Here is a 57,671-nt window from a genome sequence, read left to right as displayed (position 1 = left end):
CGCGCTGCTGTTGCCGGCGCTCGTCATCGCGCACCTTGCGCCGGGCTGGCAAAACAGCACCGGCACATGGCGCACACGTTGGCGTTCCGCCTGGACAGACGACGCCTGGGGCTGGTTCGCGCCGTCGCTGGGCACAGCATTGGGCGTGTTCGCGCTGGTCAATCCGTCGGTCTGGCAAGCGTTCCCGGCGGTACGCGCCGCCTGGCACGCCGAAGCCGCGATGGTATGGGGGCACATTGTACCGCCCTACACACGCCAGTTTCTGGACGCCACCCCCATTCTCTACCCCATCACCCAACAAGTGCAATGGTTTTTGGGACCCACCGCCGCTCTGCTGGCATGGGGCGGCACGCTTTGGGCGCTCTGGCGTGCGGTACGCCGCCGCTTGGCGATTGGTGAAGTGATTGTGCTGGCGGCGCTGTTACCCGCCATGGGCGTCATTCTCTCGGCGTTTGCCCAGTTTCCGCGCTATTGGCTTCCGCTCTTCCCACTCATGGCCCTCTTCGGGAGCGGTTGGCTGGTGCGCGCGGTACCACGCCATTGGCAGCCAGGCGCCGCGATGTTTGGAATCACGCCAACCTTGTTGTATGCTTTGGCGTTCGTAAGCCTCTATAAAGACGCCCATCCCTGGTGGTTGGCGTCAGAATGGCTGTGTGAAAACATACCACCAGGCGCGGTTCTGCTGGTGGAAACGTGGGACCAGCCCTTACCCGTAGCGGGGGCTTGCGATGGCCGTTTTGTCATCATCACAGGCGACCCGTACACGCCTGAGGGTGTCGCGGCGTTGCCTCGCCTGGCGGAGCAAGCCGATGCTATTGTACTGAGTTCGCCGCGCAGTTGGCAGACACACGCACGCCAAAGCGCGCATTTTCCCGAAGCCGCGGCATTCTATCGCTCGCTTTTCGCAGGCGACCAGTTTGAGGTCGCCGCCGTTTGGCGGCCAGAGCCATCGTTGGGCGGCGTCGCGCTCAGCGCCAACCTGTTCACAGCAGCGCACGTGCCCACACCGTCGGCGTGGGAAGCCTCAGCACCACGCCGGCGTATTCAGATGGGGCGCTATGATGAAAGTTTTGCCGTTTATGACCATCCAGTCGTGCTCATTCTGACACGTCGGTGAAGAGTATGCGACGATTTTTACTCAGTTTGACAATTGGTCTGCTTATTTTCGCCGCTGTCTTCTGGAACACGGATTGGGCGGTATTGTGGGACGCATTCCGCAACGCAAACGGCTTCCTCATTGCTTTGGGGTTCATCCTCACCATCGCCGGCGTCTATTTTCGCGCCATTCGGTGGCGCTGGTTCTTCTGGCCGCAACATGAACGCCTGCGCATCGGCACATTGTTTGACGTAGTGGGTATTGGCTACCTCATCAACATGCTGTTTCCGGCGCGTGCGGGCGATGTTGTACGCAGTTATCTGCTTTCCGGCTGGCACGACGGCGAACCCACTTTGCCGCAAGCCCTTTCGGCGACGGTCTTTGAGCGGTTGGTGGACATGTTGATTATCGTCGTCATTGTGATAGGTCTTCTGCCCTTTCTGCCGCTGCCGGCGACGCTCATACGCGCCGGCCTGCTGATTGGCGTGGGAACCGTTGCGGTCATCATCATTGCCAGCCTGCTCACCATCCACCCTGAATGGGGGCGGCGGCAATTGACGCGCGTGCTGAGACGTGTACCGCGCCTTCACGCCGACACATGGGCGCAGCGGCTCTTCTCACTGCTTGACAGTTTCGCCGTCATGCATGCGCCTGGGGTGCTCGCGCGGATTCTCTTCTGGTCTGTGCCGACATGGGGCTTGACGATTTTGACGTACTGGGTCGTCATCCTCGCGTTCGGTGTTGATGTGCCGCCCACCGTGGCCGCATTGACGATTGTTGCGGCGGCGTTTGGTCTGGCGCTTCCCTCGCCGGGCGGGTTAGGTCCTTTCGAGGGGGCTGTGACCGCCGCCCTGCTTTTGGTCGGGATTGAAGAAAACCTGGCGCGGGGAGTGGCGCTCGCCCTGCATGGCGTCAACTTCTTTGGGCTGATTGCCGCCGGTCTGCTGGGATTGGCACGGCGCGGCATGGGATACAGGCAAATGCTCGCCGCCATGCAAAGCGCCGATGAACGCTGACGTTGCAATCAATTTCAAACTGAGAGGGGAAACATGGCTCGTATTTTGGTGACAGGGGGCGCTGGTTTCATCGGTTCAAACCTGGTCGCGCGCTTGCTCCAACAGGGGCATGATGTGGTGGTGTACGACAATCTTTCACGCTCAGGATGCGACGCCAACGTCGCCTGGCTCAACGAGATTGCCGCCACGAGCGCGGGCACACTGCATCTGGTGCGCGGCGATGTCGCCGATTTTGAAAGCCTGCAACGCGCGGCGGAAGGGGCGCAACGCATCTACCACCTGGCGGGGCAAGTGGCGGTGACGACCTCGGTCAAAGACCCGCGCGCCGATTTTGAAGCCAACGCGCTGGGCACGTTCAACGTGCTGGAAGCCGCGCGGCTCGTCGCCGATAATCCGATTGTGTTGTACAGTAGCACAAACAAGGTGTATGGTGGTATGGAAGACGTAGGGGTGGTGGAAGAAGCCACACGCTACCGCTACGCACATTTGCCTTTTGGCGTGCCTGAAACGCAACCGCTCGACTTTCACTCCCCATATGGTTGCTCCAAAGGGGCAGGCGACCAATACGTGCGCGACTACCACCGCATTTACGGCATCCGTTCCGTGGTGATGCGGCAAAGTTGCATCTACGGCTATCGCCAGTTTGGTATCGAAGACCAGGGATGGGTGGCGTGGTTCATCATCGCCGCGTTGAAAAGTCGCCCGATTACCATCTACGGCGACGGGAAGCAAGTCCGCGATGTGCTCTTCATTGATGATTTGCTCGATGCATATGATGCAGCGATAGCGCATATTGACCGCACCGCGGGGAATGTGTACAACATTGGGGGTGGGCCCGAGAACACCATGAGCATCTGGGCGGAGTTTGGTCCCTTGCTGGAACGCTTGCTTGGGCGCACCATTCCTGTCACCTATGCCGATTGGCGCCCCGGCGACCAGCGTGTCTATATCAGCGATATCCGCAAAGCCGAACGTGATTTTGGCTGGCGACCGAAAATTGGTGTGGAAGAAGGCGTGACACGCTTGTTCCACTGGGTGCGCGACAATATGCACCTGTTCGCTCATCTGTAATCAACACCGTGGAGGCAAAGACCCGTGATGAAGCCGTCTGAAAAAAAACTGCGCATTTTACTTTCGCTGACCTACTACCGCCCCCACGTATCGGGGCTGACCATCTATGTCCAGCGGCTTGCCGAAGCCCTTGCCGCCCGCGGTCATACCGTGACCGTACTCACCTCGCAATACGATAAGCACCTGCCGCAAGAAGAAGTTATCAACGGCGTGCGCGTCGTGCGCGAACCGGTCGCCTTCTGGATCAGCAAAGGGGCTATCATGCCGGGCTACTTCCGCACCGCCGCCCGCCTCTTGCGCGAGCATGATGTCGCCGCCATCAACCTGCCCAACACGTTTGTGGAAGCCTTCACCCTGCCCTTTCTGGCGCGCTACGTGTACCGTCGCCCGGTGATTGCCACCTACCACTGCGATGTGAATTTGCCGCCCAGCCTCTTCAACCGCCTAGTGGATGAAGCCGTCTTCATCAGCAACGTTGTGGCGGGGCTGATGGTTGACCGCTTCGTCGCCTACACCGACGACTACGCCAACTTTAGCCGTGTGCTGCGGCGCTTCCCCCACAAGCGTGAAATCATTCCGCCGCCGGTGGTTGTTGCCGATGCTGACGATGAAGCGGTGGAGGCGTTCAAAGCGCAACACGCCCCCAACGGCGAACACCTGATTGGCTTTGCCGCCCGTTTCGCCACCGAAAAGGGCGTTGAGTACGTGCTGGAAGCGTTGCCGCTTATTCGCCAGGAACTGCCCAACGTCAAAGTGCTGTTCGCCGGCGAATATCAGAACGTGATTGGCGAAGAAGCCTACCGCGAGCGATTGTGGCCGCTGGTGCAAGCCGCCGGCGAGCACTGGGAGTTTTTGGGCGTGCTGGACCCCCAACAAATGGCGGTGTTCTACAAAGCGTGTGATGTGACCATTCTGCCCAGTATCAACAGCACCGAAAGTTTTGGGCTGGTGCAGGTGGAAAGCATGTTGTGCGGCACGCCCGTTGTCGCCAGCGATTTGCCCGGCGTGCGGGTCCCCATTCGCACAACGCAAATGGGGCGCATTGTGCCCCCGCGCGATGCACGCGCCCTTGCTGACGCCATTGTGGAAGTCATCCGCCATCGTGCTGAATACGTTCAACCGCGTGAGGTCATCGAGCAACATTTTTCGCTTCAAACAACGGTCGAACGCTACGAAGCGCTCTTCCGCAAACTGCTGGACGAAGTCCACGGCACACCATCCTACGTGAACGATGATGCCACCAATGGCATTGTGCCCCCCGCCGAACGCGACTACCTGCGCGACCATCTGGAAAGCGTGCCGCCGTTTCGGGCGCTCTTGCGCAGCGTGGAATGCAAACTCTTCGCGGAGGCGGGTCCCATTGAAAACCCCGTGCTCGATTTGGGGTGCGGCGATGGGCACTTTGCCCAAATGGCGTTTGGGCGACCACTCTTTGCCGGCATAGACCCAGACGAACAGATTGTTCGCGAAGCCGCCCAACGCGGCGTGTACCGTTTTCCGCTTGTCGCCAGCGCCACGCACATGCCCTTCCCGGACGCCTTCTTCAAGACGGTTGTAGCCAACTGCGTGGTTGAACACATCCCCGACCTGGAAGCCGTGTTGCGCGAAACCTACCGCGTTCTGCAACCGGGTGGGCGTTTCATCTTTGGCGTACCCAGCCACCGCTTTGCGGATATGTTGCTGGGGTCAACCCTCTTCCAGAAACTGGGGCTCTCAACACTCGCCCGCGCCTACGGCGATTGGTTCAACCGCCATTCGGCGCACTTCCACACCTACGACCCGCAAACCTGGCAAGACTTGCTCAACATGCACGGGTTTGAAGTAGACCATTGGGAATACTACATCACGCCGGAGGGGCACAAGGCCTTTGACCTTGGGCACTACGTGGGCGTTCCACGCCTTCTCAGCCGCATTCTGACCGGCAAATGGGTGGCGTTCCCCAATCCGGTGAGCACGGCGCTTTTCGAGGCGTGGCTGCGCCCACATTATGAAGCACGCCCACGTGGTGAAGGTCCGTACATCTTTTTCCATGCGCGCAAACCGGCCGATTGAGCAGAGAATCACATGACAGGATTTTGGTATGACGCTTCCCGAACTTCCCCCCCAGGCGTCAGGTGCATCGGCCGAAGAGTCTGCATTGGTGTGGCTCCAACCAATGCAGGCTTTCGCTCGCCGTGTCATGACCTTGCGTACCCCCAAGCAACTCATGCACCATTGGGCGACCTCGCTTCCACGCGCATTCGACGCGATTGAAGCCGCCGTTGTATTTGAGCATGAAGAGGCACACGGCCACCAGGTTGTGGCGCAAGGCGGCCGTGTGCGCCGTCTTCTGAGTAGCCTGAACACTCTTTCCACGCTGGAAGCGGGACACATTCAAACTCCTGAGGGCGTTCTCTGGCTAACGCTCTTCGATGCGGAAGCGCCCCCCTTATGGGGCGGCGTCCTCATCAAGTCCGACCAATGGTCGCCCTTGTTTGAACGCTACCTAGAACTGTTGGCCGCTTTGACCATTCTCGCCTACCGCGCCCTTCTTCACGCCGACACCACAGACCGCTACCGTCATCTCATGCACACGTTGCACGCCACCACATTGATGATTGTCTCCAAACATCAACTTGACAGCATCTTCTCGCAGGTGCTTTCAGGGCTTGCCCTTCTGGTCCCTTACGACTCGGCTTCGATCCTGCTCCTGGAAGAAGACCAAACCACATTCCGCGTTGCCGCGGCGGTTGGATTTGAAAACGAACGCATCAAAGATATTCGTATTGACGCTCAAAACGATGCACTTTTTCAAGAAATTGTGCGCCGTAAAACGCCAATTGTCCTGGGAGACGCCCAGCAAGATGCGCGTTTTCGCGCCTACGGCGGCACAACCCACATTCGGAGTTGGATTGGCGTCCCTATCCGAGCCGGCGAGCAGATTGTAGGCATGCTCACGATTGACAATGTACGCCCCTACATGTACACCGAAGAACACGCACGCATTGCCCTGATGCTCGCCGACCAGGCCGGCATTGCCATTACCAATGTGCGCTTGCTGAGACGCTTGCACCAAATGGTCGAAGCGTCAAAACACGCGGCACGCCGCTGGCGTCTGCTGAACGCGCTTGGGCAACGCATGGCGCATCTCACCGATGACGTACAACCGCTGCTTGAAGAAATCGCCCACTCTACCGCACATGTACTCGACGCCGACCGCGTGCTGATTTACTGGCTGGATATGGAAGCGCGTCAGATACTCGGCTTTGCCAGTGGTGGCCCAAGCCAGCATCTTTCCCCCCAAGTCTCGTTTGAAGAATTGATGCAGGGTCTCACAGGCTGGGCAATCCGCCACCGCAAAACGGCTGTCTCGCCCAAAGGTAAACGCGACCCCCGTGAAAGCGACGCCGTCGCACACCACCGCCAGCAGACGCAAGGCGGTTCTACTCTGGTGGCACCCATGATGTTTGAAGGGCGTGTTGTTGGCACGATAACCGCAATTCGCGACCTGCACAAAGATGATTTCGACGAAAGCGACCGCGAAGTGCTAGCAACGATCGCCACGCAAATGGCGGTTGCACTCCAAAACCATCAACTCTATATCGCCCTGCAACGTCAAGCCAAAACCGACCCGCTGACAGGCGTGTACAACCGCCGCTATCTGTTTGAAGTGGGCGAGCGTGAAGTCGCCCGTTCTCAGCGTCTCAATCTCCCCCTCTCCGTCATCCTGTTCGACTTGGACCACTTCAAACGCATCAACGACACATACGGCCACCTGGTCGGTGACCGTGTGCTGGTGCATGTTGCGCGCGGGGTACAGCGCCTCTTGCGTTCTAGCGACATTTTGGCGCGCTATGGCGGCGAAGAGTTTGCCATTTTGTTGCCGGGCTTGCCGCTTGACCGTGCGCTTACCGTCGCTGCACGCATTCACACCTGGATGCGTTCGACCCCATGCAAAACCGACAAGCACCAGGTCCATGTCACCGGCAGTTTTGGCGTTGCCACGCTTTTGCCTTCCATGCAGACGTTTTCGGCGTTGCTCGAAGTAGCCGACGATTTGCTCTACCGCGCCAAAGAGCATGGACGTGACCGCATCGAAACCCTCGCATTGGAGGACGATACCCATGCAGCAAGCGAATAACATGCCGCGCGAAACAACACATGTTGACATCGCATGGCATGAGCGCCTACGCACTCGCGCCCTCTGGGTCGCGCTCGCACTCGTGTTGAGCCTGATTGCCTGGTGGCAAGCCGCCGATAACACCTATCGCGCTCCCGGTGTACTCGCCTGGGTGGGCAGCATGGCCTGCTGGCTCGCCGCCTGGTGGGATACACCTCGCCCACGCCTGTTTGCCCGAGGGCGTGCGGGGGTGCATGTGTACGTGCTTGCCGCTACCGGCGTCCTGCTCGTTGCCGCACTCTTCCGCTTTTACGACTTGCCCAACCTTCCGCCGGAAATGACCAGCGACCACGCCGAAAAACTCCTGGACGTGCGCGACGTGCTCAACGGCATGCGCCCCATCTTCTTCCCGCGCAACACCGGGCGCGAACCGGCGCAATTCTACGTGACAGCATTGTTGGCCGGTCCACTGGGGCTGGGGCTCTCCTACATGGCGCTCAAAGTCGGCACGGCGCTGGTGAGTTGGCTCACAGTCGCCCTCACCATGTGGGCGGTGCGTTGGGGGCTGGGCGGTTCGCGCCGCCTCGCACTGCTGACCGGCTTACTGCTGGCGATAAGCAAATGGCACATCGCCATCTCGCGCGTCGGATTGCGCTTTCCCTACACACCCCTCGCCACGGCGCTAGTGTTGGGGTTCTTATGGCGTGCTGTGCGCTTCAACCACACACGCGACTGGGTGCTCACGGGTCTGGCGCTTGGGCTTGGGCTACACGGCTACACCGCCACGCGCATCGTGCCGCTCCTGGTCGCCGTCGCCTTTGCCGTTGCGTTTCTCTGGGCGCGCCCACCGCGCACCGCCTGGCCTGATTGGTTCTTGCGCGCCGCCCTCGCACCCCTTTCAACCGTGATTGCCTTTGTGCCGCTGCTACGATTCAGCCTTGAACACCCCGACCTGTTCTGGTATCGGAGCGCCAGCCGCATGGCATCCGGCATAGCGGAGCCGGGGGTGAACGTCTTCCTGTTGAACCTGAAAAACGCGGCGCTCGCATTCCATCTGCATGGCGATTCCGCCTGGCCCAACGCCGTTCTGGGCGACCCCTTCCTGGACCGCATCACCGGCGTGCTGTTTGTCATCGGCATTGCCCTGGTGCTTGTCAATCTGATTCAGCGCCCACGCATCGAATGGGCGGTGGCGCTCCTGGGATTGCCTATCCTTATCTTGCCAAGCGTGCTGGCGCTCGCCTGGCCCAACGAAAACCCCAGCGTTGTCCGCATGGGGGGCGCACTTCCCATCGTCATGCTGCTTTCCGCGCTCCCACTCGACACCCTGCTTCAACGCGCCAACCGCCACGCCCGCCATTGGCACTTGCTGGCGCTTGCCGGAACAACCATTCTCATTCTCTGGGCGGCTGTGCTCAACTGGCAAACCTACTTCGTGACGTACCGCGCCCAATATGCCCAATCCTCGTGGAATTCCAGCGAAATCGCCCAAGAGATTCTCACCGTCGCCTCTTATGTGGGCGGCGTCGAGCACGTGTACATTTTCTCCTACCCCCACTGGGTTGACACCCGCAACGTCGCCTTCAACATGAAAAACCCCGACTGGAACCGCGTCCTCTTCACCATCGCCGACATCGAAAACGCCCCCGACGAAGTGCGCGCCATCATCTTCAACCCGAACGACCGCGTGCATATCCTGTCGGTCGAAACGCTCTGGAACAACGACGTTTGCCGCTACACGGTCGCCAGCCGCACGCCGGGGAAAGAATTTGTCGTCATGGTGCGTGGGGAAGCCGGTCGCCGCGTCTGTGCAGAACACGCCCCCACCGTCTCCCGCTGACGACCGCCGCCGCACAAGCAAAAACGCGCCCCGCGTGGGGCGCGTTTTGTCTTCCTCATGTTGCCCGTTCAGTCATTCATAACGGGAATATCCCCCAAGCCAATGACCCCTTCGGGTTGCGTCTGCATCGCGGAGACGCTGACCGCCGCCGCCAGTTGGCGCGCAATGTCACGCAAGGCTTGCGCCACCGGGCTTTCCGGCGCGGCGATGACAATCGGCTTGCCGGTATCGCCACCCTCAACCACGCGCGTATCCAGCGGAATTTCGCCCAACAGGGGCACGCCCACCTCTTCGGCATACTTGCGACCGCCGCCCTGCCCAAAAATGTAATGGCGCGTATCGCAATTCGGGCAGACGAAATAACTCATGTTTTCGATGATACCCAGCACGGGCACATTCAATTTTTGGAACGCGACTAACCCTTTGCGCACATCCGCCAGCGCCACATCCTGCGGTGTGGTGACCACGACACCGCCCGAAAGCGCGGCGCTTTGCGCCAGCGACAACTGCACATCCCCCGTGCCGGGCGGCATATCCACAATCAGGTAGTCCAATTCACCCCACTCAACATCGCCCAGGAATTGCCGCAATGCCGTGTGGAGCATGGGACCCCGCCAGACAATGGGCTGGTCAGGCGGCACCATGAAGCCGATGCTCATCAGTTTGACGCCGTAGGCTTCGGCGGGCATGATGCGGTTGTTTTGCGGTGGGGGCAGTTGCTTCACGCCCATCATCAGCGGAATGTTGGGACCGTAAATGTCGGCGTCCAGCAAGCCCACACGCGCGCCTTCCAACGCCAACGAGACGGCAATGTTGGTCGCGACGGTGCTCTTCCCAACGCCCCCCTTGCCAGACGCCACGGCGATGACGTTGCGAATGCCCGTCATCACGTTCCCCTTCATGCGGTGGTCTTGCGGCACGTTGGAATCAAAATGCACGCGCACATTTTCAACGCCGGGGATCGCCTGCACGGCGCGGATACAATCTTGCTCGATATGCGAGCGGAGCGGACATGCGGGCGTCGTCAGCACAACCGTAAACTCGACATTCCCGCCATCCACCTTGATATCACGCACCATGTTGAGCGTGACCAGGTCGCGGTGCAACTCCGGTTCTTGCACCGTGCGCAATGCGTCAAGCACTTGCTCCGGTGTCACAGTGCCAGAAGACTTCTTTCCTAATCCAAACATGAGCGCCATCCTTTCTGTTGACGTATATGTGCCAAAAATCACAAAAACGTATCAGGATTATAGAAGAGTGTTCGGATAGGACAAAGCCGAGACGAAGAACCCCGTCCCAACATCGCCACCCTCTTTGACAACACCTTTTTTCTTCCACACCATATACCCACCAACGCCAACCGGACGAGATGGAGGCGAGCCATGCGCATTGACGTGCGGAAAGGCGACATTACAAAGGTTGAAGCCGACTGCATTGTGAACGCCGCCAACAGCCTCGGCATAATGGGCGGTGGTGTTGCCGGCGCTTTGCGCCGCGCTGGTGGTGATGAGATTGACCGCGAAGCCCGCGCCAAAGCCCCCATTCCCGTGGGCGAAGCCGTCGCCACAACCGCCGGGCGGCTCAACGCCCGCTACGTCATCCACGCGCCCACCATGGAGCGCCCCGCCATGCCCTCATCGCCGGAGAAAATCCGCGCCGCCACACGCGCCGCCCTGCGCGTGGCGGAAGAATGCGGGTGCCGCTCGGTCGCTATTCCCGGCATGGGCACGGGGGTGGGCGGTGTCTCCCCGCACGACGCCGCGCGCGCCATGGTCAGCGCCTTGCGCGAGTTTGCCGATTCGCCCGTCATCGAGCAAGTCATCCTCATGGATATTGGCGATGCCATGGTTGACGCTTGGCGCGACGCCCTTGGCGAAACAGAAGCATAACTCTGGGCAACATGCCCACACCGCCATATTCTGAAAGCGCTCATTTGACACGTCTCGCCCACTTGCATATACTTACGCTTTGCTGAAAGATAGCGGATGTGGGCGCGCGCTTCACGTTTTGAACCAAAAATCCAATCAAAGGACATACGAAACGCCGTGACGATGACAAATCGCAAGGTCCGCTTGTCACAAACGGGCCTTTTTGTCTTGTCTGCTCATTGTGAAACCGCCCTGACGCATGTGCCCCCACAGGTACATGCGGTTTTCCGTTCAAGACACCTTTTGCCCCTCACCTCTGTCTTTCAGCCGTCCGCAACCGCGTCAAGTCATCGTGAGCCAAGTGCGCACAAGTGTTCACGTAAGTAGGGAGGAATCTGCGTGGAGATTAAAAATTTCAAGGCCATCCGCATCAGTCTTGCTTCGCCCGAAGAAATTCGCTCGTGGTCATACGGTGAAGTCACCAAACCCGAGACGATCAACTATCGCCGCTTGCGCCCTGAGCGCGATGGGCTGTTCTGCGAAGCCATCTTCGGTCCCACGCGCGACTGGCAATGCTACTGTGGAAAGTACAAGAAGGTTCGCTTCAAAGGTATCGTCTGTGATAAGTGTGGCGTCGAAGTAACCCGTTCATCTGTGCGGCGCGAGCGCATGGGGCACATCGAACTGGCTGCCCCTGTCGCCCACATCTGGTACACGCGCCGCGTGCCCAGTTATTTGGGCCTGTTGCTCGACATCTCCCGCCGTCACCTGGACCGTGTGCTCTACTTCGCGCAGTACATCGTCACCCACGTTGATGAAGAAGCCCGCCAGAAAGCGCTGGAACGCATTGACCAGGTGGTTGACCGCGAAGTGGAGACGTGGCGACACCAGGCGGCGGAGCAAATCGCGAGCCTGGAAGCCGCGGCGAAAGCCCGCATTGACGAAATCCGCAATGAACTGCACGCCGCACTGAAAGCGCTCGAAGCCAAACGCGATGAGCGCGTCAACGAACTCATGTCCGCCGCCAGTGAACTGCGCGACTACCTGAACATCAACAAGGGCAAGCAAGCCCCGCAAGACCTTGTTTTCGCGCCGACCGGTACAACGATTGTCGCCAAAGGTGAAGTCATCGAAAACGAACATATCACCGAGTTGAACACGCTCGTTGAAGAGCAACTCAACAAGGTGCAAGCCGTTTTCGAGCAGGAAAAAGGCGACAAAGAAGCGCTGGCGGCTTCCCAGATTGATGAAATCAACGCCGAACTGGCGCAACGCAAGCAGGATATCAGCGACGACCTGGCACGCCGTATCCAGCAGGTGAGCGCCCAACACGACGATGAACGCGACGAACTGCGCAACCTGAAAGTCGGCATGTTCCTGAATGAAATCGAATATCGCAACCTGTACGTCAAGTACGGCGATATTTTCCGCGCCGGCATGGGCGCTGAAGCCTTGCTGGAAATCATCCAGAACCTCAACCTGGATGAAATGGCGAAGGAACTGCGCCTCGAAATTCGCCGCACCAAGTCGAAGCAGCGCCGCAAGAAAGCCACCAAGCGGCTGAAAATCGTGGAAGCCTTCCGCCAGAGCGGCAACAAGCCCGAATGGATGATTCTGCGCGTTCTGCCCGTCATTCCGCCGGAACTGCGCCCCATGGTGCAGTTGGGCGGTGGGCGCTTTGCCACCAGCGACCTGAACGACCTCTACCGCCGCGTCATCAACCGCAACAACCGCTTGAAGCGTTTGCTGGAACTCGAAGCGCCCGACGTCATCATCCGCAACGAAAAGCGTATGTTGCAGGAAGCGGTGGACAGCCTGATTGACAACAGCCGCCGCGGCAAAGCGGTGAGCCTGCGCGGCAAACGCAAGTTGAAGAGCCTGAGCGATATGCTCAAAGGGAAGCAAGGCCGCTTCCGCCGCAACCTGCTTGGGAAGCGCGTGGACTACTCCGGGCGCTCGGTGATTGTGGTCGGTCCGCACCTGAAACTGCACCAGTGCGGTCTGCCCAAGAAGATGGCGCTGGAACTCTTCAAGCCCTTCGTCATTCACAAGTTGGTGGAAGAAAACTACGCCGCCAACGTGAAGGGCGCCAAGCGCATCATCGAACAAATGCGCCCCGAAGTCTGGGGCATTCTCGAAAAGGTTATCCAGGGGCGCCCTGTGTTGCTCAACCGTGCGCCCACCCTGCACCGCCTTGGGATTCAGGCGTTCGAGCCCATTCTCATCGAAGGCGACGCCATTCAGCTGCACCCGCTCGTCTGTCCCGCGTTCAACGCCGACTTCGACGGCGACCAGATGGCGGTGCACGTGCCGCTGAGCGAAAAGGCGGTGAAGGAAGCCTACGAGCTCATGCTCTCGTCGCGAAACCTGCTGAAGCCCGCCGATGGTGAGCCGACCGTCAGCCCCACCAAGGACATGGTGCTGGGGCTTTACTACCTCACCATGCCGCCTGATGAAAGTAAGAAGGGGGCTGGGCGCATCTTTGCTTCGCCAGATGAAGCCATCTACGCCTACGACATCGGCGAACTGCACTTGCATGCGCCCATCAAGGTGCGTATCCCGCGCCCGTTCGACGGCAAGCCGCTGAGCACACTCGCAACCTTGCCCGAACGTGTGCGCACCCTGCTTGAAGACGCCGGCTACACCGACCTGGGCGACGTGGTGGATACGCTCAAACAAAGCAAGAGCCGCTTGCTGGACATTCCCGGCTTTGGGCGTGCCGCCCTGCGCGACCTGGAAGAGGCGCTTGCCGAAGCGCACATTGACCCTGAAAACTTCCCGCTCCGCAATGAGCTGGTCGAAACGACCGTCGGCCAGTTGATTGTGTGGGAAACGACACCGCCCGAATTGGGCTTCAAGAACCGCTTGCTCGACAAAGGTGGCGTGCGCGAGCTCGTCTCCGAGGTCTATACAGAATTCGGCATGGAGAAAACCGCCGAATTTGCAGACGCCTTGAAGGATTTGGGCTTCAAGTACGCCACCAAGTCAGGGACGACGATTGCGATTGACGACGTGACCGTCCCGCCCGAAAAGCAGAAGATTCTGGCGGAAATTGAAAAGCAGGTGGAAGAAGTCGAGCGCCAGTACCGCCGTGGTCTGATTACGTCCGAAGAGCAGTACCGCAAGACGGTCGAGCTGTGGAGCAAGGCGAAGGAAGACATTTCCGAAGCGGTGCAACGCCACATGGACCCCCGCAGCCCCATCGCCGTCATGGCCAATTCGGGGGCGACAAAGGGTGGGTTCACCACGGTGGCGCAGTTGGCGGGTATGCGCGGTCTCATGGCCGACCCGTCGGGGCGCATCATCGCGTTGCCCATTCGCTCCAACTTCCGCGAAGGGTTGAACGCGCTGGAATACTTCATCTCAACGCACGGTTCGCGCAAGGGGCTGGCCGACACGGCGTTGCGCACGGCTGACGCGGGGTATCTCACCCGCCGTCTGGTGGACGTGGCGCAAGACGTGATTGTCCGCGCCGAAGATTGCGGTACGCGCGAGGGGATTCGCATCACCGCCGAAGATTCGCGCCTCATGCAAGAAAAGATGTACGAGCGCATTGTGGGGCGCTTCACACTCGATCCCATTGCCCACCCTGAAACGGGTGAAATCATCGTGGGTGCAGATGAGCTGATTACGGAACGCAAAGCGCGCGCCATCATTGACGCCGGCATCACCGAAGTCTATGTGCGCTCGCCGCTGGGCTGCCGCCTGCGCAAAGGCGTCTGCGTGAAGTGCTACGGGCGCGACATGGGGCGCGGCGGGCTGATTCCACTGGGCGAAGCCGTGGGCGTCATTGCCGCCCAATCCATCGGCGAACCGGGAACGCAGTTGACCCTGCGCACGTTCCACACGGGTGGTGTGGCCGGCGCCAGCGACATTACGCAAGGGTTGCCGCGTGTGCAGGAATTGTTTGAAGCGCGCGTGCCCAAGGGTGAATCGCCCTTGGCTGAAATCGGCGGGCGCGTTGAAATCGAAGATGACGGCGATATGCGCATCGTGCGCATCATCAACGCGACACAGGTGCGCGAAACCATCACCGTGCCCGAAGGCTACACCGTCCTTGTGGACGAGGGCGACATCGTCAACCAGGGCGACGTGCTGGCAACAGGCCCCGAAGGCGAAGAAATTGCGGCGCCCAAGAAGGGCGTGGTGCTCTTCGAGGACGAGCAAATTGTGCTGGTTTCCGAAGAAAAAGAGACGCGCGAATACGCCATTCCGCCAACGGCACGTTTGCGCGTGCGCGCCGGTCAAATCATCGAACCCGGCTACCAGTTGACCGAAGGCGCGAAAGACCCGCACAAGGTGTTGCGCATCCAGGGGCGCGAAGCCGTCCAGCAATACCTGCTGCAAGAAGTCCAGCGCGTCTATCGCTCGCAAGGTGTGTCCATCCACGACAAGCACATCGAAATCATCATTCGCCAAATGTTGCGCAAGGTGCGCATCAAGAAAGCGGGCGATACGAAATACCTGCCGGGCGACCTGGTTGACCGCCTTGAACTCGAAGAAGTCAACCAGCGTCTCCGTGAACGCGGTTTGCAACCCGCTGTCGCCGAACAGGTGTTGCTGGGGATTACCAAAGCCGCGCTCAACACCGAATCGTTCCTGTCAGCGGCCTCGTTCCAGCACACCATCACGGTGTTGGCGCAAGCCGCTATCGAAGGGCGTGTTGACCCGCTGGAAGGGCTGAAAGAAAACGTGATTCTGGGTAAACTCATCCCCGCCGGCACGGGCTTCCGCCCTGAACACCGTGAAGACGAAGCCGAAATCGAGCAGAAGATTCGCACTGAAAAGTTCGCCGAGGAAGAAGAACTCGAAGAAATCGAATTCGACGACGAGGAATTGGAAGAAGAAGAAGAAGAGTTCGACCTCGACGAGCTGGCGGATATCGCCGACCTCGATGAACTCCTCGAAGAAGAAGATCTCGAAGAAGAAGAAGAGGAAGAAGAGGAAGAAATCGAAGAAGAAGGTGAGGAAGAGGACGAGGAAGAAGAGGAAGAAGAGGAAATCGCCGAAGTCCTCGATGAGTTGATTGAGGATATCGAAATCGAGGAAATCGAGATTGATGAGGACTTACCGTTGGAAGACCTCGACGAGGAGATTGAACTCGACGAGGAAGAGGACCTCGAAGAATCGCTGGACGAACTCGCCGACGAGGAATTTGAAGCCGACGAAGCCGAGGACGACGAGTTCTAACGCCCGCCCACCAAAAACGCCCCCACGTGTGTGGGGGCGTTTTTTTCTGCACCTTGCGTGCGCTACGCCAGCCGCACCGCCGCCCCAAAATCACGCGCTTCTTCACTCACAAAATAGGTCTGAATGGCGGCGTCAATCAAATCGGGCGAGAAGGTCACGCTTTCCATGTTGTACTTCGCAATGCTGATCATCTGGTTGAGAATATCGCGCGGCTGGCACATGCGCAGGGGGCGGTTGTAGGGGTAAAACCAGCGTTTCAACATGTAATCAAGCCCCGCTTCGTCTAACTCAATGCCCTTAGCGCGACAAACCAGCCGCCAAATTTCACGCCATTGATGCTCATCGGGGTCGCGAATTTCGATTTTGAACTTGATACGCCGCAAAAAGGCTTCATCCGCCAACTGGTGGGGGTCCAGGTTTGTGGAGAAGATGAGCAACAACTCAAAGGGGACTTCCAATTTCTTGCCGGTGACCATCGTCAGGTAATCGTAACGCTTTTCCAGCGGCACAATCCAGCGGTTGAGCAAGTCCATCGGGCGCACTTGCTGCCGCCCAAAGTCGTCAATCATGAAAATGCCCCCGTTGGCTTTCATCTGCAACGGGGCTTCGTAAAACTTGCCGACTTCGTTATACGACAAATCCAGCATTGGCAACGTCAATTCGCCCCCGGTCACCACCACCGGGCGCTTGATACGCACCCAACGCGTATCGTAATCCCACTCGCGCGTCACAGTGTGGTCATCAAGCGCCTCATGCACGACGGTATCGTAAATTTTGATAATTTGCCCCTCGACAATGACCGCATACGGAATGTAGATAGCGTCTCCCATCAAGCGCGTGATGCGTTCGGCAATGCTCGTTTTCCCGTTGCCCGGATAGCCAAAGAGAAAAATAGAAGAGGCCGAGTTGATTGCGGGACCAATTTCGTTGAAAACCGCATCGGTGATAATCAAATCCTTGAAGGCTTCGCGAATGTTGCGCCGCGTGACGACCAGGTAGCGCGGAGACTGCGCCTCAACCGCCTGCACATAGACCTCAAAAGGCACCGGCGCGGGTCCATTGTATTCGGTCTTTTTCAAGGCATCATGCACCGCTTCAGTGCCCCGTTTCATCAATGCATATTCGTAATTCAAATCACTGAACCCGCGTTGCCCCACCACGTCAATCAATTCCGCCTGCCGCATCTCCGTCAAAAGGGGTTCAATCACCTTGTAGGGGAGCGCCAAATCGCGAGCAATCTGCACCCCCGTGGCACGCCCCCGGTTGTAAATCACGCGCAAAATCATCTCATAGCCGAACGAACGCTCCAACCCCGTATCGTCCCACGACTTGACAACCGGCGGCTTGAACGTCGCGGTGGGGGTTTTCAAGGCTTCTTCATCACTAGGCGGCGGGTCGCCCAACATGGTGCGCCCGTTCAAATCCCCCTTGGCTTTGGCCTCCGCCACCAGTTTGTCCAATTGCCGCTTGTGGAGCATCAAATGCGCAAGCGCTTCATTATCAAAGTTGGCTTTGGCTTCCTTGATACACTCAAACAACGCGCGCGCCACAACATACTTCACGCCATCACGATACAAATGGTGCAAATATTCACCGGGTCGCACATAACAATCCGGGGTATGGTCTTTGCGGCGTTTCATCTCCTCATACGACGCCTGGTCTAACAAAAAACGCATGGCTCGCCCCTCCGTCATCATTTCGGCTGACACACTCGCATCCACTCTCTACCCTACACCGCCACCATCACCCAAACAATAGGACGGTTCTCCCACTGCACCCCCTTGTGCGCGCTTGCACCGGCAAAATGAAAAGAACGCATGTTCTATGAAACTGGCACTTCATGCTTGCTTGCGCTATACTTTGGGTACTTGTATCTTTTGACGGACTCCACGCAAAAGGAAGTGAAGAATTTATGACAACTTTGGGAACTATTCGTACGATTGACATCAACGAGGAAATGCGCGGCGCGTATCTCGACTACGCCATGAGCGTGATTGTCAGCCGCGCCCTGCCCGACGTGCGCGACGGGCTGAAACCCGTCCATCGGCGTATCCTCTACGCCATGTACGACATGGGCTTGCGCCCCAACCAACCCTACAAGAAGAGCGCCCGCATCGTCGGGGAAGTGCTGGGGAAGTACCACCCCCACGGCGACAGCGCCGTGTACGACGCCATGGTGCGCCTCGCGCAAGATTTTTCCATGCGCTACCCGCTGGTGGATGGGCAAGGCAACTTCGGCTCGATTGACGGCGACAACGCCGCCGCCATGCGCTACACCGAAGCGCGGCTCGCGCCCATCGCCATGGAAATGCTCGCCGACATTGACAAAGAGACCGTTGACTTCGTGGACAACTTCGACGGCACGTTGCAAGAACCTTCTGTTTTGCCGGCGCGGTTGCCCAACCTGCTCGTCAACGGCGCAAGCGGTATCGCCGTGGGGATGACAACGAACATCCCGCCGCACAATTTGGGCGAAATTTGCGACGCACTCTGTTACCTGATTGACCACTACGACCAACGCGACGACATCACCGCGCAAGACCTCATGCAGTTTGTCCAGGGACCGGATTTCCCAACGGGCGGCATCATCTACCGCTACCGCAACGACCGCAACCACGACAACACCGACACCATCCTGAACGCCTACGCCACGGGGCGCGGGCAAATTGTGGTGCAAGCCCGCACGCATGTGGAAGAAATGAGCCGTGGGCGGCACCGCATTGTGGTGACTGAACTCCCCTACCAGGTGAACCGCGCCAACCTCATTGAGCGCATCGCCCAGCTGGTGCGCGACGGCAAACTCGACAACATCAGCGACCTGCGCGATGAATCCGACCGCAGCGGCATGCGCATCGTCATCGAACTGACGCGCAACGCCGACCCCACCGAGACGCTGGAAGCCCTCTTCAAGCATACGCCCATGCGCCAAACCTTCGGCGTCATCATGCTGGCGCTGGTGGATGGTCAGCCGCGCATGCTCACGCTCAAATCGGCGCTCCTGCACTACATCGAACACCGCATCCAGGTGGTGCGCCGCCGCAGTGCGTACGAACTGGAACGCGCCCGCCATCGCGCCCACGTGCTGGAAGGGTTGCGCATCGCCCTCGACCATCTCGACGCCGTCATCGAGACCATTCGGCGCTCGCGCACCCAAGAGACCGCCCGCGCGAACCTGCAAAAGCGCTTCAAACTGACCGAAGTGCAAGCCGAAGCCATTCTCTCCATGCAGTTGCGCCGTCTCGCCGCGCTGGAACGCCGCAAAATCGAGGATGAATACAAAGCCCTGCTCAATCGTATTGCCGAACTGGAACAATTGCTCGCGACGCCCGCCCTTGTCCTGCAAGTCATCCGCGATGAGTTGGTGGAATTGAAACGCACCTACGCCGACCCACGCCGCACAGTCATCATCACTGAGACCAACTACACGGGCGCCGTCAGCACCGACGCGCTCATCGCCGACGCGCCCGTCGTCGTCACGGTGGGGCAAAAGGAAGACGTCGAGCGGGTGGTGAACCTGGCGGAAGCGCCGCGGCAAGCCACCAATGTACGCTTTGTGCGCACCATGCAAAACCGCCATGAATGTTTCATCATCAGCCGCGACGGGCTGGCATGGCGGCGCAGTGTGCACCTGGTGCCGCAACGCACCAACACCCAAACCACCACCTCGCTGGCGCAATGGCTCACCGGCTACGAACGCCGCCACACCCTTGCCGCCATGGTGGACTTTCCCGCCGACTGGATGAGCGATGAGCACTCGTCGGCGTCGCTGGTGCTGGTCAGCGCTCAAGGGCGCGTCATGCGCATCGCGGCGTCGCATTTCAGCAGCATGATTGACGCCGCCAACGCCTTCACGCTGGACAAAAACGATACCGTGGTCTGGGCGGGGGTTGCCCCCACCGAAGAGGATGAACTGGTGCTCCTCACACGCCAGGGGCAAGCCATTCGCTTCGCCCTCGCGGAAGTCCGCCCGATGGGACCAGGCGCCAGCGGTGTGATGGGCGTCAAACTGCAAGGCAAAGACGACCTGGTTGTTGGGGCGGGGTTGCGCAGTGAAGGCACGCACCTGCTGGTGGTCAGCGCCAAAGGCTACGCCAAGCGTGTCCCGCTGGACGAGTTTCCCATTCAGGGGCGCTACGGCAAAGGGGTCATCGCCGCCAAACCAAGCGCCCGCACCGGTACGGTCATCGGCGGCGGGGTGGTCAGCGCCGATGACAACCTGCTGCTTCACACCAAACGCAAAAGCGTGTTGCTCCCCGCCGCGCGTGTGGAAGAAGCCAGCCGCACCGCCCGCGGGAGCCAGCCCTTCAAACTCGCCGCGCAAGACGAAGTGCAGACGCTCGCCATCTGGAAGACGACGCCGCTCGCCAGCCCCACCTCAGACGAGGCGCCGCCCACGCCCGCCAAGCCGACACGTGCGCGCACGCGTTCAACCGCAACAGGCGGCGCCAAAAGCAAACGCCGCACCAAAACCGCATCCAAACCCAAAGCGGAGAAAGCGCCGAAAAGCAAGCGCAGCACATCCACCACGCGCAAAAAACGCCGCTCAACAACGAGCGTTGACAAGAAACGCTGAGCAACGCAAAGTATCGGCAGACTCCACTACCCGCAGGCGAACACCTGCGGGTCTCTTGTTCGTGCAACAAATGACAACGGAGCAATGCCATGCAACCAACCATCGAACGCTACACGACTAACGCCGGGCGGCGGCTCTACCGTCTCCCGCTGGAAGTCTTCCCCAACTTCATCGGCTATGCGTACCTGCTGGTGGAAGATGAGCGCACCGTGCTCATTGACGCGGGGTCGGTCATGCCCCAATCGGTGGACGCCCTGCGCGAACATGTTGAAACCGTGCGCGAAGAATACGGCGAACCCGTCAGCCTTGAGACGCTCTCGCTGGTGCTCATCACCCACGGGCACATTGACCACTTCAGCGGGCTTTCTGTGCTGCAAGAGGAAATCCGCGCGCCCATCATCGTCCACGACCTCGACATTGGCATCTTGCACGATTACCGCGAGCGGCTTGTCATGGCGTCGAAAGCGCTGGCGGTCTTCTTGCAACGCGCCGGCGTGAGCGAAGAACGCCGCGCCCGCCTGCTGGAGATGTACCTCTCCGTCAAATCGCTGGTCACGCCCATTCGGGGCGTGCGGCGGCTTTCCGAAGCCGGCGACCTGCTGGGGGCAATCACCCCCATTCACGCGCCGGGGCATTGTCCGGGGCAAGTCTGTTTGCGCATTGACGACATCCTCATCAGCGCCGACCACATCCTGCCGCGCACAACGCCCCACCTCGCCCCCGAAAGCATCACGCCATACACCGGGCTGGGGCACTACTTCGCCGCGTTGGAGACCATCCAGCACGCCGCGCGCGACGTGCGGCTGGTGCTGGGCGGGCATGAAGAACCGCTGGACGACCTTGTCGGGCGCATCGAGCAGATTCGCCGCTCGCATGAACGCAAATTGGAGCGCTTCTACAACCTTTGCTCGCATCCGCGCACCATCGCCGAGTTGTCGCTGGAACATTACGGGAAGCGCCAGGGCTACGACATCATCCTCGCACTGACCGAAGCGGGCGCGCATGTGGAATATCTCTACCAGCGCGGGTATCTGACGCTGGCGAATGTGGACGACGTCGAACGTGAGCCCAATCCGGTGTTGCTCTACCGCCGCGCCTAAGAGACGTTTGGAGGAAGGCGGGCACCGTCTTACAATACACTTTTGCGAGCCGTTGACCGAATGTGAAGCGAGGGACGTATGCCCGAATTCAAACTGGTGAGCGAGTTCCAGCCCACCGGCGACCAACCGCAAGCCATCGAAAAACTCGTCGAGGGGCTGCAAAAAGGCTACAAACACCAAACCTTGCTGGGCGCGACCGGCACGGGAAAAACGTACACCATCGCGAACGTTATTGAGCGGGTGCAACGCCCGACGCTGGTCATCGCACACAACAAAACGCTCGCCGCACAACTCTACGCGGAGTTCAAGGAGTTTTTTCCCTACAATGCGGTTGAGTATTTTGTGAGTTATTACGACTACTACCAACCCGAAGCCTACGTCCCGCAACAAGACCTCTTCATCGAAAAAGACGCATCCATCAACGATGAGATTGACCGTTTGCGCCTGGCGGCGACCTCGGCGCTCTTCTCGCGCCGCGATGTGATTATCGTGGCGTCGGTCTCCTGCATCTACGGGCTGGGCTCGCCCGAAGAGTACGGCAAGGTCGTCATCAACTTGCGGGTGGGCGAAGTGCGCCGCCGCGAGAAACTGCTGCGCCATCTGGTGGACATTCACTACGAGCGCAACGATTACGAATTGCGGCGCGGTACGTTCCGCGTGCGCGGCGACACCGTCGAAATCATGCCCGCTTACGCCGAAACCGCCTACCGGATCGAGTTTTGGGGCGACGAAATCGAACGCATCACCGAAGTCAACCCGCTCACGGGGGAAATCATCCAGGCGTACACGGCGCTGGACATCTACCCCGCCAAGCACTTCATCACGCCGCAGGAAAAACTTGTGCAAGCCATCGCCGGCATTGAAGCCGAATTGGAAGAACGCCTGGCGGAACTGCGCGCGCAAGGCAAGTTGCTGGAAGCCCAACGCCTGGAACAGCGCACGCGCTACGACATCGAAATGCTGCGCGAAATCGGCTACTGTTCAGGCGTGGAAAATTACAGCCGCCACCTTTCAGGGCGCGAACCCGGCAGTACCCCCTGGACCCTGCTGGATTACTTCCCTGATGATTTTCTCATCGTCATTGATGAATCGCACATGACAATCCCCCAAATTCGGGGCATGTACAACGGCGACCGCAGCCGCAAAGAGACACTGGTTGAATACGGCTTCCGCTTGCCCAGCGCACTGGACAACCGCCCGCTCACCTTTGAAGAATTTGAACAACACATCCATCAAGCCATCTACGTCTCGGCGACGCCTGGTCCCTACGAATTGGAAAAGAGCGAGCAGATTGTGGAGCAAATTATCCGCCCCACAGGCATCCTCGACCCCGTCATTCATGTGCGCCCCACGCAAGGGCAAATTGACGATCTCGTCGCCGAAATCAACGCCCGACGGGCGCGGGGCGAACGGACGCTCGTGACGACGCTCACCAAACGCATGGCGGAAGACCTCGCCGACTATCTCGCAGAACTCGGCATCAACGTGCACTACCTGCACAGCGAAATCCACACTATCGAGCGTGTGGAAATTTTGCGCGAACTGCGCATGGGTGTCTATGACGTTGTGGTCGGCATCAACCTATTGCGTGAAGGGCTGGACTTGCCCGAAGTCTCGCTCGTTGCCATACTGGACGCCGACAAAGAGGGCTTTCTGCGCTCGGAATCGGCGCTCATTCAGACGATTGGGCGCGCCGCGCGGCACGTCAACGGCACCGTCATCATGTACGCCGACCGCATCACCGACGCCATGCGCCGCGCGATTGATGAAACCAACCGCCGCCGCGCCATTCAGCAAGCCTACAATGAAGCGCACGGCATCGAGCCGCGGAGCATTTCCAAAGCCGTGCGCGACCTGACCGACCGCGTGCGGCAGGTTGCCGAGGAAGAAGCCGAATACAGCGTGAGCCGCTTGCCGCGCGAGGAAATCGAGCGCATGATTGCCACGCTGGAAAAGCAAATGCACGCCGCCGCCAAAGAACTGGAATTTGAAAAAGCCGCCATGTTGCGCGACCAAATCAAGGAACTGCGCGAAACATTGGCGCTTATGGATGACCGCCCCGCCTGGGAGCAAGAACGCGACACGCCAGGCAAAGGCATTCGCTACGATTGAACCCAAACAGACAACCGATGGGCACTGTATGCACACACTGAATGAACGCTACGCGACACTTTTGAAACAGGAGCGCCGCCTGCTCCAACATCTCCTCGCCACGCTTTCCACGTGGGACGTGCCCGAGGAGCACATGCAGCGCTTGCATGAAGCGCTGGAACACCTGGACGACTTCTTTTTGCTGGTCATCGTTGGGGAATTCAACAGCGGCAAATCCGCGCTCATCAACGCCTTGCTGGGGGAACGCTACGTCACCGAAGGCGTCACCCCCACCACGGCGCACATCCACATCCTGCGCTACGGTCTCCAACAAGAGCCGCACCGCACCGAAGAAGGCTATTGGGTTGTCACCTACCCCGCCGGCTTCCTGCGCGAGATTCACATTGTGGATACGCCCGGCACGAACGCCGTTCTGCGCGAACACGAAGCCATCAGCCGCGATTTTGTGCCACGGAGCGACCTGGTGCTCTTCGTCACCAGCGCCGACCGCCCCTTCACCGAATCGGAGCGCGATTTTCTGCAAACCATCCGCGACTGGGGCAAGAAAATTGTGTTCGTCATCAACAAAATTGACTTGCTGGAAGAAGAAGACGCGCGCGCAACGGTTGTTGAGTTTGTGCGCGAAAACGCCAGCCGCCTGCTGGGCACAACGCCCACCATCTTCGCGGTGAGCGCACGCCAGGCGCTCAAAGCCAAACAGTCGGGCGCGCCCGTGCCCCCTGAATGGGCGGCGCTGGAAACGTACCTCTTTGAAACGCTGAGCGCTGAGGAACGTGTCCGCCTGAAACTCGCCAGCCCACTGGGCGTTGCCAAACGCATTCTCGCAGAGACGCTGGAACGCCTGCACGAACGCGAGGCGCTGCTCGCCGAAGACCTGGCGACCATTGAGCAGGTGGAAACCCAACTGCGGCTCTATCGCCAGGACATGGAGCAAGAGTTTGACTACCACCGCCTCAAAATTCAAGCCATTCTGAACGAAATGCAGGCGCGCGGCGAAACCTTTTTCGACGAAACCTTGCGCATTGCGCGCATTTTCAGCCTGTTGAACGCCAGCGCGCTCCGTCAAGCCTTTGAGCGCGATGTGATTGCCGACACGCCGCAGCAAATCGAGCGGCAGGTGCAAGACCTGATTGACTGGATGGTTGACCGTGAGGCGCGCCAATGGCGTGTGATGGCGCGCTTGTTGGGCGAACGCCGCGCCACCGAGCACCTGGAAGGGGCGGCGCAAGAAGCCGCCAGCGGCTTTGAGTACAACCGCGCCCACCTGCTGGACCGCGTGGGGCGCGCCGCGCAAGACGTGCTCGCCCGCTACGACCGCTCCGCTGAGGCGCGCATGTTGGTGGAAAACGTGCAGAGCGCTCTGGCGCAGGTGGCGCTCACCGAGGCGGGCGCGATTGGCTTGGGGACGATTCTCACGGCGCTGCTCACCACCTCCGCAGCAGACCTCACGGGGCTGTTGGCGGCGGGCACGCTGGGCATGTTAGGGCTGGGCATCATTCCATACCGTCGGCGGCAAGCCCAAAAAGCGTTCCGCGAGAAAATTGAGCACCTGAAAGTGCAATTGGTGCGTGTGCTGGAAGAAGCGTTTGCGCACGAAATTGAGCGGAGTGTGAAGCGGCTCAACGAAGCCATCGCCCCATACGCGCGATTTGTCCGCACGGAGCAGGAGCATTTGCAGCAACTCGCCGCCACGCTGCACGAATACGAAGCTGAGCTGCGCCGCCTCGAAGCCGAGATTGGCACGCCAACGATACCATAAGCCCGCGCCCGGAAAACCTCACGCCAACGCAAAAGCCCCCGCTTGGGGGCTTTTGACATTGAGAGCGCCACCAGCATGGGGCTTCGCTCTATGTCAAATGTCATGCAAGCACTCGCCGGCATGTGAGCATGTACACATCTTTCGGCTGACAAATGTGCCTGCCATTTCCTGCAATAATACCCTACACTTGTTATAGCGAGCCAAGACTGTTTCAGGGGAACCGCTACACATTCAACGCCCCTCGCCTCTGATTGTCTGTTTGCACACCGGTCCTCTTGCGTGGCGCACGACGAGCCCACCGAGTGGTAAGCACGTTTGCACGGACGAAAGGAGTTTCTTATGAAAACCGCCCTACGCCTCTTTGCCCTCACGATCGCCCTTTTTTCAATCACCATTCTGGGGTGTGAAATCGTCCTACCCACGGTCACCATCGTCACGCCGACGGCGGTCCCGCCCAAAACAGGTGGGGCAATCACCAAGCAGCTGCCCACACCCGTGCCGCCGACGGCTGTTCCACCCACAGCGCCCCCCCCGACGGCACCGCCAACGCCGCCACCACCCACACAACCCCACCTGAGACGCAACAGGTCGCCCTGACGCTCGTCAATCAATCCAACAGCGTCATTTGCTACGTGTACATTTCGCCCTCGCAGAACAAGGAATGGGGCGCAGACTGGCTTGGCGAATCGGAGACGATTGGCATTGGCGGCGCGCAAACCTTCATGATCGAGCCGGGGCAATACGACCTCGAAGCCGATGACTGCGACGGCAACTTGGTTGCTTTGCAATGGAACACGCCCATTACCGCAGACGCCACCTGGACGGTCACCGGTGTTGCAGGCGCTCTCAACTTCACGCTGGACCCGACGTTTGGGGAAATTCACCTGACGACCGGGTTTTCGCCTGACCCGTACACCATCTCCATCACCGGGGGTGGGGCTGTTGACGTCGCCGCGCAGAACCTGCCCTCTGCTGAGTGCACGGGCTATGCCGCCGAAGCGCCTGACATCCGTCTGTTCTGGGCAGGGTCTTCAGCCCGTCTGCGCATTTTCTTCCAAGCGCTTGAAGACACCGCGCTCATCGTGAACGACCCCAACGGGGTTTGGCATTGCAGTGACGATTTCAACGGCACCATTCACCCGCTGGTTGACATTCTCAACCCACCAGAGGGGCAGTACGACATTTGGGTGGGAACGTTCGGCGAAAATGACGCGGTCGAGGGAACGCTTTACATTACCGAGATGGATACAACGCCGCAACAACCACCCGACGTACCACAAGATATCCATCTCCTCGTTGATGATTTCAGCGACCCGAATTCGGGCTGGGACCGCGTGACATTTGAAGACGGCTCAATGGCGGGGTACGTTGACGGTGCATACGCTGTTGTGGCTCTTACGCAAAACGAAATACGCGGGGGCATGTATCCTTTGGGTGTCCCCAACGTTGACATTTATATTGAAGCGACACAAGTTGGAGCCCCTACGAATAACAACGATGGCTATGGCGTCATGTGCCGCGTTCAGCCGAATGGGGATGGGTATTCGTTCCTCATCAGCGGCGACGGCTACTTCACCATTGCACGCGTGGAGAACCAGGACTATGTGCCTCTGATTGACTGGACCTATTCAGACGCCATCTATCAGGGCAACGCCATGAATTCGATCAACGCCGTATGCAATGAGACGTACCTGGCGCTCTGGGTGAATGGGGAATTGCTGGGCGAAGTCTACGACGATACCTACGCCACCGGCGACATCGCGCTGGTCGCTGGGACATTGGAGCCTGAGCCCGTGGAAGTCCACTTCGATAATCTGGTCGTCTCGCGCCCGTTACCATAAGCAGGGGGAGCGGTAGTGCGCGTAAAGAGGCCATGCCAGCATCTCAACCTACGACCGCGCCGGCATGGCCTCCTTTGTCCCTTTTACAAAGCCTCGGCTCCTACTGAAGAGACGTCTGCATGCGCTATTTGGTTGTCGCTTGGGTCAGTGAACTTTCACATGCTTTGACCACATAAACACTATCGAGCAGTATTTGTCTTTCCCTGATTTTCCGACCTATCAGGCTGAATATCTCTTCCACCTCTTCTGATTTTCCTGACCAATAACGTGGGCCCACTACCACAAGCCTTTTGTCTTCTCCAATAAACGCCATGGCCTGCCAAGCCGTATCGAGCGCTATCCGCTCGACTTCATCCCATCTGAGCCCATACGTTGCCCACGCATTCTTGTATAGGATGAGATCCTCATTCATCGCAATCGTCCCTACAAAGTGTGAAAACATTAAAAGCAACGAAAATCAAAAACAAGAATGCAGCTTTACGATCACCCGCTTGCCACGACATAACGCTAAAAAAGGCAAAAAGGATGATTCCTGCCCAACTAAGGGCTCTGGCCCAGGTTGGTTTTATAACAAGAAAATGGTCGTGATTCGATAATTGCAACATTCCGCCCACTCCATGCGTTGGCATTGTTCAATTCACATGAGAAGAGGTGCCTATCTACCAAAATTTCCACCAGGGCTTCTTGGGAGAGGTACGCGGTGAACGGAGAGGGCGTGGCCCCACCTGTAAACCCATTCCTGCCCCGTAAGCAGCCACACTCTCCTCCCATCCATTCTCAAATCGCTTTATGACCCGTTGAACCGGCCAACATGTGGCCCCTGTGTTGAGGCGCAATGCGACGTTGATTTCTGCTTGCGGATCATTGTCATCTCCATACCACTCTCCACCCAGATGACGACGCAGCACCTCCCCCACATACGCGCCTATGGCGAACAATCGCACACCAATATCCTGTGAGAGCAGTCCACCTGGAATTGGCTCCCCATTGCGGCTATGGTCGTCGAAGAAAAAATCAACATACCACAGGCTGGAAGGAGAGAAATCCGCTGGATAACCGGACTGTTGAAGAGCCTGCGATGCCCATTCAGCGGCCTTGATGACGTCTTCTACAATCTGACTCACCTTATGCCTCCCTCTAAAGTCAACGCTTTTGAACAAGATTCTCTATGCTCACAATAGCCAGTGCACGACTCCCCTACCAGTACCGCGAGCACAGTACGCCGGAGTAGGCGCTATACGACGTAAGGCAGCCCCAACTGTCCGCCGATGTTCGCTGGAAAGGGGTCATAGGCTCGCCTCCGTATCGTCAGGGTGGTCGGTGTGGTCGCTCTCCTGCAACAGCCGCCACACGGCGCCGGCGCGGGGGTCGGCGGCGGTGGCGGTGGGATTGTGGCGGTCCAGGTGCCAGCGCCGCGGATTGTCGGCGATGTACCGCCGAATGGCGTGCAGGGCGCGTTGGGTGCGGATGATGTGTTCGTAATAATTGCGTTGCCAAATGCGCCCGCCGGGCGTGTTGCGTTGGATATTGATACGGCGGGTCACGGCGGATTTGAACGCACGGACGATGGCCCCCAATGATCCCGGGGCCACATTGTTTGGTGTAATCCCACCGGGTGATGGTCCCGTCGGGGCGCAGCGACGCTGCGCCCCGACCAAGTCCGTTTCCACAATCCAAATAATCCCATGCACATGATTGGGCATCACCACAAATTCATCCGCATACAATTCCACGTTGGCGCGTATGTCCGCGGTGCGAAACCATTCGTCGCGCACAATTTCCCCCCACGCATTCAACACCATTTCCCCGTCCACCACCCGGCCGAACAGGTGCGCCCGTTCGTGGGTGCAAATGGTGACGAAATACGCCCCCGGTTGGGTGTAATCGTACCCCTTCAGGCGGATGGACCGGCGATGATGGCGGTTCGGGTCGTATGGCGGCATGATGCCTCCCATCTATCCCCAACACACACGCGATACACGCTTTGAACGGAGACGCGTCCACCTGCCCGCGAATGGGGCAGGTGGCGTTCCACAGCTAGATTTCCAGGGGGGCAATGTCAAGTTTGTTCGTCATGGGTGCTGTTTCTCTTTTTCCCAAGCAGAGAACCTATCAACGTCTACCAAGCCTTAGTTATGTTTTTACATTTTCTATAGCAATAATAATTTCACTCCGAAAACCCTTTGTTTTCTGTTCAATGCGATCCAAATAATTCTCACCAAGAGAACGACGTAAGGTCTCTAATTCATTCTTAAAGCGTCTAATGCCTCTTGCAGAAACCTTGCTATTCATTTCTACCACAGTCAATCGGCGAAGCGTATACTTGGGCAAGGTCTGGAACTCTTTGAGATCCCGCAACAGTGTTTGAATAAATGGTAAGTACTCTTGCAAGTCTTTTGCATGCTTTTCTAATGCGCTTCGAAGGTTGTTCTCAGCCTTGACTAAAAGGGATTGTTCACTATGAGGCATGGGTGTATGCTCTCGATATCGTTTGATGGTCTCATAAGCAAGCCAAAAGCGTGGGCTGAGCGGCAAGCGCGGTGTTTCTGGTTTGCATTGAATATGAGGTAATGCGTCCTCTAATGTCAATGCACTTACACTGTGTTTCTCTGTCGTCGTATCAAGAACGCCATGAATGAAGAGTTGCAAGCCTTTGCGGCGAAAGACAAGCAACTCATTCTGAGAAAAAGGTTTCGATGTCTTGACGCGAGCAGGGAAATCATTTAATTGAGCTACCAATTCAGGGTATTGCTGCTGTATGGCAAAGAAAGCCTGTCTAACTCTAGTCAACAGACTCTCTTCTTCTTCCTCTTCAGGATTGCGATTGATGCGTTTGAAAAGCTCAGCCGGAGAGGGAGTTTCATCAGGGGCAAAGATCTTCGCATCTTCACCTAAGGTATTATGGATAAGAAACATCTTTTGGGCAGCCACCTCACGGCTCTTGACGACATCAGCACCTTGCTCCGTCGGGAAAAAGTTATAAATGTACAATTGTGCAAAAACCTTGCGCCCAATGCGATTAATACGTCCCAGACGCTGAATAACCCGCGTAGGATTCCAAGGAATATCGTAGTTAATAACGGCTCCCGCTCTATTCAAGTTGACGCCTTCAGAAAGTTTGTCGGTGGCTAATAGAATATCATAGTCATCCCGCTGTTTATCACGTGGGTAGCTCGCATCGAAATTTGCCAAGAGATCATCATAGAATTTCTTGCTAAAGTTACCTTCAGCAACTAACACACGCCCAGGAAATGCTCGCTTGAGAACTGGGGCAACATGTTTTACTGTATCCAAATATTCACTGAAGATGATAATTTTCCGTTTCGGCTCACCAGGAGCAGGTGGCGTCTCAATAATATCTCGAAGCGCTTCGATTAAACGCTCAGCTTTGGGGTCCTGTGCAACCAGTTGAAGCTCGTCAATACGAGCAGCAATTTCTTTCAGGAGTTCAAGGTCAGACTGGATATCCTGTAAAAAGCCTTCTGGATCATCGAATGTTTTAATTTCATAGATGCGATCATGACGTGGATCCAAATTCTCTTTTTTCGCTAGACGCTCGATGAAAACCACTAACGCTGCATCAATTTCCTCGGGATCGGCTTCATAAATCTTCTCCAAAAGTTGGCGATCCAAGATATAACGGCCGTTACTGTTTTTGATAAAGGCCAACACCTGTTCGTGCACTCGAATGAAATTCTGAATACTCTGGGCAAAAGCACCAAAGGAACTTTCAAAACGTTTCACGAGCAACCGGCGCATAAACTCATACAGGTTGCGCTGCTGCTGATAGGTGAATTCTTCTTCCAATTCCTCTCCCCGCTTGCGCTGTTCATAGGCATAAGGTTGGTAAATAGCGCCTCGGAATCGTCCACTTTCGCCAAAGTAATCGTTAATCACTTGATCGTAAAAAGCCGATTGTGCCGGCGTTAACTCGTAGAAGAGTTCTATTGGATCAGCCACTTCAGAAAGAGCGGTAACTTCTTCCCGATAGATGGGATCACGCTTCAAATCAAGACGATTACGGCGAATGACTACAGGCTCGATGACAGCACGGATTTCATTCGCCAGAGTGCGGGTGCGACGTTGTACGCGAGCCTTATCAATAGGAGGGCGAGTTTCAAAAAGTTCGACGTAATACTTTTCAGCACGCGCCTGCTTTTCCCCCCCAGCGTCGGCATAACGTAGAATGTAGGAGAGTTTTCGGAACTCGCTGTTATAACGTGCAAAACGTGCAGCCAGCTTTTCATCTAAAGTCAGGGTAGATTTGCCCGGTGGAATAAAAAGTTTAAGCAGGGCAAAAATGTCTGAAGGAGCGTTGTTGAAAGGCGTAGCGGTAAGCAAAATGACCTTGCGGTTCGCGCAAATCTGGCTAAGGCGCTCGTAGGCCTCAGTATCTTCGTTGCGGAAGCGGTGAGCTTCATCCACGATGATGGTCGTCACATCATCTCCGTAATTCGCTAAGTACTCCTGCACCTTATCCAGGACACCAAGAGAATAGACATCCCAATCATGGAGACCAAAATCACTCAAGTACTTGTACCATCCGCTATCACGTGTTTTGGGATCGCCTACCAGTGCCGGTGGGCAAATCACCAATCCACGCCCGTTGACCTCCCGTGCCAACCAGCTGGCAATAACCGATTTTCCCAACCCAACCACATCAGCCAAAATAACACCGCCATATTCCTCTAGTACAGTTAACGCCTGTTGCACGGCGTCTTCCTGGTAGCGGTACACGGTGTAGCCCCGCTCTTGCATCAGTCGTTTGACCTGAGGTCGCAACGTCTTTTGCTCCATGAGGTCGATATAGGTTTTGAGCACCAGTGCGTAGGCTTCGAAAGGGGTGATCTCGGCCACTTGGGTCTGGCGGCGGATGATGCGGATGATCTGCTCTTTGCGTTCGGACAGTTCACTCAAGGGGATGGCGCTCTGCCAGAGTTCGTCGAAATAGGCCTCCGCGTCCTCCCACCCGTAGTCGCCAATCTCCACGTTGAACTCGTGCTGACCCAGCAGGCCGGCCCGGGTCAGGTTGCTGGAGCCGGTGATAAAACGTCCCGGCGCGTTGATGAGTGCTTGCCCCTCTTCCTTGAGCTTGAAAAGATAAAGCTTAGCGTGATTGGGATCGAAGGTCTTGCGAATTTGCAACCGCCCTTTATCCAACAGACGCAGAAAGAAGGTCACCTGCTCGTAGAACTCCTGCGTATCCAGAGATTCATCCTGCAATGCAGTGCGCAGGGACGCATGGAACCGCCCCACCAGTTCCTCCTGGCTCATGGCAGAGGCATTGGGGTCGGCCACTTCCAATACCTGCCCCAAATGCAGATTGGTGTCCAGCCCAACCAGGATTTTGATGGTAAGGTCATCCCGGTCTTTGAGCGCCTTATAGAGTTCACGCCAACCGGAGAAATAAAAAAAACCAACCAGAAACTTGAGTTCTTGGCTGTGCTGAATCAACTTCTCGATCCGAGACCGCAGTGTTTGCTCTTTGGCGTTGGTGATGAAGTTTCGAGCCATATGACACGTTCCTCTTTCTTTTTGTTTTTACACATGAATTTTTTCCACACCATCATCCGTCCGCCGCGAATACCCCCGATTTGGCAACCGCCCATTGTCATTGACACCGATCTGACATTGGATTGTCCCGATCCAGATGCCAGCGTAATGGGTTTTCAGCAATGTATTGACGAATACGATTCAGGGATTCATCATTGCGGATGATGTGTTCGTAATAATTCCGTTGCCACAGGCGTTTGTTAAACGGCGCCCAACCATCGTTTTTCACATGGCGGATATATTCGTTCGTGGTCATCGTTTTGAACCATTGGACAATTTCCGATAGGGGCGCACGTTGCGGCGCACGTAGGGGCGCACCTGTGTGTGCGCCCCCATTTGTGTGTGCGCCACCACCCCCATCAGGGCGGACACGCAGGTCCGCCCCTACGGGTTGGTCCGCCCCTACGGATTGGTCCGCCCCGGCGGATTGGTCCGCCCCGGCGGATTGGTCCGCCCCGGCGGGTTGGTCCGTCCCGGCGGATTGATCCATTTCATCCGTGGATTGAATGACAATGATACCGTGAATGTGGTTGGGCATGACCACAAACGCATCCGTGCGGACATGGGGGAATTTCCGATTCAATTCGTCCCACCACCGTTGCACCATGCATCCCGCGTCGTTCATCTGCATGACGTCGTCCACCACCTGGCCGAACAGGCAGGCCCGGTTTTGGGTGACGATGGTGACAAAATAGGCGCCCGGCCCGGCATAATCGTACCCCTTCAGGCGGATACTGCGCCGGTTGTGTTTTTCCGGGTTGTATGGCATGGCTACACGCTCCGCGCCTTGCTGATGCGCTCCCAGACCAACTGGCAGACGGCGCGATAGACTTCTTTGCGCTCCTCTTCGGTCAACCCCAGGGCGTCGAAGACAATGTCATCAAGCGCCTTGCGGTCGGGCAGCGGGTTGGGCTCTTGCTTGGCGATGGGGATGTCAGATTTGGGGTCGATGCCGCATTCGGTGAAGACATCATATATTTCTCTATTCAAAAACTTATCAAAAATTTGATTTTCAAATGACCGATTAAGTGTTTTTGGTAAAATGAACAGCTCGACATCATTTTTATTAAATTTAATAGCACCTCCACCTAGGTTATGAAGCCCGAAAAGTTCTCTTTGAAGTATAGCCAAAGTCGAATTCAAAAGTAAAGCCAAGGTTTTGGGCTCTATTCTTTCGGCTAAAATCCTATAAAATTCCTTTCCTATCACAAAACGATTCTTGTTCCATAAAATTAAATGAACATTGTCAAAAGTTCTCGCAAATAGCAAATCGCCTTTAACTCTAGTTTCCCCTTTAGTTGAAACTCCCTGCCAAGTGACATCTTCAGGAGCAATTGTAATTTTGCGGATATCCCTGATCGACTTGATAAATGGCGCTGAAGGATATCGATCAGAAACATTATTATCGTGAACATATCCCAATACACGTGCGACATCTTTTACGCGAAAATAATTTCTCGACTTTAGTATTTTTAAAAATACATTCGGCGCACGCAGGTATTTGCCACCCCACTTGTCGCCCATGTACCTGCCGTCGTCGCTGCCTTCGGCCAGCAGGTCGGCAACGGTGATGGGGAAAACACGGAAGGCGTCGGTTTTGAGAATGTCGGTTGCGTTCTCAATCGCCAGCAGGTTCTCGCTGAGCACCGCATCCTCGAAGGGCTGTTTGAAGGCCACGAAGCGCACCACATGCTCTCCCGGCACTGCACCTCGCTCGAGCGGTGCGCCGGCCACGGTGATGACCGTGTTCACATCGGCCCGGGCAAAGGAGCGCTTGGCGTGGTTATCGATGACAAAGCACATCGGCGTTTTCCGCAGGAAGAACTCCTGCAACCAGGCGCCGTAGCTCGCGTCCAGCCAGGAATTGGAGCAGATAAAGACGTGCACACCCTGGGGGTTCAGAAGGCGCAGGGAGCGAATGTAGAAGTAGGTATAGAGGTCGGAACGGCCGCTCGGTTTGCGCTCTTTCTTGAACTTGTCGGTCTGGGCACGGGATTTGGCAAAGTAATCCGGGAAGTCCAACCGCATCATTTCGTCTAGGGCGTTCTTATATTCTTTGGGCGGCATCAGACCATTTGGATCCCTAATTTTTTTCTTCTCATCCTTGCTATGAGCAGCCAAGTAGGGCGGGTTGCCGATGATAATATCGAAGCCGCCCCGGTCGAAGAAGATCTCGGCGAACTCGATACTCCAGATGAAGGGGCGCTCGTCCTTCAGGCTGCGCTTCTGGGCTTCCAGCTCGGCGATTTCAGCCTCCAAAGCAGCGATCTCTGCTTTTCGCTTTTTTCGTTCCTCAGCCTGCCGGGCAGCCTCATCGGCGGCCACATCCTCCAAAAATGAGAGATTTTTTGCAGGCGGCTGCTGTAACCGGTTGATTTCCTTCCGGCGCTCTTCAATCTGCTCATCCAGAATAGCGCGGAAGACCGCCAATTCCGCCTGCTCAATCAAGTGCGCATCGTGGTTCTGGTTGTAGAAGAATTCACGTTTCTTTTTCTTGAGATCGGTGATCTGGCGCTTGATGGCCGGCGACAGGTTCGCGTGGCCCTGCACCGGAAATGTCTTGTCGCCGAGGCGCTGCACCAACGAGTCGCCGGTCCGCACCTTGAAGGTCAGGTTGGGCAGCAGCGGGGTGGGCAACGTCTTGTAATCGTCCGGCATATCCACGAACAAAGTCAGCCAGAGGCGCAGGTGGTTGATCCAGACCGCCCAACGTTTGACCTCCACGCCGTAGAGCGAACGCTCGATGATGGCTTTCTTGCGTTCAAAAGGCGTGGGGGCTTTCGCTTTCAAATCTGCCGGTGTGTTGTTGCGACTGTACAGGTTCTCCAGCGTCTGATCCAGCACCTGCAACATGCCCACTTCGAATGCACCCGAACCGGCAGCCGGATCGCAGACGGTCACGCTTTCCAGCTTCTCGATCAAGGTGCGGATCTCAGCCGGGGAGAAATCTCCCTGCTTCTGATATTCATCAAATTCCTCGCCCGTGCCGGCCTCGCGGAAAAAGAGATGGTACAGGTCCTCTTTTTCAATCCCTGTGGTCTTTTCCAACCATTTCACCAGCGCCAGGCGACACATCAGATCGACTTCCACACGCGGGGTGTAAACCGCGCCCTGGTCCTTATTCGTCAAACGCTCAAAGATGATGCCCAAGAATTCAGGGTTGAGTTCCAGTTCCTCGTCGTAGAGCTCATTCTCCTCCACGGTGAAGTTGTACTGGAAGAGAAAGTCGAAGAAATCGCGGATGAGCTCGTCGGGAATCCACAGACCCTGGTCGTCGATGCCCTTCTTGCGTTTAAAAAGTTCACCGTTGAGGTAAGGCGCCATCTGCAGGGTATTTTGGGTTTCTTCCGAAAACGGTGCACGACCATACGCCACCTTGTACCCTGGCGGGTTGTTGAGGGCCTCAAAGAACAACGGTTCCAACCACTCCTTGTAGAACGTATCCCGTGGACGCCCGCTGCTCTGGTATTCCTGCCAGAAATCCTGTAGGAAGCGCTGCTTGTCCCCCAGCCAGCCTTTCTTCTGCACAAACCCCAGAAAAATCGTGCGGATAACGAAGAGGAGCGCGAAATCTTGCTTCAATTGCTCGTCGCTCGTTCCCTGAACATCAGCAGCAATCGCATCATACTTGGGTTTGAACTCCTGATAGAAAGCATCGGAGACCGCTTCCAGGGCAAACGCATCCAGAATACCTTCCAGGCTAGAGAAATTCGCACGTCCAATCTGGTTGACAAAGGTCTTGTTGGGCAGATCTGGATCAACAAAAAAGGTGTAGCGCCGGAACGTGCTAAATTGGCGGTGCGTGCCGGAATAGGTCACCGTGATGAGGGAGAGACGAAATCGACCACGGTCGTCGTAAAAGGCGAAGATGCCGGCGTTGTGGTTGCCTGCCTTGAGGATACGTTTTCCCAATTCATACTGCTTTTTCTTACTTGAACGCGCTGTCAGTTCGCCACTAACGCGAATCGCACCGATGAGCACCGTTTGCTGCCCTGGGAGTTCGATAACACCCAGCTGCTGAACATCATCAAACGGCCATCCTTGTTTGATCAGGCTGTTAAACGTTTCATGTCTTGGACGAAACGTTGGCGCAATTTGACGGAATAAAGCCGTCAGACTCTCTGGTGAAAAATCGCGAATGAGTGATTGGATACGGTCTCGGTTGTCCATACGCCCCCTTTACAATGGTTCTGTAGTCTGCAAAAAATAAGAGTGGTTCATCAACTGGTTGAAGCAATCTGTGTATCAAGGCTGATTGTTGCCCGTCTATTGAGGTTTGGGGTGGAAAGACAAGCAGTACGGCCAACTTCACTTTCAATTGTATGAATATGCCATGGAGCCATTTGCTTTGTCAAATAGGTGCGTCATCCATCCTCAGGCCAACCTTACACGCACCCGAAGGGAATACGGCGTGAATCCCCCCGCTTGCCTCCCACGTCATCTTGTGGTATAGCCTCTCCCAGCAACCCATCAACCAACCCACACAAACGCCTATGCCCGACTGGCGACTCTACGTCATCACCGACCCGCGTTATGGCCACGGCGACGCCTTGCGCGACCGTGTCGCCGCCGCCATCCGTGGCGGTGCTACTATCGTGCAACTGCGCGACAAAACCGCCACCACCCGCGCCCTCATCGAACAGGCGCGCGCGCTCCTCACCATCACCCGCGCCGCCGGCGTGCCGCTCATCATCAACGACCGCGTGGACGTGGCGCTCGCCGTCGGCGCCGACGGCGTCCACCTTGGCGTGGACGACATGCCCATCGCCGACGCCCGCCGCCTGCTCGGTCCCCACGCCATCATCGGCGGCTCACCCGAAACCCCCGAAGACGCCCTGCGCATGCAGCGCGAAGGCGCTACCTACCTCGGCGTGGGCGACGTGTTCGGCACCCCCACCAAACCCGACGCCGGCGCGCCCATCGGCATCGCCGGCTTGCAACGCATCATCGCCCTGGTGGACATCCCCGTCATCGGCATCGGCGGCATCACACCCGCCAACGCCGCCGACGTCATTCGCGCCGGCGCCAGCGGCATCGCCGTCGTCTCCGCGGTAATGGGCGCGGAAGACCCCGCCGCCGCCGCGCAAACCCTGCGCCACATCATTGACCGCACACGCTCGGAGGTGGAAGCATGAGCCGCACATGCCCCGCCGTGCTCACCATCGCCGGCTCCGACTCCGGGGGCGGCGCCGGCATTCAAGCCGACCTGCACACCTTCGCCGCCTGCGGCGTGTGGGGCGCCAGCGCCATCACCGCGCTAACCGCGCAAAACACCCTCGGCGTCCTCGCCACACACACCGTGCCCGCCCCCTTCGTGCGGGCGCAAATTGACGCCGTCATGCAAGACATCCACCCCACCGTCTGGAAAACCGGCATGCTCGCCACCACCGACATCATCGAAACCGTAGCGCACGCCGCCGCCGAGTACGCCATCCCCCACCTCGTCCTCGACCCCGTCATGGTCGCCACCAGCGGCGACGCCCTGCTGGAAGAGGACGCCCACCACGCCCTCATCCACCGATTGCTCCCGCGCGCCACCGTCATCACCCCCAACCGCGCCGAAGCCGAAGCCCTCACCGGCTTGCTCATCACCTCGCTGGACGAAATGCGCGCCGCCGCCCGCATCCTGCACGGCATCGGGGGCGCCGCCGTCATTCTGACGGGGGGGCACATCGAAGACCCCGAATGGCGCGGGCACGCCGTGGACCTCTTCTTTGACGGCACGGACATGTACCTGCTCGCCGCCGAACGCATCACCACCACCAACACCCACGGCACCGGCTGCACCTTCTCCGCCGCGCTCGCCGCCTCTCTCGCGCAAGGGCTTCCCCTGCTCACCGCCGCCCAGCACGCCAAAACCTTCATCACCCACGCGCTCCGCGCCGCCGCCGACTACCAGCTCGGGCGTGGACATGGTCCCGCGGGGCATTTCCTGCTCGCGCAGAGCGCCCCGCTCGACCCCTCGCTCGTGCGCGTCGTGCGGCTCGGCTGGTAAACCCCGCCGCCCCGCTTTTTGCGTCCCATCTCCCTCACAAAATCCCCCATTTGCGGGATTGTCTTCCCCCGCCTGGCTCGCTATGATTTCCCCCGGCACTTTGTGCGCCACATCACAAACGCTCAAAAATTCTTTGCAGAGAGGTGCAAGACGATGTTTGAACGACTTGTTGACAAAACAACCCGCCTCTCCTTGCGGTTCAAGTGGATCACGATTGCCTTATCGTTCCTCTTCATTATCGCGGGGGGAGTTGCGTGGTCGCAGCTCAACCAGGAGTTGCTGCCACCCATCGAATTTCCGCAGACCGTGGTCTTTGTTCAAGCGCCCGGTCTCTCACCCGAAGAAGTCCGTGATACGATCACCATTCCGCTGGAAGAAGCCGTCCGCACCGTTGACGGCGTGGTCAATATCGAATCCACCTCTTCGCGCGGCGTCGCCGTCATCATCGTGCGCAACGAATTCGGGCTTGACCAAGAAGCCCTGCGCGAAGAGCTGGCGAACGCCATCGAACAGGTGCAATTGCCCGAAGGCGTAGAAACGCCGCAACTGCTCAACTTCAACTTCTCCGACCTGCCGGTCGTCGCCGCCAGCGCCTCGTCATCGGAACTCTCGCGCAGTGAACTCAAAGCGCTCATCCAAAGCGAAATCGTGCCGCAACTGGAAGCGCTGGACGGCGTGGCGCGCGTGGAAGTGAGCGGGGGGCAAGAACTGCCCGAAGAAATCTTCAGCCGCGATACAGAGAGCGGCGAAGCCACCGCACAACCCGCCGAAGAAGCGACGCCCGCCCCTGTGGACCTGCCCGACCTGTGGGTGCGCGCCGCGCAAATGCAGGGTGTGGAACTGAAAACCACCGCCGACCTCACGCCCGAAATTGTGGCGTCGGCGCTGGAAGCCGCCCCCCAACTGCTGGACGAACTCACACCCGAAATCGTCGAAGCGACACCGCTTGACGTTCTGCAAGCCGTTCCCGCCGACCTGTACGACCGCATTCCCGCGGACGCACGCGCCGCGCTGGAAGCACGCCTGGCGGAAGCGGGCGCGCTTGCCGAAGCGCCCTCGGCTGAAGGCGAAGGCGAACAGGCGGGCGACATGAGCGCCGACACAGGCGAAGCACCCACCGACGAAGAAGCCGCCGCACCCGCCGAGCAAGGCGAAACCGCCGCGGTGCCCCTGCCCGAATCGTGGGTCGCCGCCGCACAAGCGCAGGGCATGACGCTCGAAACCACCGCCGACCTCACGCCCGAAATCGTCGCCGGCATCGCCTCGTTCGCGCCGCAACTGCTCGCCGACCTCACGCCTGAGCACTTGCTCGCCATGTCGCCCGAGGCGGTCGCCGCCCTGCCGCAAGACTTCCTCGCCTCGCTCGACCCAGACCTGCAAGCCCAACTCGCCCAAAAGGCGCAAGCCGCCGCGCCCGCCGAACAAGGCGAACCGGGCGAAACCTTGCCGCTCGAATGGCAAGCCGTGGGGCAAGCCCAGGGCATCGAACTGCAACGCCCTGAAGACCTGACCCCCGAAATCGTGCAGGCGGTGGCGAACTTTGCGCCACAACTCTTTGAAACACTCACACCCGACCACCTGCGCCGCATGTCGCCCGAGGCGCTGGCGTGGCTGCCGGAGACCTACACCGCCACCCTGCCCGACGACGTGCGCGCCGAACTCGATGAACGCGCCGCACCCGCCGGCGGGCTGAGCGCCGCCTGGATTGCCGCGCAACAAGCCGCCGAAGAAATGGCTAAGGAAGCGCCGCCGCTCAGCGGGGCGTGGGTGACACCGCCGGAAGATGGTGAGCCGGCGCAAGGACCACGCTTTACCACCGCCGCCGACCTCATCAACAACGGCTTTGCGCCCACCGCAGCCGACTTCCTCAACCTGCTGGTGGAAAACGGTCCGCCCAACGCGCCGCAACTGCTCGCCGACCTGACGCCCGACGTCATCCTGTGGCTGGCGGAGCACGAAGAAAACTTCCTGCAAAACCTGAGCCCGGCTGTCCTGCGCATGCTCTCGCCTGAGGTGCTGCAAGCCCTGCCGGAAGACTTCATGGCGAGCCTCGACCCCGCTTTGCGCGAGGAATTGCAAGCGATTGCCAGCGGCGAGCGCGAAGTCTTCATCCCCGAAGACACCATCGCTCGCGTCAACGGGCAACCGGCGGTTGTGCTCACCATCTACAAGGAAAACGACGCCAACACCGTCGCCGTCTCGCACCTGGTGTTCGACAAACTCGACGAACTGGAAGCCGAATACGACGCCTTGCAATTCGACGTCGCGTTTGAGCAAGCCTCGTTCATCGAAGAAAGCATCAGCGGCGTCACCCGCGAAGGCTTGCTTGGGGCGCTCTTCGCCATCTTCGTCATCCTCGTCTTCCTGAGCGGGCACGGGCGCGACGGTCGCCGCATCATCTCCTGGCGCAGTACGCTCGTCACCGGAGTGAGCATTCCGCTCTCGGTGATGATGGCGTTCGCCCTGATGAAGTGGCTGCCGCCCGCCGCGCATGTCGTGCTCAACCCGCTGGTGGACGCCACGCGCGGCGTGCCGCTGTTGGGCAGTCTCATGCACGGCATCGCGCGCCTCTTCCCCACCAACCTCACACTGAACATCATGACCCTCTCGGGGATGACGGTCGCCATTGGGCGCGTGGTGGACGACTCCATCGTGGTGCTCGAAAACATCTACCGCCACATCCAGCGGGGCGAAGACCAACTCGAAGCCGTGCTCACCGGCACGCGCGACGTCGCCGTCGCCATTTTCGCCTCGACGGTCACCACCGTGGTGGTCTTCCTACCCATCGGCCTGATTGGCGGCTTGCTGGGCGAATTCTTCCTGCCCTTCGGCGTGGCTGTGACCTACGCGCTTATGTCAAGTTTCGTAGTCGCCGTCACGACCATTCCCGTGCTCACGTACATGTTCATCCGCAAGGAGCACCTGCCTGTTGAGCAGGAAACAACCCTGCAACGCCTCTACTCGCGGGCACTGCACTGGGCGCTGACCCACCGCGCCATCGTGCTGGTGACGGCGTTCGTTCTCTTCGTGGTGAGCATGTGGCTCTTCAGCCACCGCCCACGCACGTTTGTGCCCGAAATGGGCGAACCGGAAATCTCGGTGGTGGTTGACCTGCCCAGCGACTACCAGATGGTGGACACGCTCGAACTGGTTGAAACGTTCGAGGAACGCATCGCCGACATCGAAGGCTTGGGGATTGTCCGCTCCACCGTCGGCATGGGTGGTTTTGAGTCCATCATGTTCGGCGGCGGTGTAGACCAGACCCGCGCCAACGTGCAAATCGGCGTGGAAGATACGGAACGCGCCGACGAACTCACAGCGCAGGTGCGCGCCATTGCCAACGAGGTCTTTGGCGAAGAGAACGTGCGTGTCTCGCTGGGCACGGCGTCCAGTGGGTTTGGCGGCTTCTCGCTGGTGCTCTACGGCGATCCGGAAGTGCTGGCGGACATCAACGATGAGGTCATCGCCACGCTCGAAGACATTGACGGGCTGGCGAACGTCAGCAGCAACCTGAGCACGGGCGACACCATCCTGCGTGTGGATGGGCAGCCCGCCGCCAGTTTCACGGGTGAAATTGAAACCGACGACGCCATCGGCGTGACCGAAAAGGCGATTGAGGCGGTGCGCGCCATCGTGCCCGAAGGCGTGACCGTCACCGAAGGGTTCGACAGCCGCCAGCAAAAAGAAGGCTTCCAGCAAGCGGGGCAAGCGGTGCTGATTTCCATCGTCATCGTTTACTTCGTGATGGTGCTCACCTTCCACTCGCTGGTGGATCCCTTCGTCATCCTCTTCAGCCTGCCGCTGGCAACCATTGGCGCGGCGGTGGCGCTCTGGCTGACCGACCGCGTGCTGGGTATGTCGGCGCTCGTCGGCATGATGATGCTCGTCGGGATTGTGGTGACGAACGCCATCGTGCTGATTGACCGTGTACGCAAGAACCGCTTTGTGCGCGGCATGAACGTGTATGAAGCGCTGATGGAAGGCGGTCGCACGCGCTTGCGCCCCATCCTGATGACGGCGATTGCCGCCATGCTGGCGCTCGTGCCGCTGGCGCTCGGCGTCGAGGAAGGCGCCATCATCGCCGCCGAACTGGCGACGGTGGTCATCGGGGGGCTCTTCTCCTCCACCTTCCTGACGCTGGTTGTAGTGCCGGTGGTGTACAGCCTGGTCAACCGCATGAAAGCGGAAGAAGTCGCCCAAGCGGGCATCGGCAAACCCTCTCCGGTGCCGGCATCCTTGCCTGAGCAGTAATCAGCACGGTTCACCCAACAAAGCAAGCCCCCTACCCGCGCGGTAGGGGGCTTTTTGGTCTTTCCAGCAGGGCGAGCATCAAAAAACCCCCGCCTCAAGGACGGGGGTTTGCTCACTGCTTCACAGCAGCCGATTATTCGATTGTTGAGATGTCAATGTGGTCTTCCGCGACCCATCCCATTTTTTCGACAACGTCGAATGAAACGAACGTTGAGCCGTAGAGTTCGCCCGTCGTGGCGTCCACCACGTACAACTGGGCGGCGATGGGTGCGCTGGGGTCTGGCGCAGCCTTGGCCTCTTCAGGCAAGAACTGGGGTGGAATCCAAATCGTCACCACCCACACCGGCGCATCGGGCGGAAGCGCCCAATCGCCAATCACCTGCGCAAACTCACGCTGTGCACGTGCGCCCCAGAACAGACGCGCCAGCGCCGTATTGGGGTCGCCGTGTGGTGCGTGTGAATGCACCCACGCAACAGCCTCTTCGTGCGATGGGAGCGGCTGTGTGTCGGCCGACTGGATCGTCAACCGTTGCATGCCAAACAAGATGGCTTCGCGGTACGTGGGGAGTCGAATATCAATGTGGGGTAATCCATACAGATAACTATCGCGAGGCGTGTCATCACAACGGAGGACTCCAAAACCGGGCACGCGCCAGAGGGTGTCGCGCCATTCAGGCGGACAAGCCATGCCCGGGTCCCACACATCGCCTCCCCATCGCAAAGGACCACATGGGTACATCGGGTTGCGTGGATGCGCGTCGCAGGTGTAGGCTGTCGCCAGCACCTCGACCGTTCCAGGTCCCGCCGCGTCAGCCGTCGAAACGACTGCGCTCATCAGCACCAACACCATGCCGATGATGGCGAGAACCTGCCAATACCTGGTGTTCATACAACCACCTCTCTATGAATTTTTCAAAGTGCAAACAAAAAAGCCTGTGACTTTGTAGAATCTGTCACAAGGCCGTTGCTCATAGTAGTAAAAAGAGGACATTCGTCAAATCCGACAGCAATATTACCAGCACAAAGTCTTTTCAAAGGGAAAAAAGTCCCAAAAACAAAGCAGCCTGCCAGGTTTCGCACCTGACAGGCCGCCCGCTGATGGCAAACCGTGCGCTTAGGCGTCGTCGGTATCCGAAAAATCGCCGAACTTGATTCCCTGCGCCAGCGGCAATTCGCGCGAGTAGTTGATGGTGACGGTCTGGCGGCGCATGTACGCCTTCCACGCATCCGAACCGGCTTCGCGCCCGCCGCCGGTATCTTTCTCGCCGCCAAACGCCCCGCCAATTTCCGCGCCGCTCGTCCCAATGTTGACGTTGGCGATACCGCAGTCGGAGCCTTCGGGTGAGAGGAAGGTTTCGGCTTCGCGCAAGTCGTTGGTGAAGATCGCGCTCGACAAGCCTTGCGGCACACCGTTGTTCAGCGCAATGGCTTCTTCCAGGGTTTCGTATTCCATCACGTAGAGAATCGGCGCAAAGGTTTCTTCGCACACCAGCGGCAATTGCTCGGGCATCTTGATAATCGTCGGTTCAACAAAGTTGGGGCCAATGTCGGGGCGCGCCTTGCCGCCGTAGAGCACCTCGCCGCCAATCGCCTTGGCGGTCTCAATCGCCGCCATCATGTTTTCCACCGCCTTGGGCGTAATCAGCGGTCCCATCAGCGTGTTGTCGTCCATGGGGTCGCCAATGCGCACCTGCTTGTAGGCGTCAATGAGCCGCGGCAAGAGCGTATCCACCACCGACTTGTGGACGATGAGACGGCGCAACGTGGTACAGCGTTGCCCCGCCGTCCCCACTGCGGCGAACAGCACGGCGCGCACCACCAGGTCCATGTCCGCGCTGGGGGTCACAATCACGGCGTTGTTGCCGCCCAGTTCCAAAATCGTGCGCCCCAGGCGCTGGGCGACGGTTTGCGCCACGTGCCGCCCCACGCGAATGGAGCCGGTGAAGGAGATGAGCGGCAGGCGATGGTCGTTGATCATGCGCTCGCCGACTTCTTCATTCGAGCCAATCACCAGGTTGAAAACGCCCTTGTAGCCGTGGTCGGCCAGCACGCGGTTGGCAATGTGCTGGACGGCAACCGCCGTCAACGGGGCAAGCGGCGAAGGCTTCCAAATCATGGTGTCGCCCGCCACAGCCGCAATCGCCGAGTTCCACGACCAGACCGCCACGGGGAAGTTGAAGGCGGTGATGATACCAATCGGTCCCAGGGGGTGCCACTGTTCGTACATGCGGTGGCGCGGGCGCTCCGACGCCATCGTCAAGCCATACAACTGGCGCGAAAGCCCGACCGCGAAATCGCAAATGTCAATCATCTCCTGGACTTCGCCCAGCCCCTCAGCGCGAATTTTGCCGACTTCGAGCGTCACCAGTTCGCCCAGCGGCTCTTTGTACTCGCGCAACGCATCGCCAAAATCGCGAATCATCTGCCCACGCTTGGGGGCGGGCACCATGCGCCACTCCAAAAACGCCTCGGCGGCGGCTTCCACCACGCGGTCGTATGTCGCGGCGGTTGCTGTGATGACGCTGGCGATGGGTTCGTTCGTGGTGGGGTTGTACGAAATCAGTTTCTCGCCGTTGGGGTCTTCGATCCACTCATCGGGGCCGATACATGCGCCGGGGTTGACGTCCGAAAGCCCTAACTTCTGGAGAATGGACTGCACACGCTTTTGCGAAACCAGGACTGCCATAGGCCTTGCTCCTTCTCTCTGAATTTGTATTTGGTTCAGGGCAAGCCCAGTATAGGCAGAGCAGAACGCAAGAGCAAACTCTTTTCACGCCTTCTGCAAGCGCCCTTCCAGAAAACGCTGCACGTGTGCTTCCACATCCAGCGCGGGAGCGTCCATCTGCCACACGCGCCGCATCAACGCCGAATAGGCGAGCGGCCCCAACAGCGCCGCCGCACTTTGCAACGGCGGCTCGCTCACCAAAACCCCCGCTTGCTGGTAGTGCAGGAAAAGCCCGCCAATCGCCCACAAAACCGCCCGCGGGGCATCCATCGCCTCAGCCAGGTCTGGGTGGCGCGCCAACTCCGCCATGAAGGCGGTCAGAAACACCCCATGCCGCTCCGTCAATTGCTGGTAACGTTGCACCACGCGCACCAAATCGGCGTACACATCCCCGGTCGCCTGCACCGCCGCCTCAAAATCCAGCGTGGACGCCAGCCACGCGACAGCCTGCCGCACCAATTCAGATTTGCTCCCATACCGCCGAAACAAGGTCACCTCGCTCACGCCCGCCGCCTCGGCAATGGCACGCATGGTCGCACCGTCATACCCTCGTTGGGTGAGCACGGCAATCACCGTCTGAAAGATGTGCTCGTCTCGCACGATTTTGGGCATCTCTTCCACTCCTCACCAATCAAGTTGGCGTGTGTGAGCATCATGCCACATTTGCGCTTTTTTGCAAGCCTTGACTTTCAAAAGAAATAGGATACACTGTTTTTGAAAGTGCTGCCTAACAAAAGGGGCGAAGCATGGAAACAACCATTCTCGAAGCCCTCGTCCTCGCCGCATCCGGCTCGGTGGCTTTCGGGTCTATGTTGCTGGTGATTTTGTTGCTCATGTCGCCATGGCGCTGGCGCAGTGGCGTCGCCTACGCCCTGGGGTACAGCGGCGGCTACCTGCTCCTCGGACTGCTCACGCTCTTCATCGGGGCGTGCGCCACGCTGGGCGGCGTCGGCACACCCCCGCGCTGGCTGGGCGTTTTGTGGGGGCTGCTGGGCGTTCTCTTGCTCTGGCTTGCCTGGCGCAATGCACGCCGCCCAGCCACAGCAAAGCCCGAACCACCGCGCTTTTTTCAGGCTGTGGAACGCATCACGCCACGGCGCGCCTGTGGGCTGGGGCTGCTGGTCAGCATCATCAACATCAAAAACCTGGGGCTCTTCCTTTCCGCGCAATCGGTCGTCGTTTTTAGCCCCCTCTCTCTCACGGCGCAAGTCGCGCTCACCGTCGCCGTCGCGGCGGTCTTTTCCAGCGCCGTCTGGATTCCGCTGGTTCTCTACGCGCTCTCACCGCAACAGGCGGAAACAACCATCGTCCGCATCAAAACCTGGCTCGAAACCCATAGCCGCGCACTCGGTATCTGGTTGCCGCTGCTGTTCGGTATCATCTTTCTCATCAAAGGGGGGAGAACACTCCTATGACCACACAAGACTTTGTACGTTTCTTTGAGGACATCCGCGCGACCGACATCCCGCTTGTGGGGGGAAAAGGTGCAAACCTGGGTGAACTCGCGCATGCGGGGTTCCCGGTGCCCGAAGGCTTTTGCGTGACGGCGCACGCCTTCCGCTATTTCATGCAACACGTCCCCAACGCCGACGCGCTCTACACCATGCTGGAAACGCTCGACCCCACCGACCTTGAAGCGGTACGCCGCACCGGTCAGCACATCCGCCAGACCATCCGCGCCACGCCCATCCCCGCCGACATCGCCGACGCCATCCTTGCCGCCTGGCGTCGCGTCGGCACGGATGAAGCCTACGCCGTGCGTTCCAGCGCCACCGCCGAAGACCTGCCCGAAGCCTCTTTCGCCGGCCAGCAGGAAACCTACCTCAATGTGCGCGGCGAAACCGCCCTGCTCGACGCCGTGCGCAACTGCTGGGCGTCGCTCTTCACCGACCGCGCCATCCTCTACCGCGCACAAAACAACTTCGCCCACCGCGACGTGGCGTTGGCGGTTGTCGTCCAGCGGATGATTGCCGCCGACGTGTCGGGCATCATGTTCACCGCCGACCCATTGACAGGGCACCGCCACACGCTGGCAATTGACGCCAGTTTTGGGCTGGGGGAAGCGCTCGTAAGCGGGTTGGTCACGCCCGACACCTACCGCGTGGACAAGCGCACGCGCACGATTATCGAACGCCGCATCGCCGAGAAAGAAATCGCCATCTGGGCGCGCCCCGACGGGGGAACGGAGCAACGCCCTTTGCCGCCCGAGCAACGCCGCGCCCCCGTTCTCACTGACGAAGAGATTTTGGCGCTTGCCGACCTGGGCTGTCGGATTGAAGCCCACTATGGTCGGCCGCAGGATATCGAATGGGCTATCGCCGCAGGGCGTATGTACATCCTTCAAGCGCGCCCCATCACCTCGCTCTATCCCATCGAGGGGCTGGAATCCCCCGACGGTACGCTGCATGTCTATTTCAGCATGGGACACCAGCAAAACATGACCCGCGCCATGCCCCCGTTCAGTCTCTCCATGTTTCCCGTGCTGGCGCCCATTGGGCGCATCAACCGCTTTGAGAACCGCTACATCCGCTCAGCCGGCGGGCGGCTTTTCGCCGACATCACCGACCCCTTGCGGCATCGCGTCTTCCGCCGCGTTGTGTTCGCCGTCACCGCGCAATTCGACGCCCTGGCGCCCGAAGCGTTGCGCATGGTCATGCAACGCCCAGAATTTCAGGGTCCGCATGGCATCCGCTTTTCACGGCGGGGGGTGCTCTTTCTGGTGCGGCTCATGGCGCGCGTGCAATACGCGCTCTGGCGTGAAAACCTGGACGGCTTTGTCGAACAGACGAACGCACGCATCGAGCGCTTTATCGCCGATTTGGACGCCGATTTGCGCGCCATCCCCCCCGGCAAAGCCCTGGTGGAAGCCTGCATAGACCGCTTCGCCACCCTGTTTGCGTTCTTCATGCACTGGATTCCGCAATTCATGGCGGGGGAAGCCGCCAAACGCATACTCACACACCTGGGGCAACGCTGGCTCTCGCCGCAAGAAGCGCACGACCTGTCGCTCGCCATTCCCGGCAACGTCGTCAACGAGATGAACCTCGCCATTGGCGACCTCGCCGATATCGCGCGGCGCATCCCCAGCGTCCGCAATGCGTTCGCCCACCTGGGGGATGACGGCAACGCCTGGCTGGCGCAGGTGGCGCAATACCCCGACAGCGCCGAGTTTCTGCAAGCGTGGCATGCGTTCATGCAGCGTTATGGGGCGCGTGGACCCGCCGAGATTGACCTCGCCATGCCCCGCTGGTGGGAAGACCCGCTCCCGCTCCTGCACGTCATCGCCGCCGCCCTGCAACAGCCTGAAGGGCATCATCGCCGACAACATGCGGCGCTGGTGCAACGCCGCGAAGCCGCCCTGCGCAAACTCATGGAGCACGCCGGGCGTGGGGTGCTGGGACCCATACGGCGGCGGTTCATTCAGCGGCTGGTCTACGTCATGCTGCACACCGGCGGCATGCGCGAACACCACAAATACGCCGCCATTCGCGCGTTCTGGGTGCTCAAACAACGCATCAAAGCCATCGCCGCCACCCTCACTGAACAGGGCTACCTCGCCCATCCCGATGACATCTGGTTCCTGACATGGCGCGAACTTGACGCCATTTGGGACCAATCGCCCCCCTTCCCGCAAGAAGAAATTGAGCGCCGCCGCAAGGCGTTGGCGCGGTTCCAAAAACTCTCGCCGCCGCTCATCATCACCAGCGACGGCGAAACGCCCGTGGTGCACTACCGCGTCGAAGACGCGCCCCCCGGCGCGCTGGTGGGCAATCCGGTTTCGCCCGGCGTGGTGGAAGGCGTCGTGCATATCGTGCACGACCCGCACACCGAAACCCTGCAACCGGGCGAAATTCTGGTGGCGCGCTTCACAGACCCCGGCTGGACGCCGCTGTTCATCAACGCCGCCGGGCTTATTCTGGAAGTTGGCGGGGCGATGAATCACGGTTCCATCGTCGCGCGCGAATACGGTATTCCCGCCGTCGTCGGCGTGCGCGACGCAACCAAAAAACTCCGCACGGGGCAACGTGTGCGGCTGGACGGCAATCGCGGCATCATTGAAATTCTGGAGACACCAGAGGAAAAATCCGAAGCGTAAGCGAAGCCGTCAGCATCTGACGACGCGGTTTTTTGCTGTGCAACATCTTTCCAACATGGCTCTAACGCCATTCTAATACCCGTTGTCTATACGAAAACAATTGCTGTGCAGGGAAGAAAGAGGAGCAAAAGGGGGTGAACGGTGATGCAACAATCCACGCTGGACCTCATCCAAAAGTTGTCGAATGAACGCCAGGAACTCTACCGCTTGGCGTCGCAACATCGGCTCACACCCGAACAGCGCCAGCGTCTGCAAGAAATCAACCGGCAATTGCCCATCTTGTGGGACCGCCATCGCCGCGAACTCGCCGCCGGGCAACCGGTAAGCACCGACCGCTACCGCCCCAACCGTGCGGCATAAGCGTTCAAAACAGCAGCGGAGCAAAAAGGCGCGGGAAGCATCCCGCGCCTTCGTGCTTGTGGGTAGTCTCGCTACACCCATCCACGCAAACGCACCGCTTCCGCCACGCGCGAAACTGCCACAATGTAGGCTGCCAGACGATTGTGCACCTTCCATTCCTGTGCGGCTTCATGCACATCGTGGAATGCGCGCGTCATCTTTTCATCCAGGCGCTGATACACCTCTTCCTCCGTCCAGAAGTAATTCATGGCGTCTTGCACCTGCTCGAAATAGGAAACCGTGACGCCGCCCGCATTGCACAGAAAATCGGGAATGACAAAGATGTCCCGCGCATGCAAAATCTCATCGGCTTCAGGGGTAGTGGGGCCATTCGCCAATTCGGCTACAATGCGCGCCTGAATGCGTGGCGCGTTTTCAGACGTGATGACGTTCTCCAACGCAGCGGGGAAGAGCACCGTCACCGGCACTTCCAACACATCATTGGACCCTAGCGGCTGCGCCCCGGAAAAGCCCACAACCGAACCCGTTTCACGCTTGTGCGCCAGCACCGCCTCGTAGTCCAACCCATCGGGATTGTAAATCCCGCCGCGCGAATCCGAGACCGCCACCACTTTCATGCCCAGCAACTCGACAGCCAATTTGTGCGCATACGAACCGGCATTGCCATACCCCTGAATGGCTGCCGGTTGCCCACGCAGGTCAATTCCCAGCACTTTGGCGGCCTCGCGCACGGCATAGATACCACCGCGCGCCGTTGCATCATGGCGTCCTTTCGATCCGCCCAACGCCGGCGGTTTTCCCGTAATCACGCCAGGCTCGTGCCGTCCCACAATCACGTTGTACTCGTCCATCATCCATGCCATGATTTGCGGGTTGGTGTAGACATCCGGCGCGGGCACATCCAACTCAGGTCCAACAAGCCGCGCCACTTGCCGCATGTAGCCACGGCTGAGGCGCTCCAACTCCCCTTCCGAGAGTTCTTTGGGATTGCACACCACACCACCTTTGCCGCCCCCCAGCGGCAAATCCATCACCGCCGTCTTCCAAGTCATCCAGGCAGCCAGCGCACGCACGGTGTCAATGGTTTCTTCAGGATGAAAACGAATGCCCCCTTTCGTGGGACCGCGTGCGTCGTTATACTGCACGCGAAACGCCTGGAAGATACGCACCGAACCATCATCCATCTTCACGGGGATACGGAAATGGAACTCACGGAGCGGCCAACGCAAAAATTCGCGCATAGCCGGGTCAAGGTTGAGGACATCAGCGGCAGCGTCGAATTGCTGCTGTGCGATCACAAACGGTGAGCGGACAACGTCAGGTGAAACGTGAAGCATGGCAAACCTCCCCTTTGAGGCACACACATTTGTTTGTTCAAAATAGCATATTTATTGTAAGACCTTTTACAACAGAGGGCTACTCACGTTGAAAAAATCCGCCATCCCCAAAATCACGGCATGCGGCTTTGCCGCCATCTTTCCTTATGCTACTATCTCATGCCGACAACACCAGGCGGAGTAAGCGTGTATGAGCAATCGGGCAGAATACAACGAACCCAACACACCCCTCTTCGACGACGAAAACGAAACGCCAGAAAGCGATTTGTGGAACTACTGGCAACTTGAACCGTCCACCGAGCACACCGAAAGCTCGCCCCCAGCCGCGTTGGAATCAACGCCAATGCTCGACACGCCGCCGCAACCGCTTTCCAGCCCCCACCCGCTTTGGGGCTTTCTCCGCGAACTGCTGGAAACCGTCATCCTGACCCTGCTCATTTTTGCGCTCGTGCGCATTCCCACCCAAACATTCCGCATCGAAGGGTCGAGCATGTTGCCCAACTTTCACAACGGGCAATTCCTGATTGTCAACAAAGCCGTCTATTGGTTCCGTGAGCCACAGCGTGGGGAAGTCATCGTCTTCCGTTTTAGCGACAACCCCCGCAAAGATTACATCAAGCGCGTCATCGGGTTGCCGGGCGAAACGGTGGAAGTGCGTCAGGGGCAGGTCTACATCAACGGGCAGCCGCTTGAAGAACCGTGGAAACCCAACCCCGGTTCGTACACCAAAACGCCCATCACCCTGGGACCAGACGAGTACTACGTCCTGGGCGACAACCGCAACAATTCGAGCGACTCCCATTTGTGGGGTCCCATTCACCGCAACCGCATCATCGGCAAAGCGTGGTTCATCTACTGGCCGCCCCCCTTTGCCATCAGCGATATTCCCATTGTGGGACCCATACTGTCCAACCTGTTGAACCGCTGGGGCATACATGCCCTCTTCTACACGCCTTCCCCCCATTGGGGCATCGTGCCCACCTTTGCCGACCCACTGGGCACTCCATCAAACGCTCAACAGGAACCGGTGAACGCCATCGAAGCCGCTCCCGCCACCAACAGCGCCCCTGCGCCCGAAGCCTACCCGTCGCCCGTGCAAAGCCTTCCCGCGTCGCCCCCGCCGCCCCCCGCCGACGCCTACCCGTCGCCCTATCCGGGTCCCTAGCCCGCCGGGCGTCCATTCTTCCGCCTTGTAGTCCTGTCCTGCATTGCGTATAATCCGCGCCGCTGTACCAGAGACTGCAACCAGGAAGGAGGGAACGCTCGTGCAAACACCCGTTGCGTTTGTTTTCCCCGGTCAGGGCGCGCAAAGCGTCGGCATGGGCAAAGATTTTTTCGAGACGTATCCCATCGCCCGTGACACCTTCGCGCAAGCCGATGAGATTCTCGGCATCCCCCTCTCGCGCCTCTGCTTTGAAGGACCCAAAGAAGAATTGGACGAAACCATCAACACCCAACCGGCGCTCTACGTCACCAGCGTCGCCATCTGGCGCGTAGCGATGAGTGAGGGGCTGGTGCCCGCCCCGCTCATGGTCGCGGGGCATAGCCTGGGCGAATACAGCGCGCTCACAGCCGCCGGCGCCCTGCCGTTTGAAGCCGGCGTGCAACTGGTGCGGGAACGTGGTCGCCTGATGAAACAAGCCGGCGACCAAAACCCCGGCGCAATGGCCGCCATCCTCGGGCTGGACGATGAAACTGTCGCCGCCATCTGCGAAAAAGCCTCGCAACCGGGCGAAACCGTGCAAGTCGCCAACTACAACTGCCCCGGTCAGGTGGTCATCAGCGGCGCCAAAGCCGCCATTCAACGCGCCGTTGACCTCGCCCAAGCCCAACGCGCCCGCAAATGCGTCGTGCTCGACGTCAGCATCGCCGCACATTCGGCGCTCATGGCGCCCATCAAAGATGAATTCCGCCGCGCCGTGGAAGCCGCCCCCTTGCAAACGCCCGACGTGCCCGTCGTGCTCAACCTCACCGCCCAACCCACCACCGACGTGGACGCCATTCGCCATGAACTCATCGAACAACTCACCGGCTCCGTGCGCTGGACGGAGAGCGTGCAAGCCATGCGCGCCGCCGGCGTGCAGACCTTCATCGAATTTGGGCCGGGGGGCGTGTTGAGCGGGCTCATCAAGCGCATTGACCGCCAGGCGGGGCGGCTTGCGCTGGCAAGCATTGAGGATTTGCAACAGGTACAAGCCTGAACCAACCAACACAACCAACAGAAGGAGCGTCATCCATGATTGATTTGACAGGCAAAGTCGCACTCGTCACTGGTGGGTCGCGTGGCATTGGCCGCGCCATCTGCTTGCAACTCGCCGACCTCGGCGCAGACGTGGCAGTGAACTATCGCGGCAACGCCGAAGCCGCCCAAGAAGTGGTGGACGCCATCCAGGCTAAAGGGCGGCGCGCCATCGCCGTGCAAGCCGACGTGCGCTTCTATAATGAAGTCGAAGCCATGGTCAAAACCGTGGTCAAGGAATTGGGCACAATCCACATTTTGGTGAACAACGCCGGGCTGACGCGCGACAATGTGATGATGCGCATGAAAGAAGAAGATTGGGACATTGTGATTGACACCAATCTCAAAGGCGCATTCAACTGTATCAAAGCCGTGCAACGCACCATGATCAAGAACCGCTATGGGCGCATCGTCAACATCATCTCGATCGCCGGTATCGGCGGCAACGCGGGGCAAGCCAACTACGCCTCCGCCAAAGCCGGCCTCATCGGGCTGACGAAGAGCGTTGCCAAAGAACTCGGTTCGCGCAACATTACGTGCAACGCGGTTGCGCCGGGCTACATCCCCACCGACCTGACCGCCGACCTGCCCGAAGAGTTTGTCGAGCAAGCCCGCAAACTCACCCCGTTGGGGCGGCTCGGCACGGTGGAAGACGTCGCCAAAGTGGTTGCGTTCTTTGCCAGCGACGCCGCCGAATTTGTGACCGGCGAGGTTCTGCGCGTTGACGGGGGCATGATTTTCTGAACTTCGCCAAACAGAGTAGAATAGGAGCAACGATTGCGAGCAGAGGCAACCAGACAATGAGCGAGTACGAAGGCGATTCGGTGCGTGTCGCACCCGAAGTGATTACAACGATTGCAACCCGCGCGGCGCAGGGCGTGCCCGGTGTGGCACGCCTGCGCTCGCCACGTGCGGCGCGTGTGTTTGCTTCGCGCCAGCACGACGTGTACATCACCATTGACGAAGATGACAGTGTCAACGTCGAACTGAACATTGTGGCCGCGCCCAACGTCAATTTGCGCACATTGGGCGAAAATGTACAAAAAGCGATTCAGCGCGCCATTGAAGACATTGTCGGTATGCGTGTCGGTTCGATAGACGTGTTTATCGAAGACATCGCCTATGATACCGACAACCAGGAAGAGGACGCCTAAGGTGATTGCAGCACGCCGTCAAGCCCGTGAGTTAGCCTTACAAGCACTCTACGAACTGGATATGACACGCCACCCGGTGGGAGAGGTCATCGAAACGCGCTTGCGCGAAACCGAAGACCTGCTCCCCGAGGCGGAGCCCTTTATGCGCCAACTCGTGCGCGGCGTTGTTGAACACCGCGACGAGATTGACCCTTACGTCGCGCAAATCGCGCCGGAATGGCCCATCGAACAAATGGCGGTGGTGGACCGCAACATCTTGCGCCTGGCGCTCTACGAACTGCTTTACACGCCCGAAACACCGTACAAGGTCGTCATCAATGAAGCGGTGGAACTGGCAAAAGAGTTTGGCGGTCCGAACTCGCCGCGCTTTATCAACGGCGCGTTGGGCACATTCGTGAGTATGTATCTGAATCGCGCATCGAGTCAGGAATAGCATGGAAATTTTCAACATCGGCGTCGGTGAAATGATCGTCATCGCCATCATTGGCTTGCTGGTCTTCGGGCCTGAACGGTTGCCCGAGGTCATGCGCCAGGTGGCGAAAGTGACCAAGCAGATTCAGGCGCTTTCCAGCGAATTCAACAAGGCGCTGCAAGAATCACTGCAAGAGATTGAATCGCCCGTCAACGAAACACGCGAAATTGTCAAGCGCAATCTGGAAGAAGCGCGCGCGACCATCACCGAAACCGAACAACACATCAAAAATACCGAGAATGAACTGGCGGGTGAATTGGCGAGCATCTTGGGCACTGATTTGATGGAAACGCCACCAGCAACCAGCCCGGATGAGACGCCGCCGCCAACAGAGACACCAGAAACCCATGACCACGAAACCACACGCTGACATCGAAGAAACGTATGACGGCGAAGCCAAACCATTGATAGAACACCTGCGCGAACTCCGCACGCGGTTGTTCCGCGCGGTGGCGTTTTTGCTGGTGACAACATTGGCTTCCGTTTTTGCGGCTGACCGCTTTTTGCAAATCCTCACCAAGCCGTTGCTTCTGCCGCCCCAAGCCATTCGCCCAACCGAAACGATCATTGTCTATTTCAAAGTGGCGCTCATCATGGGGCTGGCGATTGCCATGCCCGAAATTCTGTACGAAATCATTGCATTCGTGACGCCGGGGCTGACGCGCAAGGAAAAGCGCTATCTCTTCTTCTTCCTGCCGGCGGCGGCGTTGCTCTTCATCAGTGGTGTGGCGTTCGGTGCGTTCGTTGCCTTACCCGCCGCACTTGGGTTCCTCCAACAATTCGGGAAAAGTTTTGCTGAAATCCAGTGGACGCTCGACAGTTATATCTCGTTTGTCACCACCTTCTTGCTCTGGCTGGGGCTGGGCTTCCAAACGCCGCTGGTCATTTTCACGCTAGCCAAACTCAACATTGTGCGCTATGAGACGCTGAAAAAGAACATTCGCTGGGCGTTCCTGATTGCGGCGATTCTGGCCGCCATGATTACGCCCACACCCGACCCCTTCAACATGATGATTGTGGCGATACCGCTCTTTTTCCTCTATGTGTTCGGTGTTTTTCTGGCGCGCTTCGCCTGAAATGGTGTTGAACACAAAAAACGGCGGCTTTCTGCCGCCGTTTTTGCTTGCGTGCCAAACCGCTTTTACAACGCCCCTTGCACCATCTGCGCGCGTACCGCCAACCCAAAGACGAACAACCCCACCAGCCCCCAGATGAGCATCACCCGGCGGCTGTCGTCGCCGCGGGTGTAGGCATACGTCGCGGGAAAGGAAATCACCGCCATAATGCCGTACAAAATGTGCACCAGCCGCGCAGGCCGCAACCCACCGCCAAACAACGCAAAGCCCAACAGCGCCTGCACGATGATCAGCACTTCCGCCACGATAATGGCGCCCAAATAGTTGCCATCCAGCCCCTCACCGCGCACGTACTTGTACAAGCCCCACAGCCCCAAAAAGAGCGCGTAGAGCGTCATCGTGGTCGCCAGGCGGTCGTGAAGCAAAATGAGCGTTTGCACCGTATCGCCTCCTCTTTGCACTCGTTGTTTCCAAAAGCGAGCAGTATAAACAAAAGCCTACACTCGGCAACACCCGCTTTGCGTGCATCCCCCCTCACAATTGCAAAACCGCATCTTGACACATCCGCCTACCTGTGATACACTCCCCGCAACCTTTGTTAGAACATCTGTTCTATCTCTCAGCGCCAGGGGGGAACGTGCCATGACCACCTTCTCGACCAATCTCAGCCAAATCACCAGCGCCGCCCTCGCCGACCGCCAGGCCGACCTGCGCGCCGCTCTCCGCCAGACCCTCGCGCAGGTCAACGCCCTGGTCCGCGACATCCAAACGCCCGCCTGCTCGCCCGACGACCTCCTCGCCTTCCAGCGCCGCGCCCGCCGCGCCCGCCACCGCATCCAGACGCTCGC

General features: G+C 58.7%; 39 protein-coding genes and 2 pseudogenes (1 of these 41 running past the window's edge). 27 read left to right on the top strand and 14 right to left on the bottom strand.

What is annotated here, in order from left to right; genetic code table 11:
- The 6 genes in view from SE16_RS00515 to SE16_RS00490 are tightly spaced (at most 33 nt apart) and all read left to right on the top strand, a layout consistent with a single transcriptional unit that may run on beyond the window.
- Positions 1-1,117, top strand: the 3' portion of a protein-coding gene (locus SE16_RS00515; RefSeq protein ID WP_060687069.1) for an ArnT family glycosyltransferase. 563 nt of this gene lie to the left of the window's left edge; 1,117 of the gene's 1,680 nt are visible here — the last part of the coding sequence; the start codon falls outside the window, past its left edge; it ends in the stop codon at positions 1,115-1,117.
- A 5-nt stretch (positions 1,118-1,122) separates the two neighbouring features.
- Positions 1,123-2,112 carry a lysylphosphatidylglycerol synthase transmembrane domain-containing protein gene (locus tag SE16_RS00510; protein ID WP_054493368.1) on the top strand — a complete coding sequence of 330 codons (990 nt, stop codon included), beginning with the start codon at positions 1,123-1,125 and terminating at the stop codon, positions 2,110-2,112.
- Between the two features lie 33 nt (positions 2,113-2,145).
- The gene (locus SE16_RS00505) at positions 2,146-3,183 is read left to right on the top strand and encodes an SDR family NAD(P)-dependent oxidoreductase (protein ID WP_054493367.1); all 1,038 of its coding nucleotides are present in this window, start codon (positions 2,146-2,148) and stop codon (positions 3,181-3,183) included.
- 27 nt (positions 3,184-3,210) lie between these two features.
- Positions 3,211-5,235 carry a glycosyltransferase gene (locus tag SE16_RS15190; RefSeq protein WP_082374303.1) on the top strand — a complete coding sequence of 675 codons (2,025 nt, stop codon included), beginning with the start codon at positions 3,211-3,213 and terminating at the stop codon, positions 5,233-5,235.
- A 28-nt stretch (positions 5,236-5,263) separates the two neighbouring features.
- The gene (locus SE16_RS00495) at positions 5,264-7,303 is read left to right on the top strand and encodes a diguanylate cyclase (RefSeq protein ID WP_060687067.1); all 2,040 of its coding nucleotides are present in this window, start codon (positions 5,264-5,266) and stop codon (positions 7,301-7,303) included.
- Positions 7,287-9,122: a hypothetical protein gene (locus SE16_RS00490; protein WP_054493365.1), complete on the top strand. Its 1,836-nt coding sequence runs from the start codon at positions 7,287-7,289 to the stop codon at positions 9,120-9,122. The genes SE16_RS00495 and SE16_RS00490 overlap by 17 nt, the downstream gene beginning before the upstream one ends.
- A 68-nt stretch (positions 9,123-9,190) precedes the next feature.
- Here SE16_RS00490 and SE16_RS00485 read toward each other — a convergent pair whose 3' ends face one another.
- A complete protein-coding gene (locus SE16_RS00485; protein ID WP_054493364.1) occupies positions 9,191-10,312 on the bottom strand; it encodes an Mrp/NBP35 family ATP-binding protein in 1,122 nt (373 codons plus the stop codon).
- 192 nt (positions 10,313-10,504) lie between these two features.
- On the opposite strand from SE16_RS00485, the gene SE16_RS00480 reads away from it, so the two are divergent.
- Together SE16_RS00480 and SE16_RS16430 are read left to right on the top strand one after the other, a co-directional pair.
- The gene (locus tag SE16_RS00480; protein WP_054493363.1) at positions 10,505-11,011 is read left to right on the top strand and encodes a macro domain-containing protein; all 507 of its coding nucleotides are present in this window, start codon (positions 10,505-10,507) and stop codon (positions 11,009-11,011) included.
- Positions 11,012-11,383: 372 nt separating this feature from the next.
- Positions 11,384-15,940, top strand: a pseudogene (locus SE16_RS16430) (DNA-directed RNA polymerase subunit beta'); the annotation flags it as partial.
- Between the two features lie 302 nt (positions 15,941-16,242).
- Here SE16_RS16430 and SE16_RS00470 read toward each other — a convergent pair.
- Positions 16,243-17,856, bottom strand: a complete 1,614-nt coding sequence (locus SE16_RS00470) for a hypothetical protein (protein ID WP_054493362.1) — start codon at positions 17,854-17,856, stop codon at positions 16,243-16,245.
- Positions 17,857-18,092: 236 nt separating this feature from the next.
- Between SE16_RS00470 and gyrA the strand changes: the two genes are divergently transcribed.
- The 6 genes from gyrA (at position 18,093) to SE16_RS16250 (ending at position 27,565) form a co-directional block, all read left to right on the top strand.
- Entirely contained in the window at positions 18,093-20,753 is a 2,661-nt protein-coding gene (gene gyrA, locus SE16_RS00465) for a DNA gyrase subunit A (RefSeq protein ID WP_054493361.1), read from the top strand.
- A gap of 89 nt (positions 20,754-20,842) precedes the next feature.
- Positions 20,843-21,853 carry an MBL fold metallo-hydrolase gene (locus tag SE16_RS00460; RefSeq protein WP_054493360.1) on the top strand — a complete coding sequence of 337 codons (1,011 nt, stop codon included), beginning with the start codon at positions 20,843-20,845 and terminating at the stop codon, positions 21,851-21,853.
- 78 nt (positions 21,854-21,931) lie between these two features.
- A complete protein-coding gene (gene uvrB, locus SE16_RS00455) occupies positions 21,932-23,965 on the top strand; it encodes an excinuclease ABC subunit UvrB (RefSeq protein WP_054493359.1) in 2,034 nt (677 codons plus the stop codon).
- A gap of 28 nt (positions 23,966-23,993) precedes the next feature.
- Entirely contained in the window at positions 23,994-25,724 is a 1,731-nt protein-coding gene (locus SE16_RS00450) for a dynamin family protein (RefSeq protein WP_160317003.1), read from the top strand.
- 339 nt (positions 25,725-26,063) lie between these two features.
- A complete protein-coding gene (locus SE16_RS16105; RefSeq protein ID WP_060687065.1) occupies positions 26,064-26,321 on the top strand; it encodes a hypothetical protein in 258 nt (85 codons plus the stop codon).
- Between the two features lie 35 nt (positions 26,322-26,356).
- The gene (locus SE16_RS16250; RefSeq protein ID WP_060687062.1) at positions 26,357-27,565 is read left to right on the top strand and encodes a hypothetical protein; all 1,209 of its coding nucleotides are present in this window, start codon (positions 26,357-26,359) and stop codon (positions 27,563-27,565) included.
- 124 nt (positions 27,566-27,689) lie between these two features.
- On the opposite strand, the gene SE16_RS00435 is transcribed toward SE16_RS16250, so the two are convergent.
- From SE16_RS00435 to SE16_RS00405, 6 genes are all read right to left on the bottom strand, one after another.
- Positions 27,690-27,977 carry a hypothetical protein gene (locus tag SE16_RS00435; protein ID WP_054491941.1) on the bottom strand — a complete coding sequence of 96 codons (288 nt, stop codon included), beginning with the start codon at positions 27,975-27,977 and terminating at the stop codon, positions 27,690-27,692.
- 247 nt (positions 27,978-28,224) lie between these two features.
- On the bottom strand, positions 28,225-28,689 hold the full coding sequence (locus tag SE16_RS00425; RefSeq protein ID WP_054491943.1) for a hypothetical protein: 465 nt from the start codon (positions 28,687-28,689) through the stop codon (positions 28,225-28,227).
- Between the two features lie 162 nt (positions 28,690-28,851).
- Entirely contained in the window at positions 28,852-29,508 is a 657-nt protein-coding gene (locus SE16_RS00420; RefSeq protein ID WP_054491944.1) for a transposase, read from the bottom strand.
- A gap of 190 nt (positions 29,509-29,698) precedes the next feature.
- On the bottom strand, positions 29,699-33,079 hold the full coding sequence (locus SE16_RS00415) for a helicase-related protein (protein WP_054491945.1): 3,381 nt from the start codon (positions 33,077-33,079) through the stop codon (positions 29,699-29,701).
- Between the two features lie 97 nt (positions 33,080-33,176).
- On the bottom strand, positions 33,177-33,887 hold the full coding sequence (locus tag SE16_RS00410) for a transposase (RefSeq protein WP_054491946.1): 711 nt from the start codon (positions 33,885-33,887) through the stop codon (positions 33,177-33,179).
- Between the two features lie 2 nt (positions 33,888-33,889).
- Entirely contained in the window at positions 33,890-37,288 is a 3,399-nt protein-coding gene (locus SE16_RS00405; protein WP_060687060.1) for an Eco57I restriction-modification methylase domain-containing protein, read from the bottom strand.
- A gap of 323 nt (positions 37,289-37,611) precedes the next feature.
- On the opposite strand from SE16_RS00405, the gene thiE reads away from it, so the two are divergent.
- From thiE to SE16_RS00390, 3 genes are all read left to right on the top strand, one after another.
- On the top strand, positions 37,612-38,253 hold the full coding sequence (gene thiE, locus SE16_RS00400; protein WP_054492696.1) for a thiamine phosphate synthase: 642 nt from the start codon (positions 37,612-37,614) through the stop codon (positions 38,251-38,253).
- On the top strand, positions 38,250-39,113 hold the full coding sequence (gene thiD, locus SE16_RS00395) for a bifunctional hydroxymethylpyrimidine kinase/phosphomethylpyrimidine kinase (RefSeq protein WP_054492697.1): 864 nt from the start codon (positions 38,250-38,252) through the stop codon (positions 39,111-39,113). Before thiE ends, thiD begins: the two co-directional genes overlap by 4 nt.
- 153 nt (positions 39,114-39,266) lie before the next feature.
- A complete protein-coding gene (locus SE16_RS00390; RefSeq protein WP_060687057.1) occupies positions 39,267-43,364 on the top strand; it encodes an efflux RND transporter permease subunit in 4,098 nt (1,365 codons plus the stop codon).
- Positions 43,365-43,497: 133 nt separating this feature from the next.
- Here SE16_RS00390 and SE16_RS00385 read toward each other — a convergent pair whose 3' ends face one another.
- The 3 genes from SE16_RS00385 to SE16_RS00375 all read right to left on the bottom strand — a co-directional run bounded on the left by SE16_RS00385 (position 43,498) and on the right by SE16_RS00375 (position 46,701).
- Positions 43,498-44,253 carry a hypothetical protein gene (locus SE16_RS00385; RefSeq protein WP_054492699.1) on the bottom strand — a complete coding sequence of 252 codons (756 nt, stop codon included), beginning with the start codon at positions 44,251-44,253 and terminating at the stop codon, positions 43,498-43,500.
- A 225-nt stretch (positions 44,254-44,478) separates the two neighbouring features.
- Positions 44,479-46,050 (bottom strand): L-piperidine-6-carboxylate dehydrogenase, encoded by a 1,572-nt coding sequence (gene amaB, locus SE16_RS00380; RefSeq protein WP_054492700.1) that lies wholly within the window; start codon positions 46,048-46,050, stop codon positions 44,479-44,481.
- An 84-nt stretch (positions 46,051-46,134) separates the two neighbouring features.
- Positions 46,135-46,701: a TetR/AcrR family transcriptional regulator gene (locus SE16_RS00375; RefSeq protein ID WP_054492701.1), complete on the bottom strand. Its 567-nt coding sequence runs from the start codon at positions 46,699-46,701 to the stop codon at positions 46,135-46,137.
- 134 nt (positions 46,702-46,835) lie between these two features.
- On the opposite strand from SE16_RS00375, the gene SE16_RS00370 reads away from it, so the two are divergent.
- The 3 genes from SE16_RS00370 (at position 46,836) to SE16_RS00360 (ending at position 50,545) form a co-directional block, all read left to right on the top strand.
- The gene (locus SE16_RS00370; RefSeq protein ID WP_054492702.1) at positions 46,836-47,504 is read left to right on the top strand and encodes a GAP family protein; all 669 of its coding nucleotides are present in this window, start codon (positions 46,836-46,838) and stop codon (positions 47,502-47,504) included.
- On the top strand, positions 47,501-50,185 hold the full coding sequence (locus SE16_RS00365) for a phosphoenolpyruvate synthase (RefSeq protein WP_054492703.1): 2,685 nt from the start codon (positions 47,501-47,503) through the stop codon (positions 50,183-50,185). Before SE16_RS00370 ends, SE16_RS00365 begins: the two co-directional genes overlap by 4 nt.
- 144 nt (positions 50,186-50,329) lie before the next feature.
- A complete protein-coding gene (locus SE16_RS00360; RefSeq protein WP_054492704.1) occupies positions 50,330-50,545 on the top strand; it encodes a DUF2630 family protein in 216 nt (71 codons plus the stop codon).
- Positions 50,546-50,616: 71 nt separating this feature from the next.
- Here the strand turns inward: SE16_RS00360 and SE16_RS00355 are convergent, their stop codons facing one another.
- Complete coding sequence (locus tag SE16_RS00355; protein ID WP_054492705.1) at positions 50,617-51,882, bottom strand: Glu/Leu/Phe/Val family dehydrogenase; 1,266 nt, start codon at positions 51,880-51,882, stop codon at positions 50,617-50,619.
- 190 nt (positions 51,883-52,072) lie between these two features.
- On the opposite strand from SE16_RS00355, the gene lepB reads away from it, so the two are divergent.
- The 7 genes from lepB (at position 52,073) to tatC (ending at position 56,823) form a co-directional block, all read left to right on the top strand.
- On the top strand, positions 52,073-53,047 hold the full coding sequence (lepB, locus tag SE16_RS00350; protein WP_060687054.1) for a signal peptidase I: 975 nt from the start codon (positions 52,073-52,075) through the stop codon (positions 53,045-53,047).
- A 100-nt stretch (positions 53,048-53,147) separates the two neighbouring features.
- Complete coding sequence (gene fabD / locus SE16_RS00345; protein ID WP_200907352.1) at positions 53,148-54,083, top strand: ACP S-malonyltransferase; 936 nt, start codon at positions 53,148-53,150, stop codon at positions 54,081-54,083.
- A 35-nt stretch (positions 54,084-54,118) separates the two neighbouring features.
- Positions 54,119-54,865, top strand: a complete 747-nt coding sequence (fabG, locus tag SE16_RS00340; protein WP_054493466.1) for a 3-oxoacyl-[acyl-carrier-protein] reductase — start codon at positions 54,119-54,121, stop codon at positions 54,863-54,865.
- A gap of 56 nt (positions 54,866-54,921) precedes the next feature.
- Positions 54,922-55,275 carry an Asp23/Gls24 family envelope stress response protein gene (locus SE16_RS00335; RefSeq protein ID WP_054493465.1) on the top strand — a complete coding sequence of 118 codons (354 nt, stop codon included), beginning with the start codon at positions 54,922-54,924 and terminating at the stop codon, positions 55,273-55,275.
- A gap of 1 nt (position 55,276) precedes the next feature.
- Complete coding sequence (gene nusB / locus SE16_RS00330; RefSeq protein ID WP_054493464.1) at positions 55,277-55,708, top strand: transcription antitermination factor NusB; 432 nt, start codon at positions 55,277-55,279, stop codon at positions 55,706-55,708.
- Position 55,709: 1 nt separating this feature from the next.
- Entirely contained in the window at positions 55,710-56,117 is a 408-nt protein-coding gene (gene tatB / locus SE16_RS00325; protein ID WP_054493463.1) for a Sec-independent protein translocase protein TatB, read from the top strand.
- Positions 56,095-56,823: a twin-arginine translocase subunit TatC gene (gene tatC / locus SE16_RS00320; protein WP_054493462.1), complete on the top strand. Its 729-nt coding sequence runs from the start codon at positions 56,095-56,097 to the stop codon at positions 56,821-56,823. Before tatB ends, tatC begins: the two co-directional genes overlap by 23 nt.
- 65 nt (positions 56,824-56,888) lie before the next feature.
- Here tatC and SE16_RS00315 read toward each other — a convergent pair whose 3' ends face one another.
- Both SE16_RS00315 and SE16_RS15870 read right to left on the bottom strand, forming a co-directional pair.
- Positions 56,889-57,263: a hypothetical protein gene (locus tag SE16_RS00315; RefSeq protein WP_054493461.1), complete on the bottom strand. Its 375-nt coding sequence runs from the start codon at positions 57,261-57,263 to the stop codon at positions 56,889-56,891.
- Positions 57,264-57,435: 172 nt separating this feature from the next.
- Positions 57,436-57,671 (bottom strand): annotated as a pseudogene (locus SE16_RS15870) (hypothetical protein); the annotation flags it as partial.

It is taken from the genome of Ardenticatena maritima (genome assembly GCF_001306175.1).
Classification (GTDB): Bacteria; Chloroflexota; Anaerolineae; order Ardenticatenales; family Ardenticatenaceae; genus Ardenticatena; species Ardenticatena maritima.
The sequence above is the reverse complement of the archived record's forward strand: the minus strand, read 5'-3'. Positions and strand labels throughout refer to the sequence as shown.

Excerpts from the sequence above, each read along its gene's own strand:
- SE16_RS00510 (WP_054493368.1), top strand. The coding sequence starts at position 1,123 with ATGCGACGATTTTTACTCAGTTTGACAATTGGTCTGCTTATTTTCGCC.
- SE16_RS00505 (WP_054493367.1), top strand. The coding sequence starts at position 2,146 with ATGGCTCGTATTTTGGTGACAGGGGGCGCTGGTTTCATCGGTTCAAAC.
- SE16_RS15190 (WP_082374303.1), top strand. The coding sequence starts at position 3,211 with ATGAAGCCGTCTGAAAAAAAACTGCGCATTTTACTTTCGCTGACCTAC.
- SE16_RS00495 (WP_060687067.1), top strand. The coding sequence starts at position 5,264 with ATGACGCTTCCCGAACTTCCCCCCCAGGCGTCAGGTGCATCGGCCGAA.
- SE16_RS00490 (WP_054493365.1), top strand. The coding sequence starts at position 7,287 with ATGCAGCAAGCGAATAACATGCCGCGCGAAACAACACATGTTGACATC.
- SE16_RS00485 (WP_054493364.1), bottom strand. The coding sequence starts at position 10,312 with ATGTTTGGATTAGGAAAGAAGTCTTCTGGCACTGTGACACCGGAGCAA.
- SE16_RS00480 (WP_054493363.1), top strand. The coding sequence starts at position 10,505 with ATGCGCATTGACGTGCGGAAAGGCGACATTACAAAGGTTGAAGCCGAC.
- SE16_RS00470 (WP_054493362.1), bottom strand. The coding sequence starts at position 17,856 with ATGCGTTTTTTGTTAGACCAGGCGTCGTATGAGGAGATGAAACGCCGC.
- gyrA (WP_054493361.1), top strand. The coding sequence starts at position 18,093 with ATGACAACTTTGGGAACTATTCGTACGATTGACATCAACGAGGAAATG.
- SE16_RS00460 (WP_054493360.1), top strand. The coding sequence starts at position 20,843 with ATGCAACCAACCATCGAACGCTACACGACTAACGCCGGGCGGCGGCTC.
- uvrB (WP_054493359.1), top strand. The coding sequence starts at position 21,932 with ATGCCCGAATTCAAACTGGTGAGCGAGTTCCAGCCCACCGGCGACCAA.
- SE16_RS00450 (WP_160317003.1), top strand. The coding sequence starts at position 23,994 with ATGCACACACTGAATGAACGCTACGCGACACTTTTGAAACAGGAGCGC.
- SE16_RS16105 (WP_060687065.1), top strand. The coding sequence starts at position 26,064 with ATGAAAACCGCCCTACGCCTCTTTGCCCTCACGATCGCCCTTTTTTCA.
- SE16_RS00435 (WP_054491941.1), bottom strand. The coding sequence starts at position 27,977 with ATGAATGAGGATCTCATCCTATACAAGAATGCGTGGGCAACGTATGGG.
- SE16_RS00420 (WP_054491944.1), bottom strand. The coding sequence starts at position 29,508 with ATGCCGCCATACGACCCGAACCGCCATCATCGCCGGTCCATCCGCCTG.
- SE16_RS00415 (WP_054491945.1), bottom strand. The coding sequence starts at position 33,079 with ATGGCTCGAAACTTCATCACCAACGCCAAAGAGCAAACACTGCGGTCT.
- SE16_RS00410 (WP_054491946.1), bottom strand. The coding sequence starts at position 33,887 with ATGCCATACAACCCGGAAAAACACAACCGGCGCAGTATCCGCCTGAAG.
- SE16_RS00405 (WP_060687060.1), bottom strand. The coding sequence starts at position 37,288 with ATGGACAACCGAGACCGTATCCAATCACTCATTCGCGATTTTTCACCA.
- thiE (WP_054492696.1), top strand. The coding sequence starts at position 37,612 with ATGCCCGACTGGCGACTCTACGTCATCACCGACCCGCGTTATGGCCAC.
- thiD (WP_054492697.1), top strand. The coding sequence starts at position 38,250 with ATGAGCCGCACATGCCCCGCCGTGCTCACCATCGCCGGCTCCGACTCC.
- SE16_RS00390 (WP_060687057.1), top strand. The coding sequence starts at position 39,267 with ATGTTTGAACGACTTGTTGACAAAACAACCCGCCTCTCCTTGCGGTTC.
- SE16_RS00385 (WP_054492699.1), bottom strand. The coding sequence starts at position 44,253 with ATGAACACCAGGTATTGGCAGGTTCTCGCCATCATCGGCATGGTGTTG.
- amaB (WP_054492700.1), bottom strand. The coding sequence starts at position 46,050 with ATGGCAGTCCTGGTTTCGCAAAAGCGTGTGCAGTCCATTCTCCAGAAG.
- SE16_RS00375 (WP_054492701.1), bottom strand. The coding sequence starts at position 46,701 with ATGCCCAAAATCGTGCGAGACGAGCACATCTTTCAGACGGTGATTGCC.
- SE16_RS00370 (WP_054492702.1), top strand. The coding sequence starts at position 46,836 with ATGGAAACAACCATTCTCGAAGCCCTCGTCCTCGCCGCATCCGGCTCG.
- SE16_RS00365 (WP_054492703.1), top strand. The coding sequence starts at position 47,501 with ATGACCACACAAGACTTTGTACGTTTCTTTGAGGACATCCGCGCGACC.
- SE16_RS00360 (WP_054492704.1), top strand. The coding sequence starts at position 50,330 with ATGCAACAATCCACGCTGGACCTCATCCAAAAGTTGTCGAATGAACGC.
- SE16_RS00355 (WP_054492705.1), bottom strand. The coding sequence starts at position 51,882 with ATGCTTCACGTTTCACCTGACGTTGTCCGCTCACCGTTTGTGATCGCA.
- lepB (WP_060687054.1), top strand. The coding sequence starts at position 52,073 with ATGAGCAATCGGGCAGAATACAACGAACCCAACACACCCCTCTTCGAC.
- fabG (WP_054493466.1), top strand. The coding sequence starts at position 54,119 with ATGATTGATTTGACAGGCAAAGTCGCACTCGTCACTGGTGGGTCGCGT.
- SE16_RS00335 (WP_054493465.1), top strand. The coding sequence starts at position 54,922 with ATGAGCGAGTACGAAGGCGATTCGGTGCGTGTCGCACCCGAAGTGATT.
- tatB (WP_054493463.1), top strand. The coding sequence starts at position 55,710 with ATGGAAATTTTCAACATCGGCGTCGGTGAAATGATCGTCATCGCCATC.
- tatC (WP_054493462.1), top strand. The coding sequence starts at position 56,095 with ATGACCACGAAACCACACGCTGACATCGAAGAAACGTATGACGGCGAA.